This is a genomic window from Sedimentitalea sp. XS_ASV28, assembly GCF_041224545.1.
Lineage (GTDB): Bacteria > Pseudomonadota > Alphaproteobacteria > Rhodobacterales > Rhodobacteraceae > Sedimentitalea.
Window position 1 is genome coordinate 1 of sequence record NZ_JBGFGP010000146.1, and the last position, 53,695, is coordinate 53,695.

Genomic DNA, 53,695 nt, shown 5'->3' on the forward strand with positions numbered 1-53,695 from the left:
TCTTTTTCTGCCGCCATACAGCCCCGATCTGAACCCCGTCGAAATGGTATTTTCCAAGCTGAAGGCGCATCTGCGGCGGATCGGTGCCCGAACCATCCACAATCTATGGCAAGCCGTCGGTGAAATCCGCGATCTCTTCGAACCCGACGATTGCTGGAATTTCTTCAACGCGGCAGGGTATGATGACGATTAAATGAAAAATGCTCTAACAATAAAATTGGACCACACAGTGGGGCTGATCACAGCCTTGGGCAGGTTTTCGCGGTTTCCGCCGATGGCAATGACACCCATGTAGAAAAGGTAGATCAAGAGACCTGGCAAGATACCGGTGGCAAAAAGCCCGGCAATGGAGACGCCCATCAAGGATCTGTAGGCAACCATCAGGCCCGAGCGTAGGATGGCCGGTCGATGATCAACCCAGCGGCCGTTACGGCACAGGAATGTCGCGCTTGTACCCCTCCTTGACCATCATCGGCACAGGACCCGCCCGAAAGCAGTCGCATCGGTAGTGGCAGAGCCGGTCAACCCAACAAAGAACACCAAGGTCAGCATGTTGGTATGCGCCAAACCGCCACGGAACCGCCCCACCAGCACCGGTTCCCAGTCGCTTGGGGAGTCGCAATTCCATGTCCCAGGCGTCTGGATGATCTGTTTTTGGCAAACTTTGTATAGAACGTTTGCGATTGTGACGGGCTTTCTGGCAGCTACCACGGGTGCACGTTTTCCTGTCGGAGCGGAAGCGCCGGGAATATCGATTTCCCTGGAGCAGCGATGTCCAGAAACCGCACCGGTGCACTGGCTGGAAACCTGATGGCTTTCTATCGGACAAACTTGCAATACGAATACGACCGCCCCAAAATCGTCGGCATTGGACGTATCGCAAATACGGGAGATGGATCAGACGTGCTGGGCGCCGTTGATCTCAATCTCCGTGCCCGACACGTAGGAACTCTGATCTGAACACAAGTAATAGATCGCATCGGCGACCTCTTCGGGCTGGCCAAGGCGGCGCATCGGCAAGGCGGCGGCGATCTTTTCGGTCCCCTCACTCAGAATCCCGGTGTCGATCTCGCCCGGCGCGACCGCGTTCACCCGCACGCCCAGCGGTCCGAAATCATGCGCCATTTCCCGGGTCAGCGCCGCCAGCGCCGCCTTTGACGTGGCATAGGCGGCCCCGGCAAACGGATGCACCCGCGATCCGGCAATCGAGGTCACGTTGACCACCGATCCCCTGCCGCGAGACAGTTCCTCTTGCAGCCCCCGCGCCAGCACGATCGACGCGAAGAAATTGACGTGGAACACCTCGCCCCACATGTGCAAGTCGGTCTCGAGCGTGTTGAGTCGGCGCCCCCCTTCACCCTTCGGCGAGATGCCGGCATTGTTGACCAGTGCATTCAAAGCGCCCCCATCCAGCCGCGCCCGAATCTCTTCGACAATCTCGATTGTTCGGTTGGGATCGCTCAGATCCACCTTTACATGGTCACGTTCACCGCCGGGCCAAGGGCACTCGGGCGAGAAGGGTTGGCGCGAACAACTGATCACCCGCCAGCCTTCGGCGGCAAATTTCTTGACCGTGGCATGGCCGATACCCCGGCTCGCCCCGGTCAGCAGAAGAGTTTTGACACTCTGATCTCCGTCGCCCATATCGCTTGACCCCTAACCTGTCGCGCTATCCTGCGCCGGCCAATGCGCGCTCGTACTCCTGGCCCGGTATCGCATCCAGCAGGCTTTGCGCGTAGGCGGTATCGGGATTGTGCAGCACTTTTCCGGTCGGTCCGGTTTCGACTATCGCGCCCTTCTGCATCACGATGATCCGGTCGCAGATGCGCGCAGCGACCCGCAGATCATGGGTGATGAACAGCATCGACAGCGACAACCGCGTGCTCAGGTCCGCCAGCAGGTCCAGCACCTGCGCCTGAATGGATACATCCAGCGCCGAGACGGCCTCGTCCGCGATGATGATAGACGGGTCCAGCGCGAGCGCCCGAGCGATGCCGATGCGCTGGCGCTGACCGCCCGAGAACTCATGCGGGAACCGCTGCATCGCCGAAGCGTCCAGCCCGACCATGCCCAGAAGCTCGCGCGCGCGTTCCATCGCCTCGGTGCGCGGCGCGCCATAGGCGATCGGCCCCTCGGTCAGGATGCGCGACACCCGCGCGCGGGGGTTGAGCGAGGAAAACGGGTCCTGAAAGATCATCTGCAACCTGCGGCGCCGGGCGCGCAGTTCGGCACCGGACAGATGCGCGATATCCGCCCCCTCGACGATCACGCGGCCGGAATCGGGGTTGACCAACCGGGCCAGACAGCGTCCGACCGTGGATTTGCCGGAACCGCTTTCCCCGACGATGCCGATGGTCTCTCCGGGGAACAGCTCGAAACTGACATCCTGCACCGCCTTGACCACGCGCGGCTTGCCGAAAAAGCTGCCCGATCCGGTGCGAAAAGTCTTGTTCAGACATTCGACGCTCAGCACGGGATCGCTTTGGGTCACCGGGGTATCCTCATGCCCGGTCAGACGCGGAATCGCGTCGATCAGCGCGCGGGTATAGGGATGTTGAGGGCGCAGCAGCACCTCATCCGCGGTACCGCTCTCGACGATTTCGCCCGTCTGCATCACGATCACCCGATCCGCGATATCCGCTACCACCCCGAAATCATGGGTAATGAAGATTACCGCCATGCCCCGCGCCTGTCGCAGATCTTCGATGAGCTTCAGGATCTGCGCCTGAGTGGTCACATCCAGCGCGGTGGTCGGCTCATCGGCGATCAGGATATCGGGTTCCAGCGCCAGCGCCATGGCGATCATCACCCTTTGGCGCTGACCGCCCGACAACTGGAAAGGATAGGCCTGGATCGCCGCCTGCGGGTCGGGAATGCCGACCTCTTCCAGCAGTGTCAGCGCCCGGGTGCGTCGCTCGGACGGAGTCAGCCTGCCGTGGGCCTCGAACACCTCGGCGATCTGTGCACCCACCCGCATCAACGGATTGAGCGCGCTCAGCGGTTCCTGAAAGATCATCGAAATGCGCCGTCCGCGCAGATCCAGAAGTTGTTTCTCCGACAGTCTCAGGACGTCCTGCCCGTCAAAGGTAATGGTTCCGCCCACAGGCTTGACCCCCTGGGGCAGCAGGCCCATCACCGCGTTGGCAGACATGGATTTGCCCGAACCGCTTTCGCCGACGATACAGAGGATCTCGCCCGGGGTCAGGTCGAAACTGATGTCATGGGCCGCATAGGGGCGGTCCGCGCCTTTGGGCAGGGCGATGGCAAGATCGCGGATGCTCAGCAGACTCATTCGGATCTCCTCGTCAGGCGGGGATTGAGCGCGTCATTAAGCCCCTCGCCGATCAGGTTCAGCGCAAGGACCGTCAGCAGGATTGCCATTCCGGGCAGGAAGGATAACCACCAGGCGGTGCGGATCACCGTGCGCGCCGCACCGATCATATAGCCCCAGGACATGATATTGGGATCGCCCAGCCCCAGAAAGGACAGCGAGCTTTCCAGCAGGATCGCCTGCGCCACCATCAGCGAGGCGAGCACGATGATCGGCGGCAAGGCGTTGGGCAGCACGTGGCGCAGGATGATCTGGCTGTTGCTCAGGCCCGACAGGCTGGCGGCCTCGACGAACTCGCGCGTGCGCAGGCTCAGTACCTCGCCCCGGACCAGGCGCGCCACCGGCGGCCAGGACACGATGGCAATGGCGATGATCACAAAGATCAGACTGGGCTGGAAGATCGCCAGAAGGACAATCGCCAGGGCAAAGCTGGGGATGGTCTGAAAGAACTCGGTAAATCGCATCAGCGCATCATCGGTGCGCCCGACGAAATAACCTGCCAGCGCGCCGACAGGCACGCCGATGGCCAGCGCCACGATGGTCGAGACCAGACCGACCAGCAGACTGACATAGGCGCCATGCGCCAGGCCCGACAGCACGTCGCGCCCCAGCGCATCGGTGCCCAGAGGCAGCCCCTCTTGCGTAAATGGCGGCAGGAACGGGCGCTGCACCATCTTCCACGGGCTTTGCGGAAACAGGAAGGGCGCGGCGATGGCGGTGGCGATCACCACGGCCAGAATGACCAGCCCGATCACAGCGCCGCGATTGTGACGAAAACGTTTCCAGAAATCTCTCATGCTGTCAGCCTTATGCGCGGGTCAACGATGACATAGACGACATCGGTGATCAGATTGAACAGCAGCACCATCGCCCCGGAAATATAGAAAACCCCCAGGATCACGGCGTAGTCGCGCTGGTTGATGGCCTCGAACATCAGCCGACCGATGCCGGGCCAGGCAAAGACGGTTTCGGTGAGGATCGCACCGCCAAAGATCTGCCCGGCCTGAAGCCCGGCGAGCGTGATCACCGGCAAGAGCGCGTTGCGCAGGATATGCCGACGCTGGATCACCCCTCGCTTCAGACCCTTGGCACGGGCGGTCTTGACGAAATCCAGGCGGCTGACCTCCAGCATCGAGGCCCGCGTCATCCGCATGTAGATCGCCATGAAGAACAGCCCCAGAGTGGTCGCGGGCAAGACCAGATGCTTTGCCACATCCATCGCATGGGCAAAACCGGTATAATTTGCTCCGATGGTCGAATAGCCAAATCCCGGCAACCATTCCAGCCAGACGGAGAACACCAGCGCCGCCATCAGCGCAACCCAGAAGAGCGGGGTTGCATAGAACAGCAGCGCCAACGTCGAGATGATCGTGTCGCCCCAGGAACCCTGACGAGCCGAGGCCGCAACCCCGGCGATCACGCCCAGCACCAGCGACAGCACGAATGCCACCCCGGTCAGCAGCAGCGTCGCCGGCAGGCGGTCGGCGATCAGCTGCGACACCGGCATCTGCTGGCGGTAGGAAAACCCAAGGTCGAATTGTACCGCCCCCTTCAGATAGGTCCAGAGCTGAACATAGAGCGGCTGATCCAGACCGAAACGTTCGCGCAGGTCGGCCAGGAATTTCTCGTCCGCCGCACCGGCTTCGCCCGCCATGACCGCAGCCGGATCGCCCGGTGCGGCATGAATCAGCAGAAAATTGAAGATGAGGATGGCAAGCAGGATAAAGACCGCCTTTACCAACCTGCCGAGGATGAACTTTGTCACACTGCCCGCCCCGCTGTGAAATATGGTGGTGGTGTTCCGGGCCGCAGGGAACGCAGCCCGGAACCTGGGATCAGCCCCTAGTTCTTTTCGATCCAGACGTCGCGAAAGCCGTCATTGACGCCAAGAGCCGTGCTGACCGGGTTCTTGATATTGCAGCGCGAAATCGTAGGGAAACCGAGTTCGAGCAGCCAGAGGTTCGGCACGTCGCTGACGATCTGGTCCTGGATCTTCTTGTAGGCCGCGCGCCGGTCCTCGGGGTTCGCCATCAGCGCCGCTTCGTCGAACATCTTGTCGATCTCGGGGTTTTGATAGTTGGCTACGTTGTTCCACGGCGAGCCGGGTGCCGCATTGCTGCTCATGTAGGTTCGCGATACGCCAAGCGCCGGATCGCCGTACTGATAAAGATAGGTGAAGGCGAGATCGAAATCGCGATCACTGATCTTCTGGTTCCAGCCGGCCACATCCGAAGGCACAAGTTCGACATTCATCCCGATCTCGGTCAGGTTCTGCTTGACCGCTTCGGCCCAGCGTTGCCAAGTCTCGCCATAGGGCAAGCCCAGAAGGCGGATGGTCTCGCCATCATAGCTCGATTCGGCCAGCAGCGCCTTGGCTTTCTCCGGATCGTAGGAGATATCCGGCGTATCCGCAGCATGGAAGCGGGTCGAAGAGGACAGCGGACCCGTGGCCACATTGCCCAGACCGTTCCACAGCGCATCCTTGGCGAACTGTCGGTCAAGCGCATGCATCATGGCCCGGCGTACCTTCACATCGTCAAGCGGCTTGTTATTGAGGTTGATCCAGAGCCAAGACAGCGGCCCAAAGAATTCCCAGCCCTTGTCGGTGATGCAGGTGTTGTCCAGCGCGCGGATGCGCGGCACGTCGAAATTCTCGATCGACCCTCCGGGCAGAACGTCAACCTTGCCCGTTTCATAGGCCACGGCGCGCGAGGCGGCGTCAGGGATCACGTGGTAGTAGATCTCGTCCACATAGGGTTTGCCCTCCATGTAGTAATCCTGGTTCTTGACCAGATGGATATAGCTGCCCTTGACCCATTTTTCGAACTTGAAGGGGCCGGTGCCGATCGGGGTGTTGTTCGCCGGGTTGCTGGCGAAATCGGTGCCTTCATAGATATGCTTGGGAATCATCGGCGCGGTGCCCGGCTCGAAGATTCCGAGGAACGGACCAAAGGGCTGTTTCAGGTTGAATACCACGGTCAGCGGATCCGGGGTTTCGACGCTTTCGACATGCTCCATGTAGGTGCGCGTGCGCGAATGTGCCTCGCGCAGGAACACATCCATCGAGAATTTCACATCCGCCGAAGTAAACGGCGTTCCATCGTGGAATTTCACACCGTCGCGCAGCTTGAAGGTATAGGTCTTGCCATCGTCCGAGATCGTCCAGGATTCGGCCAGCTGGCCCTGGGGTTCGAAATTGAAGTCATAGCGCAGCAGGCTCTCGTAGATATCGCCCGCGACCATTTGGGTCGGCCCGTTCTGGATCAGCCCGATCATCAGCCCCGGCGGCTCGGGCTGGATGACGACATTCAGCGTGCCGCCCGCTTGCGGCGTGGCGTCCTGCGCCGCGACCGGGGTGGCCAGCGCCAGCGCGGCGGCGGTGACAGCGGCAGCAAATTTGAGATGATTTATCATGGTTTCTCCCTGTTTCATCAGTATTTTCGATGGTGCGCCTTGCATCACCCGACCGGTTCGGACCCGGCTCGCACCAATTGGTGCTTCCAGCCGGGGTTACTGCGGCGGTCAGGTGGGTTTCAGCGTGTTTATGTATCCGACAATACCCTCCCTTGCGGTTTCGATATCCAGCCGCATGGCGGCGCGCGCGGCGTCGCAATCGCGGTTCAGACAGGCGGTTACGATCTCGTGGTGATGCTTGGTCATGTCCCGCACACCGGTCGAATAGTAATCGGCCAGCAATGGTCCCATCCGCAGCCAGAGCCGACCCAGCACATCTACAAGCATGGGCATCCCTGAAATCTCGGCAAGCGCAAAATGGAACTGCTGGTTTAATTCATTGGCCAGCGCCCAGCGTTCGCTGTCGATTGCCTCCACGTTGCGCGACACCAGCCGCTCCAGCCGGGCGATATCCTTTTGCGTGGCCAGGCTCGCGGTATGGGCGGCGGCCAGGCTCTCCAGCTCGGCGCGGATGTAGGACACCTCCAGATACTGCTCGACGCTCAGCATCGGCACTCGCACGTCGCGGACCGTGCGTTGCTCGAGCGCATTGTCGCGCAACAGCCGCTGCACCGCATCGCGCACAGGGGTCGAACTGGTTCCCAGGGTCTCGGCCAGACTACGGATCGTAATCTTCTGATTCGGACGCAGCTTGCCGCGGACCAGATCCTGGCACACGCGCCTGTAGATGGCGTCTCCTAGCGAGTCCCTGCTGATTTCCGTCATCACGCCCCCGTCCAGCCAACCCAAGCCGGGTAATCGTTCATGCATCTAATTTTGATGCATCATGCATCATATTTGTTGAAGCGGCAAATCAAAACTGCAATGGTGCCGGCAACCGGTTTCGTTGCGAACCGCCACATTTCACGAAAGGTCCGACGATGAGAGTCTTCTTCGACGCGCGCCAACTGGGTCATGCGCCGACAACCTATTTCCGGCGCGGCGCCGCCATGCCGCACCAGGAACAGCCACGGCGCGCAGAGATCCTGCGCGACATGCTGATCGGGGAAGGATTCGAGATCGTCCCGCCCCGCGATCACGGGATCGCGCCGATCAAGGCGGTACATAATCCCGACTATGTCGACTTTCTGCCCGATGCACATGCCCGCTTCGTCGCCGATGCCGAACCCGGCGCGCTGGCGATTCCGACGATGCATCCGGGACGACGGCGCGGCAAGGAACCGAAGGACATTCATGGTCAGCTCGGCTGGTGGATGACCGACACCTCGACCCCGTTGACCGAAGGCAGTTGGGACGCTGCCTATTGGTCGGCCCAAAGCGCCGTCGAGGCCGCGGAAGAGATCATGGCGGATCAGCGCGCCGCCTATGCGCTGTGCCGCCCGCCGGGGCATCACGCGATGCGCGATTGTTCAAATGGCTTCTGTTTCTTCAACAACGCCTGTATCGCCGCGCATCACCTGCGTCAAAAGTTCGGCAAGGTCGCGCTGATTGACGTGGATGTGCATACGGGCAACGGTTCGCTCGACATACTCTATGACCGGGGCGACATTTTCTTTTGTTCACTTCATCCCGATCCGGCGACCTATCCGACCTTCTATCTGGGCCACGCCGACGAGACCGGCGAAGGTGAGGGCGCGGGCAAATCGCTGAATCTGTTGCTCGAGCAGGGCGCAGACGAAGCCGCGGTGCTGGCCGCGCTCGACAAGGGCGTTGCGGCGATTCGCGAATTCGGCGCCGAGGCGTTGGTGGTATCGCTGGGCTTTGACATGGCGGCAGACGATCCGCTGGCGGCAGTTGCGGTCTATCCGAAAGGGTTTGCGGAAATGGCGCGACGTCTGGCGGCTCTGGACCTGCCCACCGCACTGATACAGGAGGGCGGCTATCTCGGGCCGTCGCTCGCGGATAACGGGCGCGCCTTTCTGACCAGTTTTCGCGAGGCCACGGCATGAAGGATCATCCGACCGAAATGAACGGCGCCGAAAGCGTGCTGCGCAGCCTGCATGCGGATGGCGTCGAAATCTGTTTCGCCAATCCCGGCACCTCAGAGATGCAATTCGTCGACGCGCTGGACCGCACCCGACTGATGCGCTGCGTGCTCGGGCTGTTCGAGGGCGTGGTCACTGCGGCGGCGGATGGCTTTGCGCGTATGGCGGGCAAACCGGCGGTGACGCTGCTGCATCTGGCGCCGGGCTTTGCCAACGCAGCGGCCAATCTGCATAACGCCCGCAAGGCGCGGGTGCCGATGCTGAACCTCGTCGGCGATCATGCCCTGCGTCATCAGAAATACGATGCGCCGCTGTCGGCGGATGTCGAAGGCGCGTGCGCGCCATTCAGCGACTGGCTGCGGATGGGCCGTGACGCGGGCAGCTTTGCCAGCGACGCGATGGAGGGCCTTGCCGTCGCCAAAGGCAAGCCCGGGCGCATCGCCACGCTGATTGCCCCTGCCGATATCGGTTGGGATGCGGGCGGACAGATCGCCGATCCGGTTCCGCCTGTCGGGCCGGCACCGCTGGACGAGGCGGCCCTGAACGATGCTGTCGCGGCACTGGAAAGCGGCGACAGGACGGTCATCATCGCCGGTCTGTCGGTGCTGGAAGATCCCGCCGCATTGGCCCTGCTGCAGGGGATCGCGGACAAGTCCGGCGCCGATATACTTGCCCCCACCTCGAACCGCCGGATGGAACGCGGTCGGGGCCGCGTTGCGGTCGAAAAGATACCCTATCCGATCAATGCCGCGCTGGACTGCCTGTCGGGCTACGCCCGCGCAATCCTGATCGAGACCCTGCCGCCGGTGGCCTTCTTTGCCTATCCGGGCAAGCCCAGCCTGCTGCTGCCCGAAGACTGTCAAAAGATCGCTCTGACCGGTCCCGACGGGGACGGACCGGGTGCGGTTGCCGCGCTGGCCGACCGGATCGGCGCACGCCCTGCCCGGGTACGCGATGCCGCCCCCCTGCCCCTGCCCCAGGCTGGCGGGATCACCCCGGCGGGCATCGCCGCCGTGCTGGCAAACACCCTGCCCGAAGGTGCGATCGTCGTGGACGAGGCAGTCTCCTCGGGCGGCGATCTCTTTGCCGGGGGCGATGCCGCCCCGCCCAATTCCTGGCTGGCGCTGACTGGCGGGTCGATCGGCATCGGTATTCCGCTGTCTGCCGGAGCGGCCATAGCATGCCCTGACCGCCCGGTTGTGACGCTTCAGGCGGATGGATCGGCAATGTATACGCTGCAAGGGTTGTGGACCCAGGCACGCGAAGGGGCCAACGTCACCACGATCATCCTGGCGAACCGGTCCTACGAAATCCTCAAGGGCGAATTGCGCAACGTCGGGGCGCAGCCCGGTCCGGATGCGCTGAGCATGTTGAATCTCGACCGGCCCGACCTTGACTTCGTCTCGCTCGCGCGGGGCATGGGGGTCCCGGGACGCCGGGTCGAGGATATAGAAACGCTGCGCCGTGCCCTGCGCGACGCCGTGGCCGAACCCGGCCCCTACCTGATCGAAGCGATGATCTGAACCGCCCAAGAAAGGACAACCCATGTCTCTGGATCCCGGCCTGCGCGACCGCATCCTGCAATCTGTCTCGGACGGGTTCGACGAGCAGATCGCCTTTACCCAGCAACTGGTGCGGATGCCCTCGTTGCGCGGGCATGAACATCCTATACAGGATTTTCTGTTCAGAACGCTGCGCGACCGTGGCTATGCGATGGACCGTTTCGTCATGGACCGCGCTGCGATCGAGGCCCATCCGGGCGGTTCGAAATTCTCGGACCAGCATTCGGATGCGCCCATCGTGGTCGGTATTCACCGCCCGAACGCGGAAGCCGGCCGCTCGCTGATCCTGCAATCGCATCTCGACGTGGTGCCCGAGGGCCTGCATGACATGTGGTCCGATCCGCCCTTTTCCGCCCGGATCGAGGGCGACTGGATGTTTGGAAGGGGCGCGGCCGACATGAAGGCCGGCGCGGCGGCCAACATATACGCGCTGGATGCGCTGCGCCGGATCGGGCTGCAACCGGCAGCCACGGTATATGTGCAATCTGTGGTCGAAGAGGAATCAACCGGGAACGGCGCGCTGCAGACCTTTTTGCAGGGCTATACCGCAGATGCAGTGCTGATCCCGGAACCCGAGGATGAAATGCTGGTCAGGGCCAATATCGGGGTTCTGTGGTTTCAACTTCAGGTGCGCGGCGTGCCGGTGCATGTACGGGAAATGGGTGAGGGAGCCAATGCGATCGATGGCGCGACCCGGTTGATCGCCGTCCTGCGCGAGATCGAGGCCGACTGGAACGCCGAAAAGGGAAAACATCCCCATTTCGAGGAAGAAGATCATCCGATCAACCTCAATATCGGCAAGATCGAGGGCGGTGACTGGGCCTCATCGGTGCCGAGCTGGTGCAATATCGACTGCCGCGTGTCGATATATCCCGGCCGCAGCGCCGAAGACGCCGGGCGTGAAATCTGCGAACGCATCGCAACCTTTGCGCAACAGGACAAGTTTCTCTCCAACAACCCGCCCAAGATCGTGTTCAATGGTTTTTTTGCCGAAGGCTATGTTCTGGAACCCGGCAGCGATGCCGAGGCGGTCCTTGGCCGCGCCCACGAGGCCGCCATCGGCGCACCGCTGAAATCCTTCATGACGGCGGGTTATCTCGATACGCGCGTCTATGCGCTCTATAACCGGATACCGGCGCTCTGCTACGGGCCGGTGTCACGCAATATTCATGGCATAGACGAGTGCGTCAGCCTGTCCTCGGTCAGGCGGATCACCCAGGCGATGGCCCTTTTCATCGCCGAATGGTGCGGCATCGAACCGGTGCCGGAATGATGGCCGTTCCCGCGCGGGCCGATGCCGCCCAGACACCGGACAGGCACGGCGACCTGTCCCGGGCCGGGATCGACGCGCTCAGCCATGACGCCCCGGCGATCACGCTCGAACAGGCCGCGGACCTGGCGCGCGAGGTCTATGGAGTCACCGGCGAGATCCGGGCGTTGAGCGCCGAGAAAGACGCCAATTTCCGGATCACGCCTGACAGCGGGCCGCGGCTCTTGCTGAAAGTCACGAATGCCGCCGAAGATCGCGGCGTCACCCAGATGCAGACCGATGCGCTGCTGCATCTGCGGGCGGTCGCCCCGGACCTGCCGGTGCCCCATATCTGCCTGACACTGTCCGGTCACGCCGCCCATATTCACAAGGCGATCGACGGACAGGAACATATGGTGCGTCTTCTGACATTTCTCGAAGGCGTACCGCTCAGCACGATCCCGTGCCCGGTCACGCTGCATCACGACACGGGGCGCGTACTGGCCCGGCTGACCCACGCGATGCGGGGATTTTTCCACCCGGCGGCCGGTCACGTGCTGCAATGGGACATCAAACAGGCCCATCTTCTGCGCCCGATGCTGGACGCTGTCGAGGACGGCAATCTTCGCACGCGGCTGACCCGGCTGATCGACAGGTTCGATGCGGAAATCGCGCCGCGCCTGCTGCATCTGCGCGCGCAGGTGGTTCATAACGACTTCAACCCTCATAATCTCCTGGTCGATGCCCGCGAGGCCAGCCGGCTGACCGGGGTGATCGACTTTGGCGACATGGTGCACACTCCGCTGGTCTGCGACCTGGCCGTGGCCTGTTCCTATCAGATCGCCGAAGGCTCGGAACCGATGGCCAATATCGCCCGGCTACTGGCCGGATATACAGAGGTTCTGCCACTGGAAACGGCGGAACTTGACCTGCTGCCCGATCTGATGCGGCTGCGTCATGCCACGATCCTGACAGTCGGCTCTTGGCGGGCCCGGCGATACCCGGACAACGCCGCCTATATCCGCCGCAATGCCGCAAGCTCGCTGCTTGGGCTGAGTACGCTGGACCAGATTGGCACCGACGCCGTGCGCGATATCCTGCGCGGTTCGGCACGGCTCTCGTTGGAAAGGGTGACATCATGACCATGATCAACGCGTTCGATAATGACGGCACTCCAAAGCTCGCCCCCGAGGAACGCGCCCTGATCGCCCGGCGCGACAGGGCGCTGGGGCCGGCCTACCGGCTGTTTTACCAGGACCCGATGCATATCCAGCGGGGCGAGGGCGTCTGGCTCTGGGATCGGGAGGGGCGCAAGTATCTCGACGCTTATAACAACGTGGCCTCGGTCGGGCACTGTCACCCCCGGATCGTCGCGGCCATCTCGGCGCAGCTTGGGGTGTTGAACACCCATACCCGTTATCTGCACGAGGATATCATCGCCTATGCCGAACGGTTGCTGGCCACCATGCCAGACCAGCTGGAACATGTCATGTTCACCTGCACCGGGTCCGAAGCCAACGATCTGGCACTGCGGATTGCCCGCAGCCATACCGGACGTCAGGGCGTGATCGTGACCCGGCAGGCCTATCATGGCGTGACCGAAGCGGTTTCGGAGCTCTCACCCTCGCTGGGCGACTTCGTGCCACGTGGGCCGCGGGTCCGTCTGATCGACGCGCCGGATGGTCTACGTATTCCCGCGGCGCAGCAGGGCGCGCGACTGGCGGACGATCTGGCCCGTGCCATCACCGAGATGCGTGCGGAGGGCATCGAACCCGCCGCGCTGATCGTCGATACGATCTTTTCCAGCGATGGCCTGCACCCCGATCCAGTCGGGTTTCTCGAACCGGCGGTGGATCTGATCCGCGCCGAGGGGGGGCTGTTCATCGCCGACGAGGTGCAGCCCGGCTTTGCCCGCACCGGAGACAGTTTCTGGGGCTTCCAGCGGCACGCGCTGGTGCCCGATCTGGTCACGATGGGCAAGCCGATGGGCAATGGATTTCCGGTGGCCGGGGTGGCGATGCGCGCCGGGCCGGTACGTGAATTCGGTGAACGCGCGCGCTATTTCAACACCTATGGCGGCAACCCGGTCGCCGCCGCCGCCGGCATGGCGCTTCTGGATGTGATCCATGACGAAGGTCTGCAGGAGAATGCACGGATCATCGGCGCACATCTCAAAGCCGGCCTGGAGGACATCGCCACCCGGCGCCATGTCATCGCCGATGTGCGCGGAGCCGGCCTGTTCCTGGCAGTGGAATGCGTGCTCGATCGCGACAGCAATACGCCCGATGCCGCGCTGGCCGGGTTTGTGGTCAACCATATGCGCCGCAACGGCGTGTTGATCAGCGCCACGGGCCCCGGCGGCAACATCCTCAAGATCCGCCCGCCGCTCATCCTGCAACAGCCCGAGGCCGATCTGCTGTTGACAGCGGTCGAGGCAGCTTTCAACGCGGCAGCAACAAGACGCTGACTGCTTCGCACGAAAACCGATCAGCGCCTTGATGATGTGACCGCCGCCCGAGCGCCTTGATGTCCCATGGTGGGTCAGCGATGGTCCACGAAGGAGGACAAGGATGTCGGACTGCGATTACATCATCAAGGCCAGCCATCGGGATATTTCCCAATGGGCTTTTGGTCCAAAATGAATGAGGAACCGGTGAACCTGTCATCAAAACCGAAACGTAAAAAAACGGATTTGCAAAGGCTCTTGTCGCAGAGGTCTGCCAATTTACAGCGACCTTAGGATGACTCGAAAGATACGTGAGATGAGCGAGATCGCTTGAGAGCCGCGTTTGCTACGGAACGCGGGCGCAACGCGGGCTTTCACAACGCCGGAAACGTCGGTATAGCGCCGCTTGTGCGTTTAATTGCGGCGTTGCTGTCGCCTATCGGGAACTTGCCCATGTTCGTCGTTACCCTGCTCAGCGCGCCGGAAACCTCTGGCCTTCAAGCCGCGCTGGTCGAGTCCTTGCGCAATGCCTGGGGGGGCGGAGATGCAATTTGGCTGGACCCGGATGTCGCCGCCGAGTTCGCCCTGTCGACGCGGCCCGACAATCAGTGGCAGGTCTGGGAGGATTTGCAGAAGATGCAGGTCGATCTGGTGATCCAACCCGCCGAGGGGCGCCGCAAGAAGATGCTGCTCGCCGACATGGACAGCACGATGATCCAGCAGGAATGCATCGACGAACTGGCGGACGAGGCTGGCGTGGGCGAGCGCGTCAAGGAGATCACCGCCCGCGCCATGAACGGTGAGCTTGATTTCGAGGCTGCGCTGACCGAGCGTGTGGGCCTGCTTTCTGGCCTGGATGAAACCGTCATTGCCAAGGTCCTGGCGGAACGCATTACCCTGATGCCCGGCGGGCCGGAATTACTGGCGACGATGCGGGCGAACGGGACTTATGCCGCGCTGGTCTCGGGAGGGTTCACCGCCTTTACCCAGAACGTCGCATCCCGGCTGGGCTTTGACGAAAGCCGCGCCAACACGCTGCTCGCGGCGGACGGCAAGCTGACCGGCGAGGTGCAACGCCCGATTCTGGGGCGTGCCGCCAAGATCGAGGCGCTGGAGCAGATCACGGATCGGCTGGGGATCGCAGAGGCGGATGTGATCGCGGTCGGCGACGGAGCCAACGACCTTGGCATGCTGGGTCGGGCGGGCACGGGCGTGGCGCTGCACGCCAAACCGTCGGTGGCGGCGCAATGCGATGTGCGGATCAACTTTGGCGACCTGACATCGCTGCTGTATCTGCAAGGCTATGGCCGGGACGATTTTGTAGAAGTCTGAACTTCCATCAATTACCAGATCATAATTAACGATTGCGTTAAGTAACGAATCTGTTAATCATCAGGTCATGAGAGACCTGACACGAACCTTTGCAGCACTATCCGACCCGACCCGCCTGACCATGGTCGAAAGGCTTATGGCACAGGGTGAATTGCCCGCTGGCGCGCTGGTGGCGGGGTTCGGGATTTCCGCCCCGGCGGTCTCACGTCATCTCAGGGTATTGCGCGAGGCCGGATTGATCCGCCAGCGTGCAGCGGGCACCCATCGCTATTACGCGGTACGGCCCGAAGCGATGCAGAGCATCGCGCGCTGGACCATGGATCACCGCAGTTTCTGGGAGGGCAGTCTCGGGCGTCTGGACAGCCTTCTGGCGCTGAACCCCGATACAGAGGACATGCCATGAAAGACTCACATGATCTGGAACTGATCCGGGATTACCCGGTCAGGGTCGGCAGGCTCTGGGCAGCCGTCACCCGGCCCTCGGAAATCATGCAATGGTTCGGTCCCGAGGGCGTGCGCCTTGAAACCTGTGAGATGGATCTGACCCGCACCGGCCCGTGGGTCTGCGTCATGGTCGGCAAGGACAGCGGCGATGTGTTCAAAGTGTCAGGGCAGGTCACCCATGTGCGCCCGCCGGATTCAAATGGCACAGGGTCTGTCGGTTTCACCTGGGGCTGGCACGATGCAAACGACCGGCGCGGCGCGGAGAGTCACGTCACCTTTGCGGTCGCCCCGACAGAGAGCGGCGCACGATTCACCCTGACCCATCGCCAGCTCGAAACGCTCGACGCATCGCAAAGCCACGGCCGCGGCTGGATGTCGACCCTCAACAAGCTCGACCGGCTGCTGGCCCAGGAGCCAAAATTCTCAACCAAGGAGTAAGACAATGCCAAATTTCCTTTTCGTCTATCATGGCGGCGGCATGCCCGAGACGCAGGAAGACATCGACAAATCCATGGCCGCCTGGGGCAAATGGATGGAAGATAACGACCCGAGCCTCGTGGAGCCGGGAAACCCTGTGGGAAAGTCCAAAACCGTCAGCGCCTCCGGCGTCGCGGATGATGGCGGCGCCAATCCGGCCTCGGGCTATACGATAGTCTCTGCCGACGATATCGACGCGGCCTGCGCGATCGCAAAATCGAATCCGATGGTGGTAGACGGCTCTGGCTCGGTCGAGATTGCCGAAATCGTCGCGATTTGAACCTGACGTCGCGGCGCTCAGGCGAGCGTCGCGACCGGTCTGACGACCCCGCATTCCATGCCGCGCCGGTTCAGGATCGGGGCATTCATGAATTTCCGTGTCGCAGGATGATCGGCGTCGAGCACGCCAAGGCCGACAAGAAGCGCGGCAATCGTACATTCCGCCGCCCGTGTACCGCCATCGACGATCTTGAGCGCAATCCCCATGCGCTTTTCGGGGACGATCGCGACATAGACCGCCTCGGCGCCGGTCTTGATGGCGGCCCGCCGCCCCATCGCCCGCATCAATTCGGTACAGGCCCGCCCTTCGCCCGCCACCAGTTCGGGATGCGCCATCATCGCGGCGGTCAGGCTCGCGGCCGCCTCGCTCTGGCGGTCCGGGCGGTCCTGCGCCGATGCGAAAAACGCCATCGACCGCGCGAGACCGTGCAGGGTCGTTGCGAAATTGGGTGCGGAACAGCCGTCGATCCCATAGCCGAGGCTTTCCACCTGGGTGGTCTCTTCGATCGCCGACAGGCTGGCCTGTTGCACCGGATGATCGACCTCGACATATTCCGGACCCGCGCCCATATGCGCGGCCAGTGTCAGAAAGCCCGCGTGTTTGCCCGAACAGTTGTTGTGAAACTGGCACGGGCTTTCATCGGCGCGAATCAATGCGTTGCGTGCCGGTCTGTCGTCAGGCTCCTGCGGGCCGCAACGGAGATCATCCACGCCCAGACCGAGTTGGTCGAGCCATGCCTTCACCCTGTCGGTATGGATGGCTGCGCCGTTATGCGACGCACAGGCCAGCGCCAGTTGCTCGCTGCTCAGCCCGAACTTGTCGGCGGCACCCGATGTAATCAACGGCAGGGCCTGAATCATCTTGCAGGACGAACGCGGATAGATCACCACATCGGGATTTCCCCAGGCGCGCACAATCTGGCCGCTGTCGTCACAGATCACGGCATGGCCCATATGCACGCTTTCAAGCAGCGAAGCCCGCCATATTTCGGTCATTGGAACAGGATCGGTCACGTCAGCCCTCACAACTTGGCGAAATCCTGCCAAATGGCCTTTCGCCGGTGGTGAAACTTACGATATTGTGTATGTGTCGGCAAGCAGCGGGGCGTGCGTCAAGACGATTGCAAAGGTCGCTCGAACTCCCCTGAAATCATTGAGGTCTAGGACAGTCTGGAGGCTGTACACATGAAATCCTATCTTGCCCGCATCGCGGCGGGTCTGTGTCTGGCCAGCATGGCCACCATCGCACCAGCGCAGGAACAGAGCACCAACCGGGTCGCCGCCAAGACCGACTGGAGTGTCTTTGTCGAAAACGATCCCAAGGAGTGCTGGAGCGTTTCGGCGCCAAAGGAAACCGTCAACACCCGCGACGGGCGGGTTGTCGCGGTGCGGCGCAGCGATATCCTGCTGTTCGTGTTCTATCGGCCCGGATCGGACGTCAAGGGACAGGTCACCTTTACCGGCGGTTATCCTTTCGCTCCCGGTTCCAGCGTCAACATGAACATCTCGGGCAATGAATTCGAACTGTTCAGCGAAGGCGAGTGGGCCTGGCCGGCGACCGCGGCGGACGACGCCAAGATCATCACCGCGATGAAACGCGGCGCCGAGGCAACCGTCACCGCGCGCTCGGCGCGCGGCACGCAAACCAAGGATACGTTCTCGTTGCTGGGGTTCACTGCGGCACTGGAAGACGCGGAAAAGCGCTGCGGCGGCTGATCCGCGCCACCGGAATTGTACAAGATTGCGGCCTTACCGTATGATCGGTAGGGCCGAATTGTTTTGAAATGAGACGGAAACCCTATATAGGGACGATCTTGCTCCGCAACTCGAAGGTATGCCCCATGTCCGCGACCGCGCCGATCACCCAGGACGTGATGACCATTCCGCGCAAATTGCCCGAAGGGCCGATCAATCTGGTCGGGCTGACCCGCGACGCCATGCGCGAGACCCTGATCGCCCACGGCACGCCGGAGAAACAGGCCAAGATGCGGACCGGCCAGATCTGGCAATGGATCTATCAATGGGGCGTGCGCGACTTTGCCAGCATGACCAACCTGGCCAAGGCGTATCGCGCGCAACTGGCCGAGACCTTCGTGGTCGAGATCCCCGAGATGGTCAGCCGGCAGGTCAGCAGCGACGGCACCCGCAAATACCTCGCACGTATCGCGGGCGGTCACGAGGTCGAGGTGGTCTATATCCCCGAAGAGGATCGCGGGACGCTCTGCGTCAGCTCGCAGGTTGGATGCACCCTCACCTGTTCTTTCTGTCACACCGGCACCCAGAAGCTGGTGCGCAACCTGACGGCGGGCGAGATCATCGGTCAGGTGATGATGGTGCGCGACGATCTGGGTGAATGGCCGGAAATCGGCGCGCCCAAGGACGAGACACGCCTGTTGTCCAATATCGTGCTGATGGGCATGGGCGAGCCGCTCTACAATTTCGAGAACGTCCGCGATGCGATGAAGATTGCGACGGATCCCGAAGGCATCCAGCTCAGCCGCCGCCGCATCACCCTCTCCACCTCGGGCGTGGTGCCCGAGATTGCCCGCACCGCCGAGGAGATCGGCTGTCAGCTGGCGATCAGTTTTCATGCCACGACCGACGAGACGCGCAACCTCCTCGTGCCGATCAACAAGCGCTGGAACATCGAGGAACTTCTCTCCGCGCTCGCAGCCTATCCCAAGGTCTCCAATTCCGAACGGATCACCTTTGAATACGTGATGCTCAAGGACGTAAACGACAGCGACGAAGACGCACGCCGCCTGATCGACCACATCCGACGCCACCAGATCCCCGCCAAGATCAACCTGATCCCGTTCAACGAATGGCCCGGTGCGCCCTATCAACGGTCGTCCAACAACCGCATCCGCGCCTTTGCCGACATCATCTACAAGGCCGGCTATGCCAGTCCGATCCGGACCCCGCGCGGCGAAGACATCATGGCCGCCTGCGGACAATTGAAATCCGCCACCGAACGCGCCCGCAAATCACGCCGCCAGATCGAGGCCGAGGCCGGGCTCTGACCCATGTCGCTGCGCCGGCGCGATATCCTGATCGCCGCCGGGCTGGTCGGGGCGACCATCGCCCTGCCCCGCTTGGCAAATCTGTTCAGGCCCGAGTTCACCTTTGAACCGATCCCCGGCCTGCCCGGATTCCGGCGCATTTCCGGTCAGGCGCAGTCGAGCGCGCCGCCGGTCTTCAGCGGCATCGAACCTGTGGATGCCCGGGACATCCAGCGCCGCCGTGACGTCGCGAGTGACCCGTGTGGCGCGGCATTCGGATCGCAACGCTGGCCGGACGGGCATGTGCCGGTCGCGGTCTTTACCGATTACAACTGCCCCTATTGCCCGGCGCTGAGCGCAATCGTCATTGACCTGATCACCTCGGGCGCACCCGTTTCGGTCACGTGGCACGACCTGCCGGTGCTGGGTCCGCGCTCGGAGGCTGCGGCGCGGGCGGCGATTGCGGCAGATGCGCAAGGCCGCTATCTGCCCGTGCACGAACACCTGATGCGCGCGGTCCTGCGCCCGGGCTCACAGGCATTGCGCAGCCTGGCAGAGCGTTTCGACCTTGATGCCGACCGGTTCCTGCGGGACGAAGCCGGCCCCGAGACGCGGGAGCGCCTTGCACACAGCGACGCTGTGGCCAAGAGCTTCGGGATCTTCGGCACGCCATCCATGCTGGTCGGGCGCACGCTGGTCATCGGCCAGATCGATCGCGACCGGTTTGAATCTCTGATCGCGATCGAGCAGGAACTGGGCATGATGCCCTGTGGCTCGCCAGGCGGAGTCGGCGCCGGTTAGCGCCCGGGAATGCTGTCACGCGGCGGGGCGGGTTCCCAATTGTCGATGATCTTCACGGCCTCGCCGGCGGTCTCGACAAACGAGAACAGGTCGAGATCCTCCGCCGAGATGGTCCCCGCATCGGACAGGGCCTCCCAGTTGATCACCTTTTCCCAGAAGGCGCGGCCGAACAGCAGGAAGGGCACCCGCTCCATCCGGCCGGTCTGGATCAGGGTCAGCGACTCGAACATTTCATCGAGCGTTCCGAACCCGCCGGGAAACACGCAGATAGCCCGCGCGCGCATCAGGAAATGCATCTTGCGGATCGCGAAATAATGAAAGTTGAAGCTCAGTTCCGGGGTCACATAAGGGTTGGGTGCCTGTTCATGCGGCAACACGATGTTCAGACCGATGGACCGTCCGCCGGCCTCTGCCGCTCCGCGATTGCCCGCTTCCATCACGCCTGGGCCACCGCCGGTGACGACCACGTTCTCGCGCCCGCCGGTGCGAAGAGAGGTTTCGGTCATCAACCGGGCAAATTCCCGCGCCTCATCGTAGAAATGGGAAAGCTCCGCGAGCGTTTTCGTGCGTGCGCCGCCCTTGTTTTCCGGAGCGGGAATTCGCGCGCCGCCGAACATGACAATGGTGCTCTCGATGCCGTGCTCGTTCAGCAACAGGTCCGGCTTGAGCAACTCAAGCTGCAAGCGCACGGGGCGCAGTTCGTCGCGGCACAGGAAATCATCATCTGCAAATGCCAGCCGATAGGCCGGAGAGCGGGTCTGGGGCGTATCCGGCACATGTTCCGCAGTGTCGCGGTCGAGATGGGCGTCGCGAAACGGGCTCTGGCGGTCGTCGTTCATCGAGGTGATCCATGCTTGCGTGTTCCTTTCAGCCCTATAGGGTTCCGCGCGGCAAGACCAGCAAGAGGGCATGGAAATGGATTGGAAATCAGAGATTGACGCCGCGGCGGCCCGGATCGACGGGCATGTTGTCAGAACGCCGCTGCTGCAACTGGATGCTGCTGGCCTGCCGTTTTCGGTGCAACTCAAACTGGAACAGATGCAACATACCGGCAGCTTCAAGGCGCGGGGGGCATTCAACACATTGCTTGGCGAACCGGTTCCCGAGGCCGGCCTGGTCGCGGCGAGCGGGGGTAACCACGGGGCCGCCGTGGCCCATGCCGCCCATCGGCTCGGCCACGCCGCGCATATCTTCGTGCCGGAAATGGCCGGAGCGTCCAAGATTGCCCTGATCCGATCCACCGGAGCCGCACTGACCGTGGTGCCCGGCGACTATTCCAACGCCTTGCAGCTGGCACAGGATTATGAGGCAAGAACCGGGGCCAAACAGATCCACGCCTATGATGCCCCGGCCACGGTCGCGGGCCAGGGAACCTGTTTGCGCGAATGGGAGGCACAGGGTCTTGCAGCGGATACCGTCCTGATCGCCGTCGGCGGCGGCGGCCTGATTGCGGGGGCGCTCGCCTGGCTTGCCGGCAGGCGCAAGGTCGTTGCCGTCGAACCCGAAACCTCCTGCGCGCTGCACGCCGCACTCACCGCCGGGGAACCGACCGATGTCGAGGTCTCCGGCATTGCCGCAAATGCACTCGGGGCGCGGCGCATCGGGTCGATCTGTCTTGATCTCGCACAGGCACATCTCGGCGAGTCCGTCCTTGTCGACGACGATGCCATCCGCACCGCGCAACGCACCCTGTGGCAAAGCAGTCGCCAGCTCGTGGAACCCGCAGGCGCCACCGCACTTGCAGCGCTGATCTCGGGTGCCTATCGCCCCGAGCCTGGCGAAAAGGTTGCCGTGCTGGTTTGCGGCGGCAACATCGCCCCCGATCCGTTGCAGGAATAGCAGAATGGGCCTGATCCTCTATGCCTATCCGCCCAGCGTCTATTGCCAGATCGTTCGCATGGCGCTGCACCATCTGGAATTGACAGCGCAGATGATCGAGGTGGATCCGTTCACGGGCATCGGCGACAATCCGCATCCGTTCGGGCTTGTACCAACATTGCGCGATGATGAGTTCGAACTGTGGGAAACCTGCGCCATCCTGCGGTATCTCGATGCGCAATACGCGGGCGGTCGGCTGTCTCCCGCTTCCCCGCGTACGGTCGCGCGGATGGTGCAGGTCCAGAGCATCGCAGATTCGCAAGCCTACTGGCCGCTTGTCCGCATGGTGTTTGCCCAACGTGTCTTTGCGCCCCTGCACGGCGAGGCCCCGGATGAAACCCGTATCGCCGAGGGGATGACGCGTGCCGCACCGGTCCTGGGGGCGCTCGACGATATCGCGCGCGAGGGGCTGGTTCTCGCGCCTGGCAATGTCTCGCTCGCCGATATCCACCTCGCGCCGATACTCGGCTTTTTCAACGCGGCGCCCGAAGGTGCCGCCGCGCTCAACCGGTATCCCGCGCTGCATCGCTGGTTCGGTGAAATAGGCGCAAACCCCGCCTATCGCGAGACCTGTCCACCGCTGACACACGCCAAAAGCTGATACACCGCTTCGCGCGCATGGTTCACGTTGTTTGTCGTCGCGCGCCCCGCTATAGGGCAGTCAACGATTGATCACAGGAGACTCGTCCATGTCCAACGCGCAGCTGGAAACCGCCATCGAAGCCGCATGGGAAGCACGCGACACGATCACGCCCGCCACCACCGGCGAACAGCGCGAGGCCATCGAAGACACGCTGAACGCGCTTGACAGCGGCGCCCTGCGCGTGGCCGAGAAACAGGCCGACAACCGCTGGCACGTGAACCAGTGGGCGAAAAAGGCCGTGCTGCTCGGGTTCCGCATCAAGGATATGGAGCAACATGCCGGCGGCCCGCAGAATGGTGGCTGGTGGGACAAGGTCGACAGCAAATTCGCCGGATGGGGCGACAATCAGTGGAAGGCGGCAGGTTTTCGCGCCGTCCCCAACTGTGTCGTGCGCAAATCGGCCTATGTCGCGCCGGGCGTCGTCCTGATGCCGTCCTTTGTCAACCTCGGGGCCTATGTCGACGAGGGCACAATGGTCGATACCTGGGCGACGGTCGGTTCCTGTGCGCAGATCGGCAAGAACGTGCACCTGTCCGGCGGCGTCGGCATCGGCGGCGTTCTTGAACCCATGCAGGCCGGCCCGACCATCATCGAGGACAATTGCTTTATCGGCGCGCGCTCGGAAGTGGTCGAGGGCTGCATCGTGCGCGAAGGCTCGGTTCTGGGCATGGGCGTGTTCATCGGCCAGTCCACCAAGATCGTCGACCGCGAAACCGGCGAAGTGATGTATGGCGAGGTGCCGCCCTATTCCGTCGTGGTGGCCGGGTCGATGCCATCAAAGAACAACATCAATCTCTACTGCGCGGTCATCGTGAAACGGGTCGATGCGAAAACACGGTCGAAAACCGGCATCAACGAGCTTTTGCGTGACTGAGAAGCAGCAGAAAAAACCCTCGCGCCAGCAGGTCTATACCCTGCTGGTGCAGATCGGGCGCAAATCGGGCGACGGGCTGCCCGAAGAGGCCACCGGCGCGGCGCTGATGTGTTTCGCCAGCGGCGTCGACGAATCCGAGGCGGTGCGCGAAACCGTAGCGATCCTGAAGCAGGCGGACACCGCACCGCTCGACGTCACCGGCTATGGCACGCTTGCGGATCGCGAAGCGGCAGGGCACGAGATCGACGAGGACGAACGCGCCCTGATGCAGCGCGCCCTCGACGAGAACGCGGTGATCGTGGCGCAGATGACACCGTTTTTCGAAGACGAGACCTGATCAACCCGTCGTCCAGCCGCCATCGACCAGCAACGACGTGCCAGTGACCAGCCCGGAGGCATCCGACGCCAGGTACAGCGCGGCCCCCATGATATCTTCGATCTCTCCGACCCGGCCCAGCTTGATCTTGTCCCTGATCCACGCCGCGCGATCCGGCCGATCAAGAGTTACCCGGCTGAGCGGGGTACGGATGAACGTGGGAGCGATTGCGTTGATGCGGATGTTGTAGGGGCCCCACTCGATCGCCATCGCCTTGATCATCCCCTCAAGCCCCCATTTCGACGCGCAATACACCGTCCGGTCCATGCCGCCGACATGACCCATCTGGCTGGACAAATGAATGATCGATCCTCGCTTTCCCGCGTCTTTCAGCGCCCTCGCGACCCATGTCGACAGAAAGTAGGCGGACCGTAGGTTTACGTTCATCACCTGGTCAAAATCAGCAGGTTCCGTTTCGAACGCCGGTTTGGGCAGTGCCGCGCCGGCCGAATTCACCACGATGTCAAAGGAGCGAGCGTCAAGCGCGCTGGCCAGTTGATCCAGATCGCCCTGATCCAGTTGCAGGGCCTCGGCCGACCAGCCCCGCGCCGTCATCTCGTCAACCGTGGCGGCAAGACGCTTGATCCCGCGCGCCGCACAGACCACATGCGCACCGGCCTCGGCCAGCGCCACCGCACATCCCTGACCGATACCGGAAGACGCCCCGGTGACAAGCGCGGTCGTGCCCACAAGGTTGAAACTCGGCGGGGTCGGCAATGTCGTCATCAGGTATCATTCAGGTCCGGCTGCCCACGCATTTGCGTCGAAACACATGTTGTCTTCAACAGGTGATATTGTTCTTTGCTTTCGTGGCATACGGTCCTAGCGTGCGCGTCATGAGCAGCACCATCCATGACAGCAGCTATTCCTGGTTTCGACTCGGCATTACCCTGCTGATCGGCATGGTCGCCAATGCGGGCATGTGGGCGGTCGTGGTGGTGATGCCGGCGATCGAAACCGAATTCGGTGCGGGCCGCGCCGAGGCGTCGCTGCCCTATACGCTAACCATGGTGGGATTTGCGCTTGGCAACCTGCTGATCGGACGGGTGGTAGACCGGTTTGGCGTGACGCTCGCCCTGAACGGCGCGGCGGTCGGTATCGTGCTCGGTTATGGCCTGGCCGCGCTGGCCCCCAACATGGTCACGCTGTCGCTGGCGCATCTCGTTCTCGGACTTGGAACCGCCGTCGGGTTCGGGCCGCTGATCGCCGATATTTCGCACTGGTTTCTGAAGCGGCGCGGTATTGCGGTGGCGTTGGCGGCAAGCGGCAACTATCTCTCCGGGGCGATCTGGCCGACAATGCTGGCCGACGTTCTTGCCGAGAGCGGATGGCGACAGGTTTATCTGACGCTGGCCATCGTGACGGTCGCGGCTGTTGTGCCACTGTCCATGCTCTTGCGCCGTCGCCTGCCGGAAGAGGCCCATGTCGCCGCCGAGGCCGCGTCGGCGCTGCGCGCGCGCAGCGTCGGTCTCAGCCCCCGCACCTTGCAATACATACTCGGGTTCGCAGGCATCGCCTGTTGCGTGGCAATGTCGATGCCACAGGTTCACATCGTCGCCTATTGCGTCGGGCTGGGCTATGGTCCCGCAGTCGGGGCGGAGATGCTGTCGCTCATGCTCCTCGGTGGTGTCGTCAGCCGGGTGATTTCCGGGCTCGTCGCGGATCGGCTGGGCGGGGTCATGACCTTGTTGATCGGCTCGGTCCTGCAATGCGTCGCGCTGTTCCTCTATCTGCCCTATGACGGGATGGTGTCGCTCTACATCGTCAGCACGGTGTTCGGGCTCGCGCAGGGCGGCATCGTCCCGAGCTATGCGCTGGTGGTGCGCGAGTACATGCCCGCCAAGGAGGCCGGTGGCCGGGTCGGTTTCGTGATGATGATGACGATCATCGGCATGGCCCTGGGCGGCTGGATGTCGGGATGGCTCTATGACCTGACTGGCAGCTACCAGATCGCATTCTTGAACGGCATCGTCTGGAACGGATTCAATATCGCGATCATGCTGATGCTGCTGATGCGATCACGCCCGCGCACGGGCCGCGCTGTCGCAACCGGATGACCCCCGGCATCAGGTCGGGGCCTGCCCTCCGGCGCGTTCGCGGGCAAGGCGCATCTGTTTCTGGCGCTCGCGAAACCGGTTCTTGTCGCTCTCCGAGGTTTCAGAAACGCAATGATGGCACGAAACGCCTGCCTCGTATTCCGGGCGCGCCCTGTCTTCGGGGAGGATCGGGCGGCGACATCCGTGACAAAGCTCATGCGGACCCTCTTTCAGCCCGTGTTCGACGCTGACCCGGTTATCGAAAACGAAACACGCGCCATTCCAGGCGCTGTCGGCTGCCGGAACCTCTTCGAGATATTTCAGGATCCCGCCCCTGAGGTGATAGACATCCTCGACTCCCTGTCCCAGCAGGTAGTTCGTCGATTTCTCGCACCTGATCCCGCCAGTGCAGAACATGGCGATGCGCTTGTTGTGGAACCGGTGCTTGTTTGCTTCCCACCAGGCGGGGAATTCGCCAAACGACCGGGTGCGGGGATCGACCGCGCCCTCGAATGTTCCGATCGCCACCTCGTAATCGTTGCGCGTATCGATCACGGCGACATCAGGATTGCGGATCAGATCATTCCAGTCGGCCGGATCAACATAATGCCCGACCCGCGCCCTGGGGTCGATATCCGGCTGACCCATCGTGACGATCTCTTTCTTGAGCCGCACCTTCATGCGTCCGAACGGCGGCTCGTCACTGGTGGCTTCCTTCCATTCGAGATCGGTACAGCCGGGCAATGATCGCACATGCGCCAGAACCGCGTCGATCCCCGCGCGTGGTCCGGCAATGGTTCCGTTGATCCCCTCGGCAGCGAGCAGCAACGTACCGGTAACGCCCTGATCCCGGCACAGGGCCAGCAACGCGGGCTTTAGCGCGGCAGGGTCGGCAAACCGGGTGAAATGATAGAGCGCGGCGATGGTATACATGCGCCGCCAATTAGCCCCGCTTCCCGTGCGGCGCAAGGGCTCGCATTGACGCGGCCCGGCCCTCCGCATACCCATGATGCAGGATGAAGGAGACATGACATGCCCCGCGCCCTTATCGTGATCGACGTACAAAACGATTTCTGCCCCGGCGGCGCACTCGCCGTGCCGGGTGGCGACGAGATCGTGGGCGGGATCAACCGGCTTATGGTCGATTTTCCGGCAGTGATCCTGACCCAGGACTGGCATCCGGCGCGGCATTCGTCGTTTGCCTCGTCACACGCGGGGAAAAAACTCTATGACACGACCGAAATGCCCTATGGCGCGCAGGTCCTGTGGCCCGATCACTGCATCCAGGGAACCACGGGCGCGAAACTTCATGCCGATCTCAACACCGACCGCGCCGACATGATCATCCGCAAGGGCTACAACCCCGCGATCGACAGCTATTCCGCGTTCTTCGAGAATGACCGGACGACACCCACTGGGCTTGAGGGCTATCTGCGCACGCGCGGGATCAGCGACCTGACCATGGTTGGTCTCGCCACCGATTTCTGCGTGAGTTTTTCGGCGCTGGACGCGGCGAGGCTGGGCTTTGCCGTGACGGTTCGGACCGACTTCTGCCGCGCCATCGACCTCGACGGCTCGCTCGCCACCGCTCTGGACGGTATGAAGGACGCCGGGGTCACGCTCGCCTGACCGCCCGTCAGCTTGCCGGGGGGCGGCGCGGTGGTTGCCGCGATATCTGAACCGCGAAAATGGCCAGTGTCACGATCAGCACGCCGACGACATCCATCGGCCCAAGCATCTCTCCCAGCAGGATCGCCGCGATTGCGACGCCAAAAACCGGATTGAGAAAGTGAAAGGTCGCGGCCCGCACCGGCCCGACACGATCCAGCAGCATGAACCAGATCAGCGTCGCGGCCAGCCCCGGTACCAGCGTGGTGTAAAGAAACGCCAGCACAAGAGGCGTTGTCAGGTTGACGCGGATATCCTCGAACGCCAGCGACGCCACCACAAGACAGGCCGCACCGACGAACATCTGCAACCCGACAACCATCATGAAATTGCCGCCCGACGTGGCACCGCGCACGGCCAGTGTCGCGAATGTCAGGGCGAGCACACCGATGATGCACAGCGCCAGACCGTACAGATCGACACCCGCGGTAATGCGCGACCCCATGATCAGCGCCACCCCCAGGATCCCGGCAATCAGCCCGAAGATCCCCAGCGGACGCATTTTCTCGCCCAGCAAGAGCCAACTGGCAATCGCCAGCAGCAGCGGCATGGCCGAGGCGATGATCGCCGCAACGCTGGCCTCGACCGTCTGCATCGCGACAAAGTTCAGTCCTAGATACAGCGCGTTCTGACATACACCGAACAGGATCGTCGCATACCATTGTTTCCGGGTCAGGCGGAACCGCTGCCCCATCAGCAGGGCAATTGCGATCCCGATAATGCCCGACAGCAGGAATCGCATCGCGAGCGAAAACAATGGCGATGCGTCCACCACGATAATGCGTGCCGAGGTGAAGGCCGAAGACCACATGAAGGCAAAGGCAAGACCCATCAGGACCGAGCGTAAATCCATCATCGGTGCGGCACCTTTCCCCTGGATTTCTGCGGACCCACCGGGCTGGATCGGAGTGTATGCCTGCAGCCGGCGCGACCGGCGTCCGAACACTGGCCCCTGCGGATTTCAGACGAGCAGCAGGCTGTCACGAACCGAGATGTCCCTTCGGCCCCGAACACCGCGACGGCCCGGCCTCCGGGTGGTCACCATACCGGGGCGCGCGTTCCCCGGAGTTCTCCGCGCGTCGGATCACGCCGCAGATCCCTGTTGCCTGTGCCATATTGAGTGTCCTTCCGCCACGCCAACCAAAAAAGGGCCGCCACGGGCGACCCTTTCGGAAATCCCGGTATGATGCAAGATCAGCCGTTGACGCTGTCTTTCAGCGCCTTGGCGATGGTCATCTTGACAACCTTGTCCGCCTCTTTCTTGAACTGTTCGCCGGTCGCGGGGTTGCGGACCATACGCTCGGGGCGTTCGCGGCAATAGATCTTGCCAACGCCGGGCAGGGTCACGGCGCCGCCGTTCGACACTTCGCGCGTAATCAGTCCGGTGAGCGCATCCAGTGCGGCGCTCGCGGATTTCTTGTCGGTGTCCATATCCTCGGCCAGCGCGGCGACGAGTTGGGTTTTGGTCATCGGCTTCGACATTGTTTTTGCTCTCCTTCGTCTGCCCGATTTCTTGGGCCTCATCCCGCTTGTTTAACGGTATATTGTGTATAAACACAACGAATAGTGGGGCCTGACAAGCCAAAATGTGCTGGTTTTCGTTGTTTTTGGCCAAATTTGACCCGTCAGAGGAAGGCGGTTTCGTCAAATGACCGCAATTTCCGGCTATGCAGCCTTTCAAGCGGCATGTTCCTCAGGGATTCCATCGCCCGGATTCCGATGCTCAGGTGGCGCGACACCTGTGTATTATAGAAATCCGACGCCATTCCCGGCAGTTTCAGCTCTCCGTGCAGCGGCTTGTCGGACACGCACAGCAGCGTGCCATAGGGCACCCGGAAGCGATAGCCGTTCGCGGCGATTGTCGCGCTTTCCATATCCAGCGCGATGGATCTGCTCTGGCTGAGACGCTGCACCGGACCGGACTGATCGCGCAGTTCCCAGTTGCGATTGTCGATGGTCGCGACCGTACCCGTTCGCATGATCCGCTTGAGGTCGAAACCGTCCAGCTCGGTCACCTCGGCCACCGCTTGTTCCAGCGCGATCTGGATCTCGGCCAGAGCCGGGATCGGGGTCCAGACCGGCAGATCGTCGTCAAGCACGTGATCCTCGCGCAGATAGGCATGGGCCAGCACGAAATCGCCCAGCGCCTGGCTGTTGCGCAACCCGGCGCAATGTCCGACCATGAGCCATGCATGCGGCCGCAATACCGCGATGTGATCCGTTGCGGTCTTGGCGTTCGAAGGACCAACCCCGATATTTACCAGAGTTATGCCCGAGCCGTCCTTGCGCTTCAGGTGATAGGTCGGCATTTGCGGCAGTTTCAGCGGCTGTTCGATCGGCGCCTTCGGATCGGTGATTTCGACATTATGCGTCGAAACAAAGCTGCAATAGCCGCTCTCGGGATCAGCGAGCTGTGTCCGGGCATAGGCTTCGAATTCGGACACATAGATCTGGTAGTTGGTAAACAGAACGTGGTTCTGGAAATGCTCGGGATTCGTGGCCGTGTAATGCGACAACCGCGCCAGAGAATAATCGATACGCTGCGCGGTGAACAACGCCAGAGGTCCGGTGCCATTCGCCGCGACATGGGTGCCGTTGACGATGTCGTCGTTGGTCGTCGACAGGTCCGGCACGTCAAACACATCGCGCAGGATGAAATCCGCAGCGCCCTGCTGGGGCACTGTCAAGCTGGCGTCGTCTGCAACCGCGAAATGAACCGGCATTGGCGTGTCGGATGTTCCGATGGTCACCGGAAGATCATGATTTCGGATCAGGAGGCCGATCTGCTGAATCAGGTAATGGCTGAACAGGTCCGGGCGGGTGATTGTCGTGGCATAGGTTCCCGGGGCCGCGATATGCCCGAAACTGAGCCGTGTATCGACCTGCGCATAGCTTGAGGTCGTGATCCTCACCTCGGGATAGTAGGCGCGGATGCGATGGGCAGGCGCGCCATCGCGCATCGCCGCACGAAACCGTTCCGTCAGAAAGCCCGTCGCCTCGGTATAAAGCTCGCACAGGCGCGCGACCGCTTCTCTGGCGTCGCTGTAGTCGCGAGGCTCCACGGGATCGGGCGTCACGATGTCATTCACGCGTGGGTCTCCAGCACGTCGATCTGTTCGAATTTGCGCACGTCCACGAGGCCCAGATCAGAGATGCGCAGTTCGGGGATCACCACCAGCGCCAGCAGCGAATGCTGCATATACGCGTTGTTGAGATCGCAACCGCAATCGCGCATCGCCTGCATCATGCGTTCGGCATCCCGTGCGACCTGCCGCGCGGGGCTGTCCGACATCAGACCGGCGATTGGCAGCTTGACCAGCGCCAGTTCCGTGTCGTCGCGAAACACGGTAATCCCACCGCCGACCTCGGCCAGACGGTTCGCCGCCAGCGCCATCTGCGCCCTGTCGGTGCCGACAACGATCATATGGTGGCTGTCATGCGCCACCGTCGACGCCATCGCCATGCGCCCGCGATAGCCAAAGCCCGAAACGAAGCCGTTTACCACGCCACCGGTCGCGCGGTGCCGCTCGACCAACGCGATCTGGCACACCGCGCCCTCGCCTTCGACCACGCCATCCCGCACTGGCAGATCCTCTTGCAGCGCTTTGGTCGGGGCCTGATTCTCGACCACACCGATAACATTCGCCCGCGCATGATTTGCCCCTTCCGGTGCGGCGATCTCAAAATCCGCCGCACTCAGCCGATGCCCGAGATGTACCGTGTTGCGCGCCGTTTCGGGCCAATCGTAATGCGGACAATCGACAAGGCAGACACCGTCCCGGGCGACAATCTGCCCGCGCGCGATGACGAGTTCGATCGGCAATTCGGACAGGTCCGAACTCAGGAGAATATCGGCCCGTCGCCCGGGTGTGATCGAGCCAATCTCGCGTTCGAGTCCGAAATGGCTCGCCGTGTTCAGTGTGGCCATCTGCAACGCAATCACCGGATCGCAGCCACAGGCAATCGCGTGCCGCACCACCCGGTTCATGTGGCCCTCGTTGACCAGAGTGCCGGAATGACAATCGTCGGTGCAAAGGATAAAGCTGCGCGGGTCCAGTCCCTTTCGGGTGATCGCGGTGATCTGTTTTTCAACATCATACCACGCACTGCCCAGCCGCATCATCGACCGCATGCCCTGGCGCACGCGCGCAATCGCATCGGCCTCGCAGGTGCCTTCGTGGTCATCAGCCGGACCGCCTGCGACGTAGGCCGCGAAATCGGCACCCAGATCGGGCGAGGCGTAATGCCCGCCCACGGTCTTGCCCGCGCGTTGCGTCGCGGCGATTTCGGCGAGCATCGCGGGGTCTGCATTGGCGACCCCCGGAAAGTTCATCATCTCGCCCAACCCGATGATCCCGGGCCATTGCATCGCCTCTGCGACATCCTCGGGCGAAATCGCGTGACCGGTGGTCTCGAGCCCCGGTGCAGACGGCGCGCAGGATGGCATCTGGGTAAAGATGTTCACCGGCTGCATCAGCGCCTCGTCATGCATCATGCGCACCCCCGCAAGGCCCAGCACATTGGCGATCTCGTGGGGATCCGTGAACATGCTGGTGGTGCCGTGCGGAATCACCGCGCGCGAGAATTCGGCCGGGGTCAACATGCCGCTTTCGATATGCATATGGGCATCGCACAGGCCGGGAAGCATGTAACGCCCCCGCGCCTCGATCACCTCTGTGCCGGCCCCGATGCAATAGCTGGCATCCGGCCCGACATAGGCAATGCGGCCGCGGGTGATGGCAATGTCATGATCGGGCAAGAGTTCGCGGCTGTGCACGTTGACCCAGATGCCGCCGCGAATGACGGTCTCGGCGGGGGCACGGCCGGCGGCGACGGCAATGAGTTCGGCGGCCACATCCGGCCAGGAAGGAAACGGGGTCTGCATCATGGCGCAATTGTCCCGATTGCCCCGGCGGGCGCAACCCCTGAGCACACTTATCCGGCGCGGAACCGGCTCACCGTCAAAGCGACCCGCCGACTTTCGGCACGCCTCTTAGAGCGCCACCGATTTCAACCTGTTGTAGTGTTTCAGCGCGACGTCGTAGACGCCTTTCAGATGTTCGGGCACATGCGGCAACGGCCCTTCGGCGGCGGCAAAGCCGGTGCTCTTCCAGACCGACCCGTACCAATGCGGGGCCCAGGCTCCATCTTCGGGATGCCCGCCGCTCGGCCATGACAGCATTCTGGGCGTGAACGGCAGACCGATTGCTTTGCACAAGCGTCGCAGCATCCTGTCCGGATCCTTGCGGATGTCGGTGCTGTCGATCACCACCGGGCTGCCCTGCCATCTGTTCACCTCGTCGAACAGTTCGGCCTGCTGGACAAAGCCGATGTCATCGAGTGTCGGATCCTCACGCTTGGCGGCATAGCTCGCGATGACCCGTGCGGGATGCCGTATCAGAAAGACGTTGACCATGCCGCGCATCCAGTCGCGCGACACACCGGGCACCATGTGATGAGTCATGTGCTTCTGGTAGTAATGGGGCATGTCGCGGGGGATGGCGCCGGTGATCGCCTTGATCACCTCGCGGGAGTCGGTGGATTGCGCCCTGAGAATTGCGTCGCGCATGGGGTGATCCAGCCCGGTTTCCTCAAGATAGGCGGCATAGAACGGTTCATCCACGACGGCACAATCGCCACGCGCACCGAACGAATACATCATCGCCGTCGACAGGTTGCGCGGCCCCGACCACATCGCGATCCGCATCAGGCGCACTCCTTTTCAATCAAGCCCTTGTACAGGGCTCGGATCCGTTTGGTCACGGGGCCAAGCTGTCCATCGCCGATTGTCCGGCCGTCAATCGACCCGACGGGCGTCTGCGCTCCGAAGGTGCCCGTCAGAAACGCCTCGTCCGCCCCGTAGGTGTCAACAAGGCTGTAATTGCGTTCGTGCACGGGAATGCCATCGGCACGGCACAGGTCGATCACCTTCTGCCGGGTAATCCCGTTCATGCAGTAGTCTCCGGTGCTGGTCCAAACCTCGCCCTTGCGAACGATAAAGAAGTTGCAGGCATTGGTCGTGTTCACGAACCCGTTGACGTCCAGCATGAGAGCTTCGTCCGCCCCTGCCTTTTCCGCCGCGATACAGGCCAGGATGCAGTTCAGCTTGGAATGGCTGTTCAGCTTGGGATCCTGCGTCATCGGCAGTCCGCGCAGGTGCGGTACGGTTGCGAGGCGGATGGGCCGGGGCAGTTGCGGGCGTGAATGTTCCATGATGATCACCACAGTCGGCCCCGATCTGCTCAGCGATGGATGCTGAAACGGGCGCATCTTGATCCCGCGCGTCACCATCAGGCGCGCATGTGTATCGGTCTGCATGCCATTGGCCTGCTGTGTCTCGCGCAACGCGGCGATCACCCCGTCCCGGTCCATGCCGATATCGAGGTCAATTGCCTTGGCCGCCTCGAACAGACGGTCCATATGTTCGTCGAGAAACGCCCACGTCCCCTGATAGAGTCGCAACCCTTCCCAAACCCCGTCACCCAGCATGAAACCGCTGTCATAGACGCTGACGGTGGCCTGTGCCCTGGGCTTCAGTTCCCCGTCTACGTAAATCAGAATATTCTCATTCCGGGCGTCATTCTCGGCCTGATGGGTCGACATTTTTTCCGTCATCATACTCTCCCGAACCGCCATGCTGCGGTGCATGGCGGTCACCTTGCGTCACCACGGCGTGACTTTTCATGTCATCGTCTTGCCCCGTCTCGGGCGACAAGACAACCTGTGCCGAGAAGGAGAGTGCAATGACGGCATTGAACAGATTCAAACCGATTCTTCTCGCCATCCTGATCGCGGCGGCGTTCTGGATCAAAGGGCAAGGCGCGAATGCCGCCGAACCACAGACCCTGACCGTGGCGGGGGGCTGTTTCTGGTGTGTCGAAGCCGATTTCGAAAAGGTGAATGGCGTATTGGGGGCGGTGTCGGGTTTCACGGGCGGGACAACTGCCAACCCGACCTACAAGCAGGTGACCCGTGGCGGAACCGGACATTACGAGGCGGTCCAGATCAGTTTTGATCCGGATGTCATCAGCCGGAAGACCTTGCTCGCGATGTTCCTGCGGTCGGTGGACCCGACCGACGCGGGCGGGCAGTTCTGTGATCGTGGCGACAGTTACAGAACCGCAATTTTCGTCTCTGGCCAGGCGGAAAAGGCGCTGGCCAAGGCGGCAATCGACGATGCCGAAGCCGAATTGGGCCAACCGATCGTCACACCGGTGCTTTCCGCCGGCCCCTTTTATCCGGCAGAAGCCTATCATCAGGATTATTACAAGGGGAATTCGCTGGTCCTGACGCGGGCCGGGCCCAAGACTCAGGCCAAGGCCTACAAGTTCTACCGTGACTCCTGTGGTCGCGATGCGCGCGTCAAGGCACTCTGGGGCAAGGCGATGGGCTAGCGGGGCAACACGCCCTGCTCAGCCGCCCATCAACATCGTCCACCAGATCTTGCCGCTGGCGTCCTGATGCCACGAAAAGCCAAGGTCTCGCGCGCGCGGGTCCATGATCACTTCGCGGGTCCCCGCGACTTCCATCCACGCCGCCAGGGTTTCCAACTCGGTCTCGTAGGTTTCCGAGATGTTTTCACCCAGCAACGTGCCGGGATAGCCGGCGCGTTGCGCGCGGTCGATGGGTGACGATCCGTCAGACCCGAAATGCCAGGGCCGGTTCTGCACCGACATGTCGCGCGAGTGGGTGGCGGCCGCAGCATTCAGCTCAGAATTGAGCTGTACCGGTCCGGCACCGGCTGCGGAGCGCAGGGCGTTGACCGAATCAAGCACGCGAAACTGGATGTCCGCCTTCTGGCTGTTGCGGATCTTGTAGACCTTGGGCAGGGGCAGGCCGTCTGCGCCAATGCGGCCGGACGTGTTGGGCGCGTCACACGCAGAGAGCACCAACAAACCGGTCAACAAAAGAGAAACAATGCGTATCATGGACTATTCCGACGTCTGAGTTCCACTGCAATTACCCCGAAGAGCGGCCATGCGCAAACTGACACTGCCCGACTCTGGGGTCCGCGCACCGATTGATTTGCGACTGAGGCATTCTGGCCATATGATTCGTACGATTCGGTATGTCGACGTTACGCAGGTGATGATCATGAAATACAAGCAAAATACGAATCAGACACGCCGCAGCTTCCTGGCTACGGGCATCGCCTTTGCCGGTGCGCCACTTTTCGCTCAAGAAGACGTGCAAGAGTACGATCCCTTGCGGCCGCCGCCGGAACCGGAAGCGCCGGTTCGCCGGAATATCTCGAGTTTTCGCACGATCGACTGGCGACCTCATTTCAGTTCGCTCAGAAACGGGGCGATCCTGGTCGACACGCGCTCGCGGGCGTTGCACTTCTGGTCAGAAGATCAAACGATCTACAAGCTGTTTCCCTCCAGCGTTCCCCTGACCGAAGAGATGACGCGCCGTGGACGCACCAGCGTCGTGCGCAAGGTTGTCGGTCCGGGCTGGAGTCCGACCCCTTCCATGCGAAAACGGAACCCGGAATGGCCGGCCTATATTCCGCCGGGTCCGGATAATCCGCTGGGAACGCATGCCTTGTACCTGAGTTGGAAATACTACCGAATCCACGGCACCCACGACACGCGCAAAATCGGGCGCCAATCGTCGAACGGCTGCATCGGTCTCTACAACAACCACATTGAAGAGTTGTTCGGAATGACCAAGGTGGGCACACAAGTGTTGCTAATTTGACGACATTGGCTTGTTCGTGGGGCTCATCCCTCAAACAACAGTTTGCAATCGATGCACATTGCTGCATAGAAAAAAACACGAGGTAAGTCATGGTGCGCGGTTCGTTCAAGTGAACCGTGCCAACTCTGGAGGTTAATATGAAGAAACTCGTTCTCGCCGCTGCACTGGCTGCTGCTGCTTCGACCGCAACTGCTGGCAACCTGGCAGAGCCCGTCGTGGAAGCACCGGTTATCGTTGAAGAAACCACCAGCTCTTCCAGCGGCATCTGGCTGCCGCTGCTGCTGCTGGTTCTGGTTGGCGCAGCTGTCGCTTCCAGCTAATCACTGGTATCGGATCGGGAAAAGGCGGTGGTCTCCACCGCCTTTTTTCGTTGCCCAAACGGATTTGCCTCAGTCGATCCAGCCTGACAGATTCCGTTCTATGACACCGGCCAGCGCCGCGATATGCGCGTCATCGTCATTCAGGCAGGGGATATAGGTAAAGCTCTCTCCGCCCGCCTCGATAAAGCTGTCGCGGATTTCCTCGTTGATCTCTTCCAGCGTTTCGATGCAATCCGCCGAGAACGCCGGAGCGCAGATGGCGATGTTCTTCTTGCCGTTGCGCGCCAGACGCGCAACCTCGTCCACCGTATAGGGTTTCAACCACTCTTCCGGTCCAAAGCGGGATTGGAATGTCGTGGTGATGTCCTCCGCATCCCATCCCAACCGCTCTTTCAACAGGCGCGTGGTCTTCTGGCACTGGCAATGATACGGGTCTCCCTCGGTCAGATACCGCTCCGGAACCCCGTGATAGGAACAGACCAGCAGATCGGGGCGCCGCTCCAGTTCCGAATAGGAGCGCTCGACCGACTGGGCCAGGGCATCTATATATGCCGGCTCGTCGAAATAGGGCGCGACCGTGCGCGTGACGGGCTGCCACTTCTCCTCCATCAACACGCGAAAGAACGCATCATTTGCGGTCGCCGACGTCGCCCCCGCGTATTGCGGATAAAGCGGAAAGAACAGGATTTTGCGACATCCTGCCTCGATCATCGAACGCACCCGTGACCGGGTGGACGGATTGCCATAGCGCATGCAGAAATCGACCATCACCCGGTCGCCATATCGCTTGCTCATCGCTTGGGAAATCTTGGCGGTCTGGTCCTTGGTGATCGTCATGAGCGGGCTTTCCCCGGCCTCTTCGTTCCAGATCGACTTATAGGCCGCTCCGCTGGAAAACGGGCGCTTGGACAGGATAACGAGTTGCAACAGCGGTTGCCACTTCCAGGACGGATAGTCGATCACGCGCTTGTCCGACAGAAACTCGCTCAGATAGCGCCGCATCGACCAATAATCGTAGTTGTCGGGCGTTCCGAGATTTGCCAGCAAGACGCCTATTTTCTCGGCCGGTATGTCCGGGTGATCTGACGGGGCGTGCGCGGGACGGCTGGTTGTGTCAAGCATGGCTTATCCTGGTGGCAGGGGTTTCAGTGCAGATAACCGCTTTTGCCTTCAGGTCAATCGGACAGTTTGGATTCCTTCGACCCCAAGGCATCCGCCAGTCGCGTCCGCGCCGATCCGGGCCTCAGCGGTTTCGGTTGGCTGTCGTCCGGCGACCAGCCCGTGAGGCAGATCAGTTCGAACGTCGCCGGCAGATACCCGTCCTCGGTTGCAAACTCATCGCGGTAGAGCGCCTGCGCCATCTTGAATACGCCGGGTGCCGTCGCGCGGCGCAAACGCGTGGTAAGGGCGTTGCTCTCACCCATATCGCGCAGGTCATGCATGAGATGGGTCAGACTGCGATATTTTGCAACCGACACCTGGCTGTCCGCAACCGGAAGGTTGAGGCCCGCCCGCTGCAACAATCCGCCGGCTTCGCGGATTTCCGCCATCGGCGAAACCCGCGGTGAAATTCCCCCTGACGCGCGGCTTTCCGCATCGGTCAGGACCGCACGCAATTCGTGCAGCGTGCGCCCGCCGAGCAAGACCCCCAGAAATAGCCCGTCAGGCAACAGCGCGCGCCGGCACTGGATGACCTGCCCGACCGGATCGTTTGCCCAGTGCAGACACATCGCGTGAATGACCAGATCATGCGCCCCGGCAGTCAGGTCCAGTGTCTCGCTATCGGTGACCAGTTTGGCCCGGGGGAAATTCGCCTGCCAGATTTCGGGAAAACCGGCCACGATCGCGACGGATTTAAAGGTCCTGTTAACCAGCGACAGGCGATCCTTCACCTCGTCCACGGCAAGCTGTTGCAGGAAAAGATCGTCCGGGCGCGCCCGGCGACGATGCCGCAGCAATGCGGCGCGATCGAATATCTGGGGGGCATGAGTCATGGGCGGAACCTAGTTGGATGTTGGCGAGGATTCAAACGGCGGTATCGCTCTTGTATCCAGCGCGTTGCCTCGGCTGTGGCGCATTGGTCGAAAGCGACTTTGGCCTGTGCGGGTCCTGTTGGCGGGAAACCTCGTTTGTCGGTGGTACGGTGTGCGAGTCCTGCGGGGTCGCCTTGCCCGGGGCGCATGATGGTCACCGGCTTGAATGTGACGATTGCATGGATCATCCGCATCCGTGGTCACATGGTCGTGCCGCGTTGGTTTACGAAGGCCGCGCGCGACAGATGATCCTCGCTCTGAAACACGGCGACCGCCCGGAGATCGCGCGGCCCGCAGGCCGCTGGATGGCACATGCGGCGCGCGCAATCCTGCGCCCGGGCATGATTGCGGTTCCTGTTCCGCTGCACTGGTCACGCTTTGTGAAGCGTCGCTACAACCAGTCCGCTCTGCTCGCCCAGTCGGTCGCGCGTGAGCTGGAGATCGACGTTGTGCCGGACATGCTCCAGCGGATCAAACGAACTCCGATGCTCGAAGGAAAATCACCGGCGCAGAGATTCGAAACACTTGCAAACGCAATCCGCGTCCACCCGAATCGCGCCGCGCAACTGCCGGGCCGTCCGGTTCTGCTGGTGGATGACGTCATGACAACCGGTGCCACATTGGGTGCCTGCGCGCGGGTTTGCATGGCAAACGGCGCAGAGGATGTGCGGGTTCTGACACTGGCACGAGTTGCAAAGGATGCTTAGATCATCGAAAACATGTTCACATATTCGAGGTGTCCGAATGCAACCGGTCGAAATTTATACATCGCCACTTTGCGGGTATTGCCACGCAGCCAAGCGCTTGCTTGATCAGAAAGGCGTGGATTTCTCGGAAATCGATGTGCTCGCCAATCCTGATCGCAAACCCGAGATGATCCAGCGTGCGCAGGGCGGACGCACCGTGCCCCAGATCTTCATCGGCGATCTGCATGTCGGTGGATGCGACGACCTGTTTGCGCTGGAACGGGCGGGCAAGCTCGACGCTTTGCTCGGCAGCTCATGAGGGTCGCGCTCGTTCAGCTCAATTGCTCCGACGATCCACAGGAGAATCTGGCGCGCACCCGCGACTACGTGACCCAAGCCGCCGATGCCGGCGCGGGTTTCGTGCTGACACCGGAAGTGACAAACTGTGTTTCGACAAGCCGCAGTCACCAGAACGCGGTACTGTCGACCGAAGAAGACGACAAAACACTTGCCGCGCTGCGCGTTCAGGCCAAAGAGCAGAAGATCTGGCTGCTGATCGGTTCGCTGGGTCTCAAGACACGGGATCCCGATGGCCGCTTTGCCAACAGGTCCTTTCTGATCGATCCGGACGGAGAAATCAGGGCGCGCTACGACAAGATCCATATGTTCGACGTTCAGGTCACTCCGGAAGAGACCTATCGCGAATCTGACGGCTATCGCCCCGGAAACAGGGCCACAGTTGCCGACACGCCGTTTGGCAAAGTGGGGATGACTGTCTGCTACGATATCAGGTTCCCGTACCTCTATCGTGCGCTGGCGCAGGCGGGCGCTCGGATACTGACCGTTCCGGCGGCGTTTTCCCATGTCACCGGCGCAGCGCATTGGCACAGTCTCCTGCGGGCGCGGGCAATTGAAAATGGATGCTATGTGCTGGCGCCGGCGCAAACCGGTGAACATCAGAGCAGCACCGGCAAGTCACGCCAGACCTTCGGGCACAGTCTCGCCGTTTCGCCCTGGGGCGAGGTGCTGCTCGACGCGGGGACCGATCCCGGTGTGTTCACGTTCGACATGGAGGAAGCGGCTGTCGACAAAGCCCGGCGCAAAGTGCCCTCGCTGACCCATGACCGCGCATTCGAGGGCCCATTGTGATGCTTGGCTCATGAGCGATGAAACCAATGCCCTCGCGGTCACGTTGTTCAGCGAGATACTCGCCGCAGATCAGCTGCTGCGCAGTCGTCTGAGCAAGGTGTTGCCCAAGGGCATGGAGATCTCGCATTTCTCGGTCCTCAACCACCTCGCGGTCATCGGCAACGAAAGAACCCCAGCGCAACTGGCCGATACGTTCCACGTCACGCGCGGCGCCATGACCAACACGCTGGGCAAGCTCGAATTTGCCGGATATGTGCATATCCGCCCCGATTGGGATGACGCGCGACGCAAACTGGTCGCCATCAGCCCTGCGGGCCAGCAAGCCCGCGCGCAGGCGATTTCGGCGCTGACACCTGTCATCAATCAGGTTGTCGGTGAGTTGGGAACGGGAAAGGTGCGCGCCGTTCTGCCGGTTTTGCGTGATCTGCGGATGCGGCTTGAGACGCGGGACTGAGATTTCGGGCGTATTCGCTGTGATATTTTTGTCGTTTTGATGAAGATTTCACAACAGTTTTGTGACTGAACGAAACATAGACCAAAATATTAATGATTTGACGGCAAATTTTTCATATCGTTTATCACGTTGTTTTGGGAGGAAACGGGATGCTTCGTACAATTCTCATCGGCACATGTGTATTGATTCAGGGCACTTTTGTTCGGGCACTTCCGGATGGCCGCATAGCGGTCCGGGTCGGGTCGAACGAATTCATGGGCAAGCCGGTCAACCCGGCCAGCTGATCCCCCATCAGGGACAAAGCAAAACGGCGCGCTGTGAACCAGCGCGCCGTTTGTGTTTTCAGAGTATCGTCGCGATCAGTCCAGCGAACGGGTCACTTCTTCACGCTCAAAGATCTCGATCACGTCCGCTGGCCGGATGTCATCGTAATTCTCGAACGCCATGCCACACTCCTGTCCGGACTGGACTTCGGCAACCTCGTCCTTGAAACGCTTGAGCGTTTTCAGAGTGCCTTCGTGAATGACCACGTTGTCACGCAGCAGGCGCACCCCGGCACTGCGGCGGGCAACGCCTTCGGTCACAAGACAACCAGCCACCTTGCCGACGCCCGTTACCTTGAACACTTCCTTGATCTCGGCGTAGCCGATGAACTTTTCGCGGATCTCGGCGCTCAGCAAGCCGCTCGCCGCCGCTTTGACATCATCGACGAGGTCGTAGATCACCGAGTAATAGCGAAGCTCGACACCCTTCTGGTTCGCGGTGTTCCGCGCACTCGCGTTGGCACGGACGTTAAAGCCCATGATCGGTGCGTTGCTGGCCTCTGCAAGGCCCACATCTGTTTCGGTGATGGCACCGACGCCCGAATGCAGAACGCGCACGCGCACCTCATCGTTGCCGATCTTTTCCATCGCCTGAACAATTGCCTCGGCAGATCCCTGCACGTCGGCCTTGACCAGAATGGGCAGTTCGCTGACATTCTCGTCCGCCTTGGCATTGGCCATGAGCTGTTCGAGCGTCGCCGCCGCCCCCGCAGCGGCGCGTTTTTCCTTGGCAAGATTGGCGCGGTAATCCGCGATCTCGCGCGCCTGCGCTTCGGTATCGACGACGTTCAGAACGTCACCTGCCTCGGGCGTTCCGTTCAGGCCCAGCACTTCGACGGGAACCGACGGGCCGGCCGCCTTCACGCGCTTGCCCTTGTCGTTTTCCATCGCACGAACCTTGCCCCACTGCTCGCCGACGACAAAGATGTCGCCCTGCCGCAGCGTACCGTTCTGCACCAGAACCGTCGCCACCGGACCACGGCCCACATCAAGCTTGGCTTCGATGACGGCCCCCTGTGCCGCGCGGTTGGGATTCGCTTTCAATTCGAGGATTTCGGCCTGAAGCGAGATCGCCTCCAGCAACTGATCCAGACCTGTGCCGTTGATCGCCGACACTTCGACATCCTGCACATCACCCGACATCTTTTCGACAACAACTTCGTGCTGAAGCAGGTCTGTACGCACCTTGTCCGGGTTCGCATCGGGGCGGTCGATCTTGTTGATCGCCACGATCATCGGAACCTCGGCCGCCTTGGCGTGGTTGATCGCTTCGACGGTCTGCGGCATCACCGCGTCATCGGCGGCGACAACCAGAACCACGATGTCGGTGACCTGGGCACCGCGTGAGCGCATCGACGTAAATGCCGCGTGGCCGGGCGTGTCGAGGAATGTCAGCAACTGGCCGTCTTCGGCTTTCACCTGATAGGCGCCGATATGCTGGGTGATACCACCAGCCTCGCCCGACACCACCTTGGCATTGCGAATCGCATCGAGAAGCGAGGTCTTGCCGTGGTCGACATGGCCCATGACCGTAATGACCGGCGGCCGGGGCTCCAGATCCGACTCGTCATCATCGACTGCTGCGATGACGTCTTCGACATCCGCATCCGAAACCCGCACGACATTGTGGCCGAACTCTTCGATGATCAGCTCCGCAGTGTCGGCATCGATGGTCTGGTTCTGCGTCACCATCATACCCATGTTCATCAGGGCCTTGACGACTTCGCCGACGCGTTCCGCCATGCGGTTTGCCAGTTCAGACACCACGATCGCTTCGGGCAACTGAACGTCACGCACGACCTTTTCGCGCTCGACGCTGCCGCCCATCGCCTTCTGGCGCGCACGCTCCTGTTTCCGCTTCATTGCGGCCATCGACCGTTGCCGCCCACCTTCGCCGCCGCGCAGCGCCTGGTTCAGGGTCAGCTTGCCGGACCGGCGCCCGTCATCGTCGCGACCCTTGCCACGGGTATTGCGCTGCTCGCGCTCGCGGTCGGTCTTGCGCGGACCCGGGCCCGCCGGTTTGCTCGCCGATCGCGAAGCGGCGTCGGCTGCCGGCTCGGCGGCAGGCGCAGCAGAGGCGCGTTTGGCGGCCTCTTCCGCCTCCAGTCGCTGGCGTTCTTCCTCGGCGGCCTTCGCCTTGAGCGCCTCTTCGCGTTCACGCTCCTCGCGCTCCTTGGCCTCGGCTTCCGCACGACGGCGTTCGCGCTCTTCCGCACGTTCACGCTCTTCCGCCTCGCGGGCGGCGGCCTCTTCGGCCTCGCGCGCCTTAGCGGCCTGAAGCGCCTTCAGCCGCCGTTCCATTTCAGCATCGGTAATACCGGCAGGACGCCGGGATGGATCCCCGGCAGGTGTCGACATCGGCGAACCGGACTTGCCCGCACCGGGTTTGGGAACCACAACGCGCTTGCGTTTGGTTTCGACCACAACGTTCTTGGTCCGACCATGACTGAAACTCTGCTTCACGTTCCCCGGACGGGAACCACCGCGCAAGCCCAAAGTCTTTTTGCCGTCATTATCGCTCATAAAGCTCTTTATCCTTCCAGGCGGCCCTTGCCGCCTTCCGTTTTGCGCAAACCCCGCAACCGCTGCGCTTCCTCTACAACACGTTGAGCGAGTCCGCCAGAGGCGAGCGCCGCATGTATCACAGTTTCGCGCCCAAAGGCCAATCCCAGCTCATCGGCGGTCAGCCAGCCGATGTAATGGCCAAAATGGGGTGTACTCAGTTTCGACTTACCTCGGCCCGAGCCATCAACGGCCTGAACCAGAACCAGTGCCTCTTCCTTGGCCAACCAGTCCTTCACTTTTTCATAGCCGGCAACGGCGGCTCCGGATTTGCGACCCAGGCTGATCAGGTCCACGACCCGCCGTGCCAGTTGCCGTTCCACTTCGTCGGTCAGCCCCTCCGGGACCTCAACCCTGGTCTTGAGGCCGCGGGCGAACAGCTTTTTGGTGACCGCCCTGTCCAGCGCCTCGCGATCCGCCGTCACATAAACGCCCCGACCCGGCAGTTTGCCGAGAATGTCGGGCACCACCTGCGCGTCGGGACCAAGCACGAAACGGATCAGCGCATGCTTTGGGCGAACCTCGCCCGTGGCCATGCAGGTGCGTTCCGGGCCATCCGACCGATCTTTTTTCGCGCCGCCGCGACTCATACCGCACCCACCGGAGCCTGATCTCAGGCTCCGACCTCCGAAGTCTGTTCACCGGCGCGCGGCTCTTCGGCCTCTTCCTCTTCAGCCTCCAGCTCCGCCGGGTCAACCCATCCCAACAGGATACGCGCCGTCATCACGAGATCCTGCGCCTCTTCCAGCGACATATCGAAAGGTTCGAGGATGCCGTCATCCTTGACCCGCTCGCCATCAATCGTGGTCCAGCCGCCGGCGAGCTCCCAATCCGCGCAGGTTGCGAAATCTTCGAGCGTCTTGACGCCATCCTTGGCCAGCGCCTCAATCATTTGGGGTGTCAGGCCCTCGAATTCAACCAGGCTGTCTTCAACACCCAGCGCGCGGGCGTTGTCCAGAGCCGCCTTGGCCTGCGCTTCGAGATACTCACGCGCACGGGTTTGCAGTTCCTGCGCCGTGTCTTCGTCGACCCCGTCGATCACCAGAAGTTCATCCAGTTCGACATAGGCGACCTCTTCGAGGTTGGTAAAGCCTTCGGAGACCAGCAACTGCGCAAAGAACTCATCGAGATCCAGCGCATCCATGAACAGTTGCGTGCGGACTTCGAATTCCTTCTGGCGACGGGCGCTTTCCTCTTCCTCGGTCATGATGTCGATATCCAGACCGGTCAATTGGCTGGCCAGACGCACGTTCTGACCGCGCCGGCCGATGGCCAGGCTCAGCTGCTCTTCCGGCACGACGACCTCGATCCGTTCCGCCTCTTCGTCCAGAACCACCTTGGTCACCTCGGCGGGCTGAAGCGCGTTCACGAGGAAGGTCGGCTGGTCTTCGTTCCACGGGATGATGTCGATCTTTTCGCCCTGAAGCTCGTTGACCACGGCCTGAACCCGGCTTCCGCGCATACCGACACAGGCACCGACGGGATCGATGCTGTTGTCATAGGAAATCACGGCAATCTTGGCGCGGCTTCCCGGATCGCGGGCCACCGCCTTGATCTCGATGATACCGTCATAGATTTCAGGCACTTCCATCTTGAACAACGCCGCCATGAATTCCGGAGCGGTCCGGCTCAGGAAAATTTGCGGGCCACGCGGTTCGCGGCGTACATCCTTGATATAGCAGCGGATCCGGTCGTTCGGGCGATAGCTTTCGCGGCCGATTTTTTCGTTGCGCCGCAAAATCGCTTCACCGGTGCCGACGTCCACGACGACGTTGCCGTATTCCTCGCGCTTGACCACGCCATTGATGATGGTGCCGGCACGATCCTTGAACTCTTCGTACTGGCGATCACGCTCGGCTTCCCGAACGCGCTGCAGGATCACCTGCTTTGCGCTCTGCGCGGCGATACGGCCCATTTCGACCGGCGGGACCTCTTCGATGAACTGGTCGCCGATCTTGGGGTCGTCCAGATACTGTTTCGCCTGTTCGACGGTGAATTCCGCCTGGTAATTCTCGAGCTCTTCTTCCTCGACCACGGTGCGCACGCGGGTAAATGTCGCCTTGCCGGTCTTGCGGTCGATGGACACGCGGATGTCCATTTCGGCGCCATAGCGGCTCTTGGCGGCCCGCGCGAGCGACTCTTCCATCGCTTCGACGACCAGACCGGGGTCGATCATCTTTTCGCGCGCCACGGCCTCGGCCGTTTGCAGCAATTCAAGCTGGTTGGCGGATGTAATGGCCATCAGTTGTCCTCCTGAGCAGACTCTTCAGTCTCAATCTCGTCAAAATGGTCTTCGTTCAATGCGCCCGCCGCCTTGCGCTGGCGCAGCATTTCCTTGATCAGGTCGTCGGTCAAAACCAGCTTGGCATCGCTCAGCCAGTCAAAGTGCAACCCGATCGTACCTTCGGGAATGTTGATCAGAACCTCGTCGCCGTCGACCCCGGCCAGTTCACCCTTGAACCTTCGTCGTCCGTCGATCAGCTCGGTGGTTTCGATCTTGGCTTCGTAGCCTTCGAACATGTCGAAATCCTTCAGCCGGGTCAGGGGCCGGTCTATGCCCGGGCTCGACACTTCGAGCGCATAGGCATCCAGGATCGGATCCTCGACATCCAGTGTCGCGCTGACCGCGTTGGAAATCTCGGCGCAATCGTCCACTTCGATCCCGCCGCCGGGCCGATCCACCATGATCTGCAACGTGGTCTGCTTGCCGCTCATCAGGCGCACACGCACGAGTTCAAATCCCAGGTCCTCGACCACAGGAGTGATGATTTCGGCCAGGCGGCGGTCAATCGCAGCTTTCGCAATCAGATCGTTCATCGTGTCTTTCTTCCAGGGCACGGGCACAAAAAAACGGGCCCGCGGCCCGTCATGTTTTCCGGTGGAGCCTCGGGACCAGAGCCCGACGCGCCGCTGTTAGGCAGCCATATACGCAACGCTTTGCGAGTCTGCAACCCCTGTTGGGCGGCACCCGGCGTCAGGTCAGCCACCAACGCTCGGCCAGACGCCCGTCATCCAGCAGGCCGGCACCGATGTCGCGCGGCCGGCCCACCGTCTTGCGCATCGCCAACGCCATGCTGTCCGACGACGGGTGAAAAGCCAGATCCGGCTGACCGTACAGGACGTCAGCGCGGGGAATCACGGCGATATCAACATAGCCGTCGCGCAGTGCTTCGGCGCGCACCACCGCATCGGGTATCACCACGGCTTCGACCGTATCGGCCCATCCCGCGTGGCGCGTCTTGTAGTGGTCGGCAACTTTCTGCCCGAGATAGTGTCGGTCGGACACCATCCGTTCGGTGCGATAGCAACCGGTTCCAACCCCATCGGGACCCATGATCGCCAATGCCGGCGAGGCAAGGAGGAATGGCAGGTCGGGCCGCGTTTCCGCCATCTCGATTCGCACTCGTGTCGGCCCGCACGCCTCGACGCGCAGGGCGCTGTCGAGCGTATCCCTGAGCGAGGCTGCGACGTCCGGGGCGCGCATAGCGGTGCCATCGTGAAAAGTCACATCATCGCGCAGGTCGATGTTCCAGATCCGCCCCTGCGCCTTGGCCCGCCACGCGATGGCCAGTTCACCCTTGAGCGCGCCGTTCGGAGCGATTTCCGTCAGGTTATCAAAGGCCGCGCCGCGAGCCAGCGTTGCAAGGGCGTCGTCACTTCGTGGCAGAGCAATGCGCAAACGCCCCCCCGGACGCGGCGCGGCATCAAGCGACACGCCACTGGCCGCAAGCAGCGCCGCAGCGGCACCGGATGAAAACAGGGCGCGTCGGTCAAGCCTGGTCATCTCACGACATCGCCTCGGCAATCCTGTCCATGACACGCACCAATTCCGCGCTGATCCCCGGTTCGGACAACGCATGGCCCGCATTCCGGACAAGCTTCAACTCGGCCGACGGCCACGCCTCGGCCAGTTTCCAGGCGGATGTTGGAGGACAGATCATGTCGTATCGCCCCTGCACAATAACTCCGGGAATATGGGCGATCCGGTCGATCCGGGCAAGGATCTGGCCATCACTTTCAAGAAATCCGTTGTTCATGAAATAGTGGTTCTCAAGCCGGGCAAAGGCACGCGCGTAATCCCCCGGCCCCTCGCCAGACATGCCATTGGAATGTATCGACGCCAACGAGTTTTCCCAGGCCGACCAGGCCCGCCCATAGCGGGTTTCAACCGGCAAATCCCCCGAGAACAGCCGACGATGATAGGCACGGATCATGTCGCCACGCTCTTCCTCGGGAATCAGGGCGGCAAACCTCTCCCACGCTTCGGGCCAGAATTTTCCCGCACCGCCGCCGTAAAACCAGTCAAGCTCGGCCTGCGTCATCAGGAACACACCGCGCAGAATCAGGTGTGAAACCCGATCCGGATGCGCCTGAGCATAGATCAGCGACAATGTCGCACCCCAACTGCCGCCGAACACAAGCCACGCATCGATTTCAAAGGTTCGGCGAATCAGCTCCGCATCGTCGACGAGGTGCCATGTCGTGTTGTTCACCACCGACGCATGCGGGCGCGAGCGGCCACATCCACGCTGATCGAACAGGATGATGCGATAGAATTCCGGATCGAAGTACCGCCGCATTGCCGGGCTGCACCCACCGCCGGGGCCACCGTGCATGACAATGACCGGCACGCCCGAGGGATTACCGCATTGTTCGACATAGATCGTGTGACCATCGCCCGTTTCCAGCATCTGCTGGTCATACGGGTCGATTGGCGGGTACAGGTACTGCACTGCGCGCTTTTGGTCCGGGTACTTGTCCATGCGAGTCCTATATAGTGCGTGAGCGATAAAAGAGCACATGGAGACAGGAATGCAAGCGTCCCCGACTACGGTTGATCCGGCGGAAGTCGCCAAATTCGAAGCAATGGCCGCCGAGTGGTGGGATCCGGCGGGCAAGTTCAAGCCGCTGCATATGCTCAACCCCTGCCGCCTTGACTACATAACCACCCAGATCGCCAGCGAATTCGACCGCGACCTTGCGACGCAACGCCCGTTTGCGGGCCTTCGCCTGCTCGATATCGGCTGTGGTGGCGGGTTGCTTTCTGAGCCGATGGCGCGGCTGGGTGCGGACGTGGTTGGCGCGGACGCCGCCGAGGGCAATATTCCCGTGGCACGCGTCCATGCCGCGCAATCCGGATTGAACATCGATTATCGTCATGCGACGGCCGAAGCGCTCGCCGAAGCGGGTGAACGATTCGACGTTGTGCTGAACATGGAAGTCGTCGAGCATGTTGCCGATCCGCTGGCTTATCTCACCGCGTGCAAGACCCTGCTCAACCCCGGTGGCCTGCACCTGTGCTCGACCATCAACCGCAACTCGAAATCCTACATGATGGCCATCGTCGGTGCCGAAATGGTGATGCGCTGGCTACCGCGCGGAACCCATGAATGGTCGAAATTCATCACCCCGGACGAACTCTATGACCTGCTTGCGCGCGCAGGCCTGACTCCGGTTGACCGCAAGGGATTCGTCTTCAACCCGCTTACCTGGGATTGGAGCCTGTCGCCGCGCGATCTCAGCGTGAATTACGTCACGGCCAGCACGCGGCCCTGACACAGGGCCTATGCCAGAAGCTGGCCACCGGCACGGCCGGTGATCGCGGCCTCCACGATCTGGCCTTCGGGCCGGGGCGCCACAAATCGCACCTCGGTGAACTGTTCCGTGCGCCCCATATGTTCGTTTTCCATCAGCACCTGATGCGTCTTGCCGATCTGCGCGGCGAGATGGCGTTCGACCTGCCGCGCCCCCTCGGCCCGCAACCGGGCGGCACGGTCCTTGATGACGGTTCCGTTCACCTGACTGGGTATCCGCGCCGCCGGCGTGCCCTCCCGCCGGGAATAGGGGAAAACATGCAGCCAGGTCAGATCGCAGTCGCGCACCAGCCTGAGCGAATTCTCGAAATGCGTCTCGGTTTCGGTCGGGAACCCGGCGATGATATCCGCGCCGAATGTCATGTCCGGCCGCACGGCGCGCGCCTCGTGCACAAAACGGATCGCGTCATCGCGAAGGTGCCGGCGCTTCATCCGCTTGAGGATCAGATCATCGCCGTGCTGCAGGGACAGGTGCAGATGCGGCATCAGGCGCGTTTCGGTCGCAATCGCCATCATCAGGTTTTCATCAACCTCGATGCTGTCGATCGAACTGATCCGCAGCCGCGGCAGATCGGGAACAAGTCTCAGGATCCGCATCACGAGATCGCCCAATTGCGGCTGCGACGGCAGGTCCGCCCCCCAGCTTGTCAGGTCAACACCGGTCAGCACCACCTCGTTATAGCCCCTGTCGACCAGGCGCTTGATCTGGTCCACGACAACGCCCGCCGGGACACTGCGCGAATTTCCGCGGCCATAGGGAATGATACAAAAGGTACAGCGGTGATCGCATCCGTTCTGAACCTGGACATAGGCACGCGCCCGGGTCCCGAACCCGTCAATCAGATGACCAGCGGTTTCCGTCACCGACATGATATCATCAACCTGCACCGGCTCTGTCCCGAAATCCTCGGCCAGCCCGGCCCACGTCCCGGCCTGCATCTTTTCGGTATTGCCGATGACCGCGTCGACCTCTTCCATGCTGGCAAAGGACTCGGGATCGACCTGCGCCGCGCAGCCGGTGACGATCAACCGCGCATCCGGATTCTCGCGACGCATCCGGCGAATTTCCTGCCGCGCCTTGCGCACCGCCTCTGCGGTCACTGCGCAGGTGTTGACGATGACGGCGTCGGACAGCCCGGCTTGCGCCGACAATTCCTTCATCGCCTCGGTTTCGTAAGCGTTCAACCGGCACCCCAGCGTGGTGAATTTCGGGGCGCTCATCGAATGCTGTCCAGGAATTCAGCGGTCAAGCGCCCCGCAAAGACGGTCATCGTCGGCCCGATCATCCACACCCCGTCCTCGCGCCAGTCGATCGTCAGGCTGCCACCGTCCAAGTCGATCCGCACCGCGCGCCCGGTCAGCCCCCGCCGCGCGGCAGCGACCGCCGTGGCGCAAGATGAGGATCCCGACGCCAGCGTCACACCGACGCCGCGCTCCCAAACCCGCATGCGGATGTGATCGGGGCCGAGCACCTGCGCCACCTGCACGTTGGTGCGCTCGGGATAAAGCGGATGATGTTCATAGCGCGCGCCGAATTCGGCCAGCGGAATCGCCTCGGCATCGGGAACGAAAAACGTGCAATGCGGATTGCCCATGCCGGTCGCTGTCGGCGCGCCTTCGATCGGAAGCTCCAGCGTGTCCATCGCCTCGGCCAGCGGAATCTCCTGCCAGTCAAGCTGCGGCTGTCCCATATTGACCGCCGTCTGCCCCGCACCGGCATCCTGCGCCAGCAGCTCGCCCCGCTCTGTCGTCAGCCGCAGGTTCGACTTGCCACTCTCCTCCATCAGGTACCGCGCGATACAGCGCGTGGCATTGCCGCAGGCCGCCGAAGCCGATCCATCCGCGTTGTAGAATGTCAGATGTGCATCTGCGGCCCCGTTGCCGATCAGGGCAAGCTGATCGAAACCCACTCCGAAATGGCGATGCGCAACCGCCTTGATCAGTCCGGGCGTGAGGCGCCGGTCCTGCGCGCGCGCATCCACAACGACAAAGTCGTTGCCAAGCCCGTGCATTTTCATGAAGGGCAAACCAGTGTCCAGAGAGTCGTGCATGAGGTCGATATATCCACACCGCGAGACAGAATCCAGTGCGCCGGCAGGAAACTGTCGATCAGGCCTTGACCGGACCCCGTCGGTTTTCTAGGTAGGCCGCCATGTCGACCAGAGGATTCTTCCTCACCGGCAGACAAATGCAAAATATGCGGTTGATCCCAGCGGTTCGATTGGCATAGAGAGCGTCACGGATCAAGTTACGATCCGAAACAGAGTGGGCCGTTAGCTCAGTTGGTAGAGCAACTGACTTTTAATCAGTGGGTCGCAGGTTCGAATCCTGCACGGCTCACCACTGATCATAAAATTTCCTTTCCCAGCTTGGGGTTGGTGTCAGAATTGACGAACCTCTTGGGAAGGTTCGCCAAATTGCGCTCGCCATTCGGGCGGGCGACCAGTTTCTCAATCGCGGAATCGGCCATGCCTTCGCGTCCAGCGGCCTCGGTGTAGCGCTGCACAAGGGCCAGCGTTTTGTGCCCGGTGACCGCGCCGATCTCGTGCGCAGTCGCCCCAGCCTCGGCCAAGCGGCGCGCACAGGCCTTGCGCAGCCCATGGGCGGAACACTGGGGCAGTTTCGCATCTTCGGTCCAACGCTGCATGAGATTGCCCAAACCACCGGCGGAACGCATCGCGCCCTTTTGAGTGGCCAGAAAGGGCCTGTCCTTCGGTAACCTGTCCAGAACCTCCGCCAGGTCCGGGTGGATTGGCACGGAAACCACCACACCGCCAGACCGCTGCGTCTTCTGCCGCCGATACTCGATCTTGCCGTTGCGGACGTTCTTTGGCCCCAGCTTCACCGCATCGACCCGCGCCGCGCCAGTGTAGAGCATCAGCGTCACCGCCGTATGCGCCAGCGTGCCGGGCTTATGGGCCTTGAAGAACTGCGCCAGCTCGTCCTCGTCCCAGGTGTGGAAACCGTCACCGCCCACACGAAACGGCTTCGTCGCTCGCGCCGGGTTGGCGACGATGGCTTCAAACGTCTGGCCCATATGCTGGGGATGTTCCAGCGTGTCTTCCTGCTGGATATCAAAATCGAGGTAATGCACCCCGTGCAGGATCATGTTCATCCGCGCGAGGCTGTAGGTGGTGCGGTTCAGCTCCTGCCCACAAACTCGCCCACGGACTTGTTGGACTTCTTGTAGCCCAGCTCCCGCGCGACACGCAGCAACAGCGAGGCCGACCCGCAGGTCGGGTCATAGACTGAGCGTAGTCGCGCCTTGCCCGTGGTCACGATCTTGGCCAGCACGGTCGAGACCTGTTGCGGGGTATAGAATTCGCCCGCTTTCTTGCCCGCGCCAGACGCGAATTTACCGATCAGGTATTCATAGGCATCGCCCAGAACATCCGAGTTTGAATTAGTCAATTCAAAGCCGATGGACTCCAGATGGGCCAGCACCTTGGAAATCAGCGTGTTGCGCGCCTCGTTGCTGCGGCCCAGCTTGCTGGAGTTCAGGTCGAGATCTTCGAACAGGTTGACGAAATCCTCCTCGGACTCGTTGCCCATCGTCGATTTCTGGATGTTGTTCAGCGTGTCGGAAAGGTCGGCAAGGATGAAGCTGCCCGGTTCCGCCCCGCGCTTGGCGACTTCCGAGAACAACTCGCCCGGCGCAGGTAGTAGCCGAGGCTGTCGATGCAGTTTTCCTGCACCGCGCCCCAAATGCCCTGATGCACAGGATTGCCTTCATCGAGGGAGGCGAAGGCGAGGCCTTCGAATTTCAGAAGTTCCTGATCGACATAGATGTGCAGGCGTTCAGACAAGTACTTGTAGAAAATGAACCCAAGGATGTAGTCGCGGAACTCATCCGCATCCATCTGGCCACGCAGTTCGTTTGCAATGTCCCAGAGCTTTTGCTCAAGCTTCTTTTTTTATTATTCCGTCAAGGTCTTACCTAGGCCGTGTTGACAAAAGGTGTTAACAGGGCGGGCTGAACGTGATTCAAACTGGTATCTGCAATGGAGACCAGCTTGGCACGAGACCTGATGTCGGACGAAGAGTGGGCGTTTCATGAACGCTTCATCCTGGCCGCCC

At 61.9% G+C, this 53,695-nt stretch carries 58 protein-coding genes and 1 tRNA gene; 28 read left to right on the plus strand and 31 right to left on the minus strand.

The window, feature by feature from the left end; translation table 11 throughout:
• Positions 1–193 (plus strand): transposase (locus tag AB9K34_RS14395; protein WP_369953445.1); only part of this gene is annotated, 193 nt, incomplete at its 5' end.
• Here AB9K34_RS14395 and AB9K34_RS14400 read toward each other — a convergent pair.
• From AB9K34_RS14400 to AB9K34_RS14430, 7 genes are all read right to left on the minus strand, one after another.
• Positions 190–381, minus strand: a complete 192-nt coding sequence (locus AB9K34_RS14400; protein WP_369955122.1) for a TRAP transporter large permease subunit — start codon at positions 379–381, stop codon at positions 190–192. The two genes, AB9K34_RS14395 and AB9K34_RS14400, sit on opposite strands and share 4 nt — an antisense overlap.
• 516 nt (positions 382–897) lie before the next feature.
• Positions 898–1,644 (minus strand): SDR family NAD(P)-dependent oxidoreductase, encoded by a 747-nt coding sequence (locus AB9K34_RS14405; protein ID WP_369955123.1) that lies wholly within the window; start codon positions 1,642–1,644, stop codon positions 898–900.
• A 25-nt stretch (positions 1,645–1,669) separates the two neighbouring features.
• Positions 1,670–3,292 (minus strand): ABC transporter ATP-binding protein, encoded by a 1,623-nt coding sequence (locus AB9K34_RS14410; protein WP_369955124.1) that lies wholly within the window; start codon positions 3,290–3,292, stop codon positions 1,670–1,672.
• Complete coding sequence (locus AB9K34_RS14415; protein WP_369955125.1) at positions 3,289–4,128, minus strand: ABC transporter permease; 840 nt, start codon at positions 4,126–4,128, stop codon at positions 3,289–3,291. Before AB9K34_RS14415 ends, AB9K34_RS14410 begins: the two co-directional genes overlap by 4 nt.
• Complete coding sequence (locus tag AB9K34_RS14420) at positions 4,125–5,096, minus strand: ABC transporter permease (protein ID WP_369955126.1); 972 nt, start codon at positions 5,094–5,096, stop codon at positions 4,125–4,127. The genes AB9K34_RS14415 and AB9K34_RS14420 overlap by 4 nt, the downstream gene beginning before the upstream one ends.
• 77 nt (positions 5,097–5,173) lie before the next feature.
• A complete protein-coding gene (locus AB9K34_RS14425; RefSeq protein WP_369955127.1) occupies positions 5,174–6,745 on the minus strand; it encodes an ABC transporter substrate-binding protein in 1,572 nt (523 codons plus the stop codon).
• A 108-nt stretch (positions 6,746–6,853) separates the two neighbouring features.
• Complete coding sequence (locus AB9K34_RS14430; RefSeq protein ID WP_369955128.1) at positions 6,854–7,510, minus strand: GntR family transcriptional regulator; 657 nt, start codon at positions 7,508–7,510, stop codon at positions 6,854–6,856.
• Between the two features lie 155 nt (positions 7,511–7,665).
• Between AB9K34_RS14430 and AB9K34_RS14435 the strand changes: the two genes are divergently transcribed.
• From AB9K34_RS14435 to AB9K34_RS14475, 9 genes are all read left to right on the plus strand, one after another.
• Positions 7,666–8,694 carry a histone deacetylase family protein gene (locus AB9K34_RS14435; RefSeq protein WP_369955129.1) on the plus strand — a complete coding sequence of 343 codons (1,029 nt, stop codon included), beginning with the start codon at positions 7,666–7,668 and terminating at the stop codon, positions 8,692–8,694.
• On the plus strand, positions 8,691–10,253 hold the full coding sequence (locus tag AB9K34_RS14440; RefSeq protein WP_369955130.1) for an acetolactate synthase large subunit: 1,563 nt from the start codon (positions 8,691–8,693) through the stop codon (positions 10,251–10,253). The genes AB9K34_RS14435 and AB9K34_RS14440 overlap by 4 nt, the downstream gene beginning before the upstream one ends.
• Positions 10,254–10,275: 22 nt before the next feature.
• A complete protein-coding gene (locus AB9K34_RS14445; RefSeq protein WP_369955131.1) occupies positions 10,276–11,565 on the plus strand; it encodes an ArgE/DapE family deacylase in 1,290 nt (429 codons plus the stop codon).
• Positions 11,562–12,683: a phosphotransferase gene (locus AB9K34_RS14450; RefSeq protein ID WP_369955132.1), complete on the plus strand. Its 1,122-nt coding sequence runs from the start codon at positions 11,562–11,564 to the stop codon at positions 12,681–12,683. Before AB9K34_RS14445 ends, AB9K34_RS14450 begins: the two co-directional genes overlap by 4 nt.
• On the plus strand, positions 12,680–14,008 hold the full coding sequence (locus AB9K34_RS14455) for an aspartate aminotransferase family protein (protein WP_369955133.1): 1,329 nt from the start codon (positions 12,680–12,682) through the stop codon (positions 14,006–14,008). The genes AB9K34_RS14450 and AB9K34_RS14455 overlap by 4 nt, the downstream gene beginning before the upstream one ends.
• Before the next feature lie 432 nt (positions 14,009–14,440).
• Entirely contained in the window at positions 14,441–15,319 is an 879-nt protein-coding gene (gene serB, locus AB9K34_RS14460; protein WP_369955134.1) for a phosphoserine phosphatase SerB, read from the plus strand.
• 67 nt (positions 15,320–15,386) lie between these two features.
• Positions 15,387–15,722, plus strand: coding sequence for an ArsR/SmtB family transcription factor (locus AB9K34_RS14465; protein WP_369955135.1), 336 nt, complete (start codon positions 15,387–15,389; stop codon positions 15,720–15,722).
• The gene (locus tag AB9K34_RS14470; RefSeq protein ID WP_369955136.1) at positions 15,719–16,201 is read left to right on the plus strand and encodes an SRPBCC domain-containing protein; all 483 of its coding nucleotides are present in this window, start codon (positions 15,719–15,721) and stop codon (positions 16,199–16,201) included. Before AB9K34_RS14465 ends, AB9K34_RS14470 begins: the two co-directional genes overlap by 4 nt.
• 4 nt (positions 16,202–16,205) lie before the next feature.
• Positions 16,206–16,520 carry a hypothetical protein gene (locus AB9K34_RS14475; RefSeq protein WP_369955137.1) on the plus strand — a complete coding sequence of 105 codons (315 nt, stop codon included), beginning with the start codon at positions 16,206–16,208 and terminating at the stop codon, positions 16,518–16,520.
• Positions 16,521–16,537: 17 nt separating this feature from the next.
• On the opposite strand, the gene AB9K34_RS14480 is transcribed toward AB9K34_RS14475, so the two are convergent.
• Complete coding sequence (locus AB9K34_RS14480) at positions 16,538–17,533, minus strand: asparaginase (protein WP_369955138.1); 996 nt, start codon at positions 17,531–17,533, stop codon at positions 16,538–16,540.
• 171 nt (positions 17,534–17,704) lie between these two features.
• Here AB9K34_RS14480 and AB9K34_RS14485 point away from each other — a divergent pair, with 171 nt between their 5' ends.
• The 3 genes from AB9K34_RS14485 (at position 17,705) to AB9K34_RS14495 (ending at position 20,322) form a co-directional block, all read left to right on the plus strand.
• Positions 17,705–18,235, plus strand: coding sequence for an invasion associated locus B family protein (locus tag AB9K34_RS14485; RefSeq protein WP_369955139.1), 531 nt, complete (start codon positions 17,705–17,707; stop codon positions 18,233–18,235).
• Positions 18,236–18,360: 125 nt separating this feature from the next.
• Complete coding sequence (gene rlmN / locus AB9K34_RS14490) at positions 18,361–19,542, plus strand: 23S rRNA (adenine(2503)-C(2))-methyltransferase RlmN (RefSeq protein ID WP_369955140.1); 1,182 nt, start codon at positions 18,361–18,363, stop codon at positions 19,540–19,542.
• Between the two features lie 3 nt (positions 19,543–19,545).
• Positions 19,546–20,322 (plus strand): DsbA family protein, encoded by a 777-nt coding sequence (locus AB9K34_RS14495; RefSeq protein ID WP_369955141.1) that lies wholly within the window; start codon positions 19,546–19,548, stop codon positions 20,320–20,322.
• On the opposite strand, the gene AB9K34_RS14500 is transcribed toward AB9K34_RS14495, so the two are convergent.
• Positions 20,319–21,161, minus strand: a complete 843-nt coding sequence (locus tag AB9K34_RS14500; RefSeq protein ID WP_369955142.1) for a TIGR00730 family Rossman fold protein — start codon at positions 21,159–21,161, stop codon at positions 20,319–20,321. The genes AB9K34_RS14495 and AB9K34_RS14500 overlap by 4 nt on opposite strands.
• A gap of 76 nt (positions 21,162–21,237) precedes the next feature.
• On the opposite strand from AB9K34_RS14500, the gene AB9K34_RS14505 reads away from it, so the two are divergent.
• From AB9K34_RS14505 to AB9K34_RS14520, 4 genes are all read left to right on the plus strand, one after another.
• Complete coding sequence (locus tag AB9K34_RS14505) at positions 21,238–22,161, plus strand: threonine/serine dehydratase (RefSeq protein ID WP_369955143.1); 924 nt, start codon at positions 21,238–21,240, stop codon at positions 22,159–22,161.
• Between the two features lie 4 nt (positions 22,162–22,165).
• Complete coding sequence (locus tag AB9K34_RS14510) at positions 22,166–22,801, plus strand: glutathione S-transferase family protein (protein ID WP_369955144.1); 636 nt, start codon at positions 22,166–22,168, stop codon at positions 22,799–22,801.
• 88 nt (positions 22,802–22,889) lie between these two features.
• On the plus strand, positions 22,890–23,717 hold the full coding sequence (gene dapD, locus AB9K34_RS14515) for a 2,3,4,5-tetrahydropyridine-2,6-dicarboxylate N-succinyltransferase (RefSeq protein ID WP_369955145.1): 828 nt from the start codon (positions 22,890–22,892) through the stop codon (positions 23,715–23,717).
• Positions 23,710–24,054, plus strand: coding sequence for a hypothetical protein (locus AB9K34_RS14520; RefSeq protein ID WP_369955146.1), 345 nt, complete (start codon positions 23,710–23,712; stop codon positions 24,052–24,054). The genes dapD and AB9K34_RS14520 overlap by 8 nt, the downstream gene beginning before the upstream one ends.
• Here AB9K34_RS14520 and AB9K34_RS14525 read toward each other — a convergent pair whose 3' ends face one another.
• Complete coding sequence (locus tag AB9K34_RS14525; RefSeq protein ID WP_369955147.1) at positions 24,055–24,819, minus strand: SDR family NAD(P)-dependent oxidoreductase; 765 nt, start codon at positions 24,817–24,819, stop codon at positions 24,055–24,057.
• 110 nt (positions 24,820–24,929) lie between these two features.
• Between AB9K34_RS14525 and AB9K34_RS14530 the strand changes: the two genes are divergently transcribed.
• Positions 24,930–26,150 (plus strand): CynX/NimT family MFS transporter, encoded by a 1,221-nt coding sequence (locus AB9K34_RS14530; protein WP_369955148.1) that lies wholly within the window; start codon positions 24,930–24,932, stop codon positions 26,148–26,150.
• A gap of 9 nt (positions 26,151–26,159) precedes the next feature.
• Here AB9K34_RS14530 and AB9K34_RS14535 read toward each other — a convergent pair whose 3' ends face one another.
• Positions 26,160–27,062: a rhodanese-related sulfurtransferase gene (locus tag AB9K34_RS14535; RefSeq protein ID WP_369955149.1), complete on the minus strand. Its 903-nt coding sequence runs from the start codon at positions 27,060–27,062 to the stop codon at positions 26,160–26,162.
• Between the two features lie 99 nt (positions 27,063–27,161).
• Between AB9K34_RS14535 and pncA the strand changes: the two genes are divergently transcribed.
• Positions 27,162–27,758, plus strand: a complete 597-nt coding sequence (gene pncA / locus AB9K34_RS14540) for a bifunctional nicotinamidase/pyrazinamidase (RefSeq protein WP_369955150.1) — start codon at positions 27,162–27,164, stop codon at positions 27,756–27,758.
• Between the two features lie 7 nt (positions 27,759–27,765).
• Here pncA and AB9K34_RS14545 read toward each other — a convergent pair whose 3' ends face one another.
• The 6 genes from AB9K34_RS14545 to AB9K34_RS14570 form a co-directional block, all read right to left on the minus strand.
• Entirely contained in the window at positions 27,766–28,650 is an 885-nt protein-coding gene (locus AB9K34_RS14545; RefSeq protein WP_369955178.1) for a DMT family transporter, read from the minus strand.
• 341 nt (positions 28,651–28,991) lie between these two features.
• A complete protein-coding gene (locus AB9K34_RS14550; protein ID WP_369955151.1) occupies positions 28,992–29,279 on the minus strand; it encodes an HU family DNA-binding protein in 288 nt (95 codons plus the stop codon).
• 143 nt (positions 29,280–29,422) lie between these two features.
• Complete coding sequence (locus tag AB9K34_RS14555; RefSeq protein WP_369955152.1) at positions 29,423–30,886, minus strand: AMP nucleosidase; 1,464 nt, start codon at positions 30,884–30,886, stop codon at positions 29,423–29,425.
• Entirely contained in the window at positions 30,883–32,685 is a 1,803-nt protein-coding gene (gene ade / locus AB9K34_RS14560) for an adenine deaminase (RefSeq protein ID WP_369955153.1), read from the minus strand. The genes AB9K34_RS14555 and ade overlap by 4 nt, the downstream gene beginning before the upstream one ends.
• A 105-nt stretch (positions 32,686–32,790) precedes the next feature.
• Positions 32,791–33,504: an HAD family hydrolase gene (locus AB9K34_RS14565; RefSeq protein WP_369955154.1), complete on the minus strand. Its 714-nt coding sequence runs from the start codon at positions 33,502–33,504 to the stop codon at positions 32,791–32,793.
• Positions 33,504–34,412 (minus strand): D-amino acid aminotransferase, encoded by a 909-nt coding sequence (locus AB9K34_RS14570; protein ID WP_369955155.1) that lies wholly within the window; start codon positions 34,410–34,412, stop codon positions 33,504–33,506. The genes AB9K34_RS14565 and AB9K34_RS14570 overlap by 1 nt, the downstream gene beginning before the upstream one ends.
• A 128-nt stretch (positions 34,413–34,540) precedes the next feature.
• On the opposite strand from AB9K34_RS14570, the gene msrA reads away from it, so the two are divergent.
• Positions 34,541–35,191, plus strand: a complete 651-nt coding sequence (msrA, locus tag AB9K34_RS14575; protein WP_369955156.1) for a peptide-methionine (S)-S-oxide reductase MsrA — start codon at positions 34,541–34,543, stop codon at positions 35,189–35,191.
• Positions 35,192–35,209: 18 nt separating this feature from the next.
• Here the strand turns inward: msrA and AB9K34_RS14580 are convergent, their stop codons facing one another.
• Entirely contained in the window at positions 35,210–35,725 is a 516-nt protein-coding gene (locus AB9K34_RS14580) for a CAP domain-containing protein (protein ID WP_369955157.1), read from the minus strand.
• Between the two features lie 166 nt (positions 35,726–35,891).
• Here AB9K34_RS14580 and AB9K34_RS14585 point away from each other — a divergent pair, with 166 nt between their 5' ends.
• A complete protein-coding gene (locus AB9K34_RS14585; protein ID WP_369955158.1) occupies positions 35,892–36,497 on the plus strand; it encodes a L,D-transpeptidase in 606 nt (201 codons plus the stop codon).
• A gap of 137 nt (positions 36,498–36,634) precedes the next feature.
• Entirely contained in the window at positions 36,635–36,817 is a 183-nt protein-coding gene (locus AB9K34_RS14590) for a hypothetical protein (RefSeq protein WP_369955159.1), read from the plus strand.
• A gap of 69 nt (positions 36,818–36,886) precedes the next feature.
• On the opposite strand, the gene hemH is transcribed toward AB9K34_RS14590, so the two are convergent.
• Positions 36,887–37,939: a ferrochelatase gene (gene hemH / locus AB9K34_RS14595; protein WP_369955160.1), complete on the minus strand. Its 1,053-nt coding sequence runs from the start codon at positions 37,937–37,939 to the stop codon at positions 36,887–36,889.
• A 53-nt stretch (positions 37,940–37,992) separates the two neighbouring features.
• Positions 37,993–38,811: a methyltransferase domain-containing protein gene (locus AB9K34_RS14600; RefSeq protein ID WP_369955161.1), complete on the minus strand. Its 819-nt coding sequence runs from the start codon at positions 38,809–38,811 to the stop codon at positions 37,993–37,995.
• 17 nt (positions 38,812–38,828) lie between these two features.
• Here AB9K34_RS14600 and AB9K34_RS14605 point away from each other — a divergent pair, with 17 nt between their 5' ends.
• The 4 genes from AB9K34_RS14605 to AB9K34_RS14620 are packed head-to-tail and all read left to right on the plus strand — an operon-like array spanning position 38,829 to position 41,139.
• Positions 38,829–39,557, plus strand: a complete 729-nt coding sequence (locus AB9K34_RS14605) for a double zinc ribbon domain-containing protein (protein WP_369955162.1) — start codon at positions 38,829–38,831, stop codon at positions 39,555–39,557.
• A 37-nt stretch (positions 39,558–39,594) separates the two neighbouring features.
• Positions 39,595–39,855, plus strand: a complete 261-nt coding sequence (gene grxC, locus AB9K34_RS14610) for a glutaredoxin 3 (protein WP_369955163.1) — start codon at positions 39,595–39,597, stop codon at positions 39,853–39,855.
• Positions 39,852–40,685, plus strand: a complete 834-nt coding sequence (locus AB9K34_RS14615) for a carbon-nitrogen hydrolase family protein (protein ID WP_369955164.1) — start codon at positions 39,852–39,854, stop codon at positions 40,683–40,685. The genes grxC and AB9K34_RS14615 overlap by 4 nt, the downstream gene beginning before the upstream one ends.
• Positions 40,686–40,695: 10 nt before the next feature.
• A complete protein-coding gene (locus tag AB9K34_RS14620) occupies positions 40,696–41,139 on the plus strand; it encodes a MarR family winged helix-turn-helix transcriptional regulator (RefSeq protein ID WP_369955165.1) in 444 nt (147 codons plus the stop codon).
• A gap of 359 nt (positions 41,140–41,498) precedes the next feature.
• On the opposite strand, the gene infB is transcribed toward AB9K34_RS14620, so the two are convergent.
• The 6 genes from infB to pip form a co-directional block, all read right to left on the minus strand.
• Positions 41,499–43,985 (minus strand): translation initiation factor IF-2, encoded by a 2,487-nt coding sequence (gene infB / locus AB9K34_RS14625; protein WP_369955166.1) that lies wholly within the window; start codon positions 43,983–43,985, stop codon positions 41,499–41,501.
• Between the two features lie 8 nt (positions 43,986–43,993).
• The gene (locus tag AB9K34_RS14630) at positions 43,994–44,614 is read right to left on the minus strand and encodes an RNA-binding protein (RefSeq protein WP_369955167.1); all 621 of its coding nucleotides are present in this window, start codon (positions 44,612–44,614) and stop codon (positions 43,994–43,996) included.
• Positions 44,615–44,637: 23 nt separating this feature from the next.
• On the minus strand, positions 44,638–46,266 hold the full coding sequence (gene nusA, locus AB9K34_RS14635) for a transcription termination factor NusA (RefSeq protein WP_369955168.1): 1,629 nt from the start codon (positions 46,264–46,266) through the stop codon (positions 44,638–44,640).
• The gene (gene rimP, locus AB9K34_RS14640) at positions 46,266–46,841 is read right to left on the minus strand and encodes a ribosome maturation factor RimP (protein WP_369955169.1); all 576 of its coding nucleotides are present in this window, start codon (positions 46,839–46,841) and stop codon (positions 46,266–46,268) included. Before rimP ends, nusA begins: the two co-directional genes overlap by 1 nt.
• 157 nt (positions 46,842–46,998) lie before the next feature.
• On the minus strand, positions 46,999–47,808 hold the full coding sequence (locus AB9K34_RS14645; RefSeq protein ID WP_369955170.1) for an ABC transporter substrate-binding protein: 810 nt from the start codon (positions 47,806–47,808) through the stop codon (positions 46,999–47,001).
• 1 nt (position 47,809) lies between these two features.
• Entirely contained in the window at positions 47,810–48,787 is a 978-nt protein-coding gene (pip, locus tag AB9K34_RS14650) for a prolyl aminopeptidase (protein WP_369955171.1), read from the minus strand.
• A 49-nt stretch (positions 48,788–48,836) separates the two neighbouring features.
• Here pip and ubiG point away from each other — a divergent pair, with 49 nt between their 5' ends.
• Positions 48,837–49,580 carry a bifunctional 2-polyprenyl-6-hydroxyphenol methylase/3-demethylubiquinol 3-O-methyltransferase UbiG gene (gene ubiG, locus AB9K34_RS14655; RefSeq protein WP_369955172.1) on the plus strand — a complete coding sequence of 248 codons (744 nt, stop codon included), beginning with the start codon at positions 48,837–48,839 and terminating at the stop codon, positions 49,578–49,580.
• Positions 49,581–49,588: 8 nt separating this feature from the next.
• Here ubiG and mtaB read toward each other — a convergent pair whose 3' ends face one another.
• Together mtaB and dapF are read right to left on the minus strand one after the other, a co-directional pair.
• Positions 49,589–50,839, minus strand: coding sequence for a tRNA (N(6)-L-threonylcarbamoyladenosine(37)-C(2))-methylthiotransferase MtaB (mtaB, locus tag AB9K34_RS14660; RefSeq protein WP_369955173.1), 1,251 nt, complete (start codon positions 50,837–50,839; stop codon positions 49,589–49,591).
• Positions 50,836–51,669, minus strand: coding sequence for a diaminopimelate epimerase (dapF, locus tag AB9K34_RS14665; RefSeq protein WP_369955174.1), 834 nt, complete (start codon positions 51,667–51,669; stop codon positions 50,836–50,838). Before dapF ends, mtaB begins: the two co-directional genes overlap by 4 nt.
• A 216-nt stretch (positions 51,670–51,885) precedes the next feature.
• On the opposite strand from dapF, the gene AB9K34_RS14670 reads away from it, so the two are divergent.
• A tRNA-Lys gene (locus AB9K34_RS14670) sits at positions 51,886–51,961 on the plus strand.
• 4 nt (positions 51,962–51,965) lie between these two features.
• Here AB9K34_RS14670 and AB9K34_RS14675 read toward each other — a convergent pair.
• The 3 genes from AB9K34_RS14675 to AB9K34_RS14685 are packed head-to-tail and all read right to left on the minus strand — an operon-like array spanning position 51,966 to position 53,478.
• The gene (locus AB9K34_RS14675) at positions 51,966–52,733 is read right to left on the minus strand and encodes a tyrosine-type recombinase/integrase (protein WP_369955175.1); all 768 of its coding nucleotides are present in this window, start codon (positions 52,731–52,733) and stop codon (positions 51,966–51,968) included.
• Between the two features lie 26 nt (positions 52,734–52,759).
• Positions 52,760–53,263 (minus strand): N-6 DNA methylase, encoded by a 504-nt coding sequence (locus AB9K34_RS14680; RefSeq protein ID WP_369955176.1) that lies wholly within the window; start codon positions 53,261–53,263, stop codon positions 52,760–52,762.
• A complete protein-coding gene (locus tag AB9K34_RS14685) occupies positions 53,191–53,478 on the minus strand; it encodes a type I restriction-modification system subunit M N-terminal domain-containing protein (RefSeq protein ID WP_369955177.1) in 288 nt (95 codons plus the stop codon). Before AB9K34_RS14685 ends, AB9K34_RS14680 begins: the two co-directional genes overlap by 73 nt.
• Positions 53,479–53,695: the final 217 nt, after the last annotated feature.

What these genes read in the sequence shown, in the direction of transcription:
- AB9K34_RS14400 (WP_369955122.1), bottom strand. Translation starts at nt 381, where the DNA reads ATGGTTGCCTACAGATCCTTGATGGGCGTCTCCATTGCCGGGCTTTTT.
- AB9K34_RS14405 (WP_369955123.1), bottom strand. Translation starts at nt 1,644, where the DNA reads ATGGGCGACGGAGATCAGAGTGTCAAAACTCTTCTGCTGACCGGGGCG.
- AB9K34_RS14410 (WP_369955124.1), bottom strand. Translation starts at nt 3,292, where the DNA reads ATGAGTCTGCTGAGCATCCGCGATCTTGCCATCGCCCTGCCCAAAGGC.
- AB9K34_RS14415 (WP_369955125.1), bottom strand. Translation starts at nt 4,128, where the DNA reads ATGAGAGATTTCTGGAAACGTTTTCGTCACAATCGCGGCGCTGTGATC.
- AB9K34_RS14425 (WP_369955127.1), bottom strand. Translation starts at nt 6,745, where the DNA reads ATGATAAATCATCTCAAATTTGCTGCCGCTGTCACCGCCGCCGCGCTG.
- AB9K34_RS14430 (WP_369955128.1), bottom strand. Translation starts at nt 7,510, where the DNA reads ATGACGGAAATCAGCAGGGACTCGCTAGGAGACGCCATCTACAGGCGC.
- AB9K34_RS14435 (WP_369955129.1), top strand. Translation starts at nt 7,666, where the DNA reads ATGAGAGTCTTCTTCGACGCGCGCCAACTGGGTCATGCGCCGACAACC.
- AB9K34_RS14440 (WP_369955130.1), top strand. Translation starts at nt 8,691, where the DNA reads ATGAAGGATCATCCGACCGAAATGAACGGCGCCGAAAGCGTGCTGCGC.
- AB9K34_RS14445 (WP_369955131.1), top strand. Translation starts at nt 10,276, where the DNA reads ATGTCTCTGGATCCCGGCCTGCGCGACCGCATCCTGCAATCTGTCTCG.
- AB9K34_RS14450 (WP_369955132.1), top strand. Translation starts at nt 11,562, where the DNA reads ATGATGGCCGTTCCCGCGCGGGCCGATGCCGCCCAGACACCGGACAGG.
- AB9K34_RS14455 (WP_369955133.1), top strand. Translation starts at nt 12,680, where the DNA reads ATGACCATGATCAACGCGTTCGATAATGACGGCACTCCAAAGCTCGCC.
- serB (WP_369955134.1), top strand. Translation starts at nt 14,441, where the DNA reads ATGTTCGTCGTTACCCTGCTCAGCGCGCCGGAAACCTCTGGCCTTCAA.
- AB9K34_RS14465 (WP_369955135.1), top strand. Translation starts at nt 15,387, where the DNA reads ATGAGAGACCTGACACGAACCTTTGCAGCACTATCCGACCCGACCCGC.
- AB9K34_RS14470 (WP_369955136.1), top strand. Translation starts at nt 15,719, where the DNA reads ATGAAAGACTCACATGATCTGGAACTGATCCGGGATTACCCGGTCAGG.
- AB9K34_RS14475 (WP_369955137.1), top strand. Translation starts at nt 16,206, where the DNA reads ATGCCAAATTTCCTTTTCGTCTATCATGGCGGCGGCATGCCCGAGACG.
- AB9K34_RS14485 (WP_369955139.1), top strand. Translation starts at nt 17,705, where the DNA reads ATGAAATCCTATCTTGCCCGCATCGCGGCGGGTCTGTGTCTGGCCAGC.
- rlmN (WP_369955140.1), top strand. Translation starts at nt 18,361, where the DNA reads ATGTCCGCGACCGCGCCGATCACCCAGGACGTGATGACCATTCCGCGC.
- AB9K34_RS14495 (WP_369955141.1), top strand. Translation starts at nt 19,546, where the DNA reads ATGTCGCTGCGCCGGCGCGATATCCTGATCGCCGCCGGGCTGGTCGGG.
- AB9K34_RS14500 (WP_369955142.1), bottom strand. Translation starts at nt 21,161, where the DNA reads ATGAACGACGACCGCCAGAGCCCGTTTCGCGACGCCCATCTCGACCGC.
- AB9K34_RS14505 (WP_369955143.1), top strand. Translation starts at nt 21,238, where the DNA reads ATGGATTGGAAATCAGAGATTGACGCCGCGGCGGCCCGGATCGACGGG.
- AB9K34_RS14510 (WP_369955144.1), top strand. Translation starts at nt 22,166, where the DNA reads ATGGGCCTGATCCTCTATGCCTATCCGCCCAGCGTCTATTGCCAGATC.
- dapD (WP_369955145.1), top strand. Translation starts at nt 22,890, where the DNA reads ATGTCCAACGCGCAGCTGGAAACCGCCATCGAAGCCGCATGGGAAGCA.
- AB9K34_RS14525 (WP_369955147.1), bottom strand. Translation starts at nt 24,819, where the DNA reads ATGACGACATTGCCGACCCCGCCGAGTTTCAACCTTGTGGGCACGACC.
- AB9K34_RS14530 (WP_369955148.1), top strand. Translation starts at nt 24,930, where the DNA reads ATGAGCAGCACCATCCATGACAGCAGCTATTCCTGGTTTCGACTCGGC.
- AB9K34_RS14535 (WP_369955149.1), bottom strand. Translation starts at nt 27,062, where the DNA reads ATGTATACCATCGCCGCGCTCTATCATTTCACCCGGTTTGCCGACCCT.
- pncA (WP_369955150.1), top strand. Translation starts at nt 27,162, where the DNA reads ATGCCCCGCGCCCTTATCGTGATCGACGTACAAAACGATTTCTGCCCC.
- AB9K34_RS14545 (WP_369955178.1), bottom strand. Translation starts at nt 28,650, where the DNA reads ATGGATTTACGCTCGGTCCTGATGGGTCTTGCCTTTGCCTTCATGTGG.
- AB9K34_RS14550 (WP_369955151.1), bottom strand. Translation starts at nt 29,279, where the DNA reads ATGTCGAAGCCGATGACCAAAACCCAACTCGTCGCCGCGCTGGCCGAG.
- ade (WP_369955153.1), bottom strand. Translation starts at nt 32,685, where the DNA reads ATGATGCAGACCCCGTTTCCTTCCTGGCCGGATGTGGCCGCCGAACTC.
- AB9K34_RS14565 (WP_369955154.1), bottom strand. Translation starts at nt 33,504, where the DNA reads ATGCGGATCGCGATGTGGTCGGGGCCGCGCAACCTGTCGACGGCGATG.
- AB9K34_RS14570 (WP_369955155.1), bottom strand. Translation starts at nt 34,412, where the DNA reads ATGACGGAAAAAATGTCGACCCATCAGGCCGAGAATGACGCCCGGAAT.
- msrA (WP_369955156.1), top strand. Translation starts at nt 34,541, where the DNA reads ATGACGGCATTGAACAGATTCAAACCGATTCTTCTCGCCATCCTGATC.
- AB9K34_RS14580 (WP_369955157.1), bottom strand. Translation starts at nt 35,725, where the DNA reads ATGATACGCATTGTTTCTCTTTTGTTGACCGGTTTGTTGGTGCTCTCT.
- AB9K34_RS14585 (WP_369955158.1), top strand. Translation starts at nt 35,892, where the DNA reads ATGAAATACAAGCAAAATACGAATCAGACACGCCGCAGCTTCCTGGCT.
- AB9K34_RS14590 (WP_369955159.1), top strand. Translation starts at nt 36,635, where the DNA reads ATGAAGAAACTCGTTCTCGCCGCTGCACTGGCTGCTGCTGCTTCGACC.
- hemH (WP_369955160.1), bottom strand. Translation starts at nt 37,939, where the DNA reads ATGCTTGACACAACCAGCCGTCCCGCGCACGCCCCGTCAGATCACCCG.
- AB9K34_RS14600 (WP_369955161.1), bottom strand. Translation starts at nt 38,811, where the DNA reads ATGACTCATGCCCCCCAGATATTCGATCGCGCCGCATTGCTGCGGCAT.
- AB9K34_RS14605 (WP_369955162.1), top strand. Translation starts at nt 38,829, where the DNA reads ATGTTGGCGAGGATTCAAACGGCGGTATCGCTCTTGTATCCAGCGCGT.
- grxC (WP_369955163.1), top strand. Translation starts at nt 39,595, where the DNA reads ATGCAACCGGTCGAAATTTATACATCGCCACTTTGCGGGTATTGCCAC.
- AB9K34_RS14615 (WP_369955164.1), top strand. Translation starts at nt 39,852, where the DNA reads ATGAGGGTCGCGCTCGTTCAGCTCAATTGCTCCGACGATCCACAGGAG.
- AB9K34_RS14620 (WP_369955165.1), top strand. Translation starts at nt 40,696, where the DNA reads ATGAGCGATGAAACCAATGCCCTCGCGGTCACGTTGTTCAGCGAGATA.
- infB (WP_369955166.1), bottom strand. Translation starts at nt 43,985, where the DNA reads ATGAGCGATAATGACGGCAAAAAGACTTTGGGCTTGCGCGGTGGTTCC.
- AB9K34_RS14630 (WP_369955167.1), bottom strand. Translation starts at nt 44,614, where the DNA reads ATGAGTCGCGGCGGCGCGAAAAAAGATCGGTCGGATGGCCCGGAACGC.
- nusA (WP_369955168.1), bottom strand. Translation starts at nt 46,266, where the DNA reads ATGGCCATTACATCCGCCAACCAGCTTGAATTGCTGCAAACGGCCGAG.
- rimP (WP_369955169.1), bottom strand. Translation starts at nt 46,841, where the DNA reads ATGAACGATCTGATTGCGAAAGCTGCGATTGACCGCCGCCTGGCCGAA.
- AB9K34_RS14645 (WP_369955170.1), bottom strand. Translation starts at nt 47,808, where the DNA reads ATGACCAGGCTTGACCGACGCGCCCTGTTTTCATCCGGTGCCGCTGCG.
- pip (WP_369955171.1), bottom strand. Translation starts at nt 48,787, where the DNA reads ATGGACAAGTACCCGGACCAAAAGCGCGCAGTGCAGTACCTGTACCCG.
- ubiG (WP_369955172.1), top strand. Translation starts at nt 48,837, where the DNA reads ATGCAAGCGTCCCCGACTACGGTTGATCCGGCGGAAGTCGCCAAATTC.
- mtaB (WP_369955173.1), bottom strand. Translation starts at nt 50,839, where the DNA reads ATGAGCGCCCCGAAATTCACCACGCTGGGGTGCCGGTTGAACGCTTAC.
- dapF (WP_369955174.1), bottom strand. Translation starts at nt 51,669, where the DNA reads ATGCACGACTCTCTGGACACTGGTTTGCCCTTCATGAAAATGCACGGG.
- AB9K34_RS14675 (WP_369955175.1), bottom strand. Translation starts at nt 52,733, where the DNA reads ATGAACATGATCCTGCACGGGGTGCATTACCTCGATTTTGATATCCAG.
- AB9K34_RS14685 (WP_369955177.1), bottom strand. Translation starts at nt 53,478, where the DNA reads ATGGATGCGGATGAGTTCCGCGACTACATCCTTGGGTTCATTTTCTAC.